At 71.2% G+C, this 57,671-nt stretch carries 51 protein-coding genes and 1 pseudogene (1 of these 52 running past the window's edge); 23 read left to right on the top strand and 29 right to left on the bottom strand.

Going from position 1 to position 57,671, the window contains the following annotated elements:
- Together BN39_RS11950 and BN39_RS11945 are read right to left on the bottom strand one after the other, a co-directional pair.
- A protein-coding gene (locus BN39_RS11950) for a hypothetical protein (RefSeq protein WP_019202639.1) crosses the window boundary here: on the bottom strand, window positions 1-2,004 show its 5' portion. The gene continues 561 nt to the left of window position 1, outside the view; the window shows 2,004 of its 2,565 coding nt (coding positions 1-2,004); the start codon lies at window positions 2,002-2,004; its stop codon lies beyond the left edge, outside the window.
- Entirely contained in the window at window positions 2,005-2,631 is a 627-nt protein-coding gene (locus tag BN39_RS11945; protein ID WP_081586009.1) for a flavoprotein, read from the bottom strand. It abuts the gene before it with no gap.
- Between the two features lie 611 nt (window positions 2,632-3,242).
- On the opposite strand from BN39_RS11945, the gene BN39_RS22270 reads away from it, so the two are divergent.
- The 4 genes from BN39_RS22270 (at window position 3,243) to BN39_RS11920 (ending at window position 8,682) form a co-directional block, all read left to right on the top strand.
- Window positions 3,243-4,328 carry a hypothetical protein gene (locus BN39_RS22270; protein ID WP_019202636.1) on the top strand — a complete coding sequence of 362 codons (1,086 nt, stop codon included), beginning with the start codon at window positions 3,243-3,245 and terminating at the stop codon, window positions 4,326-4,328.
- A 37-nt stretch (window positions 4,329-4,365) separates the two neighbouring features.
- Window positions 4,366-5,067 carry an ABC transporter ATP-binding protein gene (locus tag BN39_RS11930; RefSeq protein WP_019202635.1) on the top strand — a complete coding sequence of 234 codons (702 nt, stop codon included), beginning with the start codon at window positions 4,366-4,368 and terminating at the stop codon, window positions 5,065-5,067.
- Window positions 5,064-7,379 (top strand): hypothetical protein, encoded by a 2,316-nt coding sequence (locus tag BN39_RS11925; RefSeq protein ID WP_019202634.1) that lies wholly within the window; start codon window positions 5,064-5,066, stop codon window positions 7,377-7,379. Before BN39_RS11930 ends, BN39_RS11925 begins: the two co-directional genes overlap by 4 nt.
- Before the next feature lie 64 nt (window positions 7,380-7,443).
- Complete coding sequence (locus BN39_RS11920) at window positions 7,444-8,682, top strand: PQQ-binding-like beta-propeller repeat protein (protein ID WP_019202633.1); 1,239 nt, start codon at window positions 7,444-7,446, stop codon at window positions 8,680-8,682.
- 21 nt (window positions 8,683-8,703) lie between these two features.
- On the opposite strand, the gene BN39_RS11915 is transcribed toward BN39_RS11920, so the two are convergent.
- On the bottom strand, window positions 8,704-9,507 hold the full coding sequence (locus BN39_RS11915; RefSeq protein WP_019202632.1) for a ParA family protein: 804 nt from the start codon (window positions 9,505-9,507) through the stop codon (window positions 8,704-8,706).
- Between the two features lie 37 nt (window positions 9,508-9,544).
- On the opposite strand from BN39_RS11915, the gene BN39_RS11910 reads away from it, so the two are divergent.
- The gene (locus BN39_RS11910) at window positions 9,545-10,168 is read left to right on the top strand and encodes a histidine phosphatase family protein (RefSeq protein ID WP_019202631.1); all 624 of its coding nucleotides are present in this window, start codon (window positions 9,545-9,547) and stop codon (window positions 10,166-10,168) included.
- A gap of 45 nt (window positions 10,169-10,213) precedes the next feature.
- Here the strand turns inward: BN39_RS11910 and BN39_RS11905 are convergent, their stop codons facing one another.
- A complete protein-coding gene (locus tag BN39_RS11905) occupies window positions 10,214-10,660 on the bottom strand; it encodes a hypothetical protein (RefSeq protein WP_019202630.1) in 447 nt (148 codons plus the stop codon).
- 40 nt (window positions 10,661-10,700) lie between these two features.
- Between BN39_RS11905 and BN39_RS11900 the strand changes: the two genes are divergently transcribed.
- Complete coding sequence (locus tag BN39_RS11900) at window positions 10,701-11,696, top strand: diacylglycerol kinase family protein (protein WP_040767696.1); 996 nt, start codon at window positions 10,701-10,703, stop codon at window positions 11,694-11,696.
- A gap of 397 nt (window positions 11,697-12,093) precedes the next feature.
- The gene (locus BN39_RS11895) at window positions 12,094-12,348 is read left to right on the top strand and encodes a WhiB family transcriptional regulator (protein ID WP_013125780.1); all 255 of its coding nucleotides are present in this window, start codon (window positions 12,094-12,096) and stop codon (window positions 12,346-12,348) included.
- A 62-nt stretch (window positions 12,349-12,410) separates the two neighbouring features.
- Here BN39_RS11895 and BN39_RS11890 read toward each other — a convergent pair whose 3' ends face one another.
- Window positions 12,411-13,916, bottom strand: a complete 1,506-nt coding sequence (locus tag BN39_RS11890) for a sensor histidine kinase (RefSeq protein WP_019202628.1) — start codon at window positions 13,914-13,916, stop codon at window positions 12,411-12,413.
- A gap of 85 nt (window positions 13,917-14,001) precedes the next feature.
- Between BN39_RS11890 and BN39_RS24075 the strand changes: the two genes are divergently transcribed.
- Window positions 14,002-14,076 carry a 50S ribosomal protein bL37 gene (locus BN39_RS24075; protein ID WP_370452957.1) on the top strand — a complete coding sequence of 25 codons (75 nt, stop codon included), beginning with the start codon at window positions 14,002-14,004 and terminating at the stop codon, window positions 14,074-14,076.
- Between the two features lie 93 nt (window positions 14,077-14,169).
- On the opposite strand, the gene rsrA is transcribed toward BN39_RS24075, so the two are convergent.
- The 3 genes from rsrA to BN39_RS11875 all read right to left on the bottom strand — a co-directional run bounded on the left by rsrA (window position 14,170) and on the right by BN39_RS11875 (window position 15,700).
- Window positions 14,170-14,451, bottom strand: a complete 282-nt coding sequence (rsrA, locus tag BN39_RS11885) for a mycothiol system anti-sigma-R factor (protein ID WP_019202627.1) — start codon at window positions 14,449-14,451, stop codon at window positions 14,170-14,172.
- Window positions 14,448-15,128, bottom strand: coding sequence for a sigma-70 family RNA polymerase sigma factor (locus BN39_RS11880; RefSeq protein WP_019202626.1), 681 nt, complete (start codon window positions 15,126-15,128; stop codon window positions 14,448-14,450). Before BN39_RS11880 ends, rsrA begins: the two co-directional genes overlap by 4 nt.
- Before the next feature lie 101 nt (window positions 15,129-15,229).
- Entirely contained in the window at window positions 15,230-15,700 is a 471-nt protein-coding gene (locus BN39_RS11875; RefSeq protein ID WP_019202625.1) for a nitroreductase family deazaflavin-dependent oxidoreductase, read from the bottom strand.
- 184 nt (window positions 15,701-15,884) lie between these two features.
- Between BN39_RS11875 and ybaK the strand changes: the two genes are divergently transcribed.
- The gene (gene ybaK / locus BN39_RS11870; protein ID WP_019202624.1) at window positions 15,885-16,373 is read left to right on the top strand and encodes a Cys-tRNA(Pro) deacylase; all 489 of its coding nucleotides are present in this window, start codon (window positions 15,885-15,887) and stop codon (window positions 16,371-16,373) included.
- Between the two features lie 78 nt (window positions 16,374-16,451).
- Complete coding sequence (locus tag BN39_RS11865; protein ID WP_019202623.1) at window positions 16,452-18,563, top strand: SDR family oxidoreductase; 2,112 nt, start codon at window positions 16,452-16,454, stop codon at window positions 18,561-18,563.
- 3 nt (window positions 18,564-18,566) lie between these two features.
- On the opposite strand, the gene BN39_RS11860 is transcribed toward BN39_RS11865, so the two are convergent.
- On the bottom strand, window positions 18,567-19,220 hold the full coding sequence (locus BN39_RS11860) for a helix-turn-helix domain-containing protein (RefSeq protein WP_019202622.1): 654 nt from the start codon (window positions 19,218-19,220) through the stop codon (window positions 18,567-18,569).
- Window positions 19,221-19,280: 60 nt separating this feature from the next.
- On the opposite strand from BN39_RS11860, the gene BN39_RS11855 reads away from it, so the two are divergent.
- On the top strand, window positions 19,281-19,673 hold the full coding sequence (locus BN39_RS11855; RefSeq protein ID WP_202803287.1) for a VOC family protein: 393 nt from the start codon (window positions 19,281-19,283) through the stop codon (window positions 19,671-19,673).
- A gap of 77 nt (window positions 19,674-19,750) precedes the next feature.
- A complete protein-coding gene (locus tag BN39_RS11850; protein ID WP_019202620.1) occupies window positions 19,751-21,103 on the top strand; it encodes an NAD-dependent succinate-semialdehyde dehydrogenase in 1,353 nt (450 codons plus the stop codon).
- A gap of 4 nt (window positions 21,104-21,107) precedes the next feature.
- Here the strand turns inward: BN39_RS11850 and BN39_RS11845 are convergent, their stop codons facing one another.
- The 3 genes from BN39_RS11845 to BN39_RS11835 are packed head-to-tail and all read right to left on the bottom strand — an operon-like array spanning window position 21,108 to window position 23,193.
- Window positions 21,108-21,863: an SOS response-associated peptidase gene (locus tag BN39_RS11845; RefSeq protein ID WP_019202619.1), complete on the bottom strand. Its 756-nt coding sequence runs from the start codon at window positions 21,861-21,863 to the stop codon at window positions 21,108-21,110.
- The gene (gene soxR, locus BN39_RS11840) at window positions 21,864-22,319 is read right to left on the bottom strand and encodes a redox-sensitive transcriptional activator SoxR (RefSeq protein ID WP_019202618.1); all 456 of its coding nucleotides are present in this window, start codon (window positions 22,317-22,319) and stop codon (window positions 21,864-21,866) included.
- Window positions 22,320-22,353: 34 nt separating this feature from the next.
- Window positions 22,354-23,193, bottom strand: a complete 840-nt coding sequence (locus tag BN39_RS11835; protein WP_019202617.1) for a DUF5642 family protein — start codon at window positions 23,191-23,193, stop codon at window positions 22,354-22,356.
- A gap of 65 nt (window positions 23,194-23,258) precedes the next feature.
- Here BN39_RS11835 and aroA point away from each other — a divergent pair, with 65 nt between their 5' ends.
- The 3 genes from aroA (at window position 23,259) to BN39_RS11820 (ending at window position 26,787) form a co-directional block, all read left to right on the top strand.
- On the top strand, window positions 23,259-24,551 hold the full coding sequence (aroA, locus tag BN39_RS11830) for a 3-phosphoshikimate 1-carboxyvinyltransferase (RefSeq protein ID WP_040766217.1): 1,293 nt from the start codon (window positions 23,259-23,261) through the stop codon (window positions 24,549-24,551).
- Window positions 24,548-25,540, top strand: coding sequence for a ribosome small subunit-dependent GTPase A (rsgA, locus tag BN39_RS11825; protein WP_192814865.1), 993 nt, complete (start codon window positions 24,548-24,550; stop codon window positions 25,538-25,540). The genes aroA and rsgA overlap by 4 nt, the downstream gene beginning before the upstream one ends.
- A 65-nt stretch (window positions 25,541-25,605) precedes the next feature.
- Window positions 25,606-26,787 (top strand): glycosyltransferase, encoded by a 1,182-nt coding sequence (locus tag BN39_RS11820; RefSeq protein ID WP_019202614.1) that lies wholly within the window; start codon window positions 25,606-25,608, stop codon window positions 26,785-26,787.
- Between the two features lie 24 nt (window positions 26,788-26,811).
- Here the strand turns inward: BN39_RS11820 and BN39_RS11815 are convergent, their stop codons facing one another.
- The 4 genes from BN39_RS11815 to BN39_RS11800 form a co-directional block, all read right to left on the bottom strand.
- On the bottom strand, window positions 26,812-27,264 hold the full coding sequence (locus BN39_RS11815) for a GNAT family N-acetyltransferase (RefSeq protein ID WP_019202613.1): 453 nt from the start codon (window positions 27,262-27,264) through the stop codon (window positions 26,812-26,814).
- Between the two features lie 7 nt (window positions 27,265-27,271).
- A complete protein-coding gene (locus tag BN39_RS11810; protein WP_148281470.1) occupies window positions 27,272-27,721 on the bottom strand; it encodes a hypothetical protein in 450 nt (149 codons plus the stop codon).
- 89 nt (window positions 27,722-27,810) lie between these two features.
- Window positions 27,811-29,199 carry an FAD-dependent oxidoreductase gene (locus tag BN39_RS11805; protein WP_019202611.1) on the bottom strand — a complete coding sequence of 463 codons (1,389 nt, stop codon included), beginning with the start codon at window positions 29,197-29,199 and terminating at the stop codon, window positions 27,811-27,813.
- Between the two features lie 69 nt (window positions 29,200-29,268).
- Window positions 29,269-30,828, bottom strand: a complete 1,560-nt coding sequence (locus tag BN39_RS11800) for a PucR family transcriptional regulator (RefSeq protein ID WP_019202610.1) — start codon at window positions 30,826-30,828, stop codon at window positions 29,269-29,271.
- 82 nt (window positions 30,829-30,910) lie between these two features.
- On the opposite strand from BN39_RS11800, the gene BN39_RS11795 reads away from it, so the two are divergent.
- The 3 genes and pseudogenes from BN39_RS11795 to BN39_RS11785 all read left to right on the top strand — a co-directional run.
- Window positions 30,911-32,440, top strand: a complete 1,530-nt coding sequence (locus BN39_RS11795; protein WP_019202609.1) for a CoA-acylating methylmalonate-semialdehyde dehydrogenase — start codon at window positions 30,911-30,913, stop codon at window positions 32,438-32,440.
- 33 nt (window positions 32,441-32,473) lie between these two features.
- Window positions 32,474-33,856 (top strand): aspartate aminotransferase family protein, encoded by a 1,383-nt coding sequence (locus BN39_RS11790; protein WP_019202608.1) that lies wholly within the window; start codon window positions 32,474-32,476, stop codon window positions 33,854-33,856.
- Between the two features lie 318 nt (window positions 33,857-34,174).
- Window positions 34,175-35,470: pseudogene (locus tag BN39_RS11785) on the top strand (amino acid permease); the annotation flags it as partial.
- A 105-nt stretch (window positions 35,471-35,575) separates the two neighbouring features.
- Here the strand turns inward: BN39_RS11785 and BN39_RS11780 are convergent.
- Both BN39_RS11780 and BN39_RS11775 read right to left on the bottom strand, forming a co-directional pair.
- Entirely contained in the window at window positions 35,576-37,018 is a 1,443-nt protein-coding gene (locus BN39_RS11780) for an acyl-CoA desaturase (RefSeq protein ID WP_019202606.1), read from the bottom strand.
- Between the two features lie 41 nt (window positions 37,019-37,059).
- On the bottom strand, window positions 37,060-38,346 hold the full coding sequence (locus BN39_RS11775) for a fatty acid desaturase (protein ID WP_019202605.1): 1,287 nt from the start codon (window positions 38,344-38,346) through the stop codon (window positions 37,060-37,062).
- A gap of 242 nt (window positions 38,347-38,588) precedes the next feature.
- Here BN39_RS11775 and BN39_RS22265 point away from each other — a divergent pair, with 242 nt between their 5' ends.
- Entirely contained in the window at window positions 38,589-40,589 is a 2,001-nt protein-coding gene (locus BN39_RS22265; RefSeq protein ID WP_051158891.1) for an HNH endonuclease signature motif containing protein, read from the top strand.
- Window positions 40,590-40,612: 23 nt separating this feature from the next.
- Here the strand turns inward: BN39_RS22265 and BN39_RS11760 are convergent, their stop codons facing one another.
- The 5 genes from BN39_RS11760 to BN39_RS11740 form a co-directional block, all read right to left on the bottom strand.
- Window positions 40,613-41,872 (bottom strand): fatty acid desaturase, encoded by a 1,260-nt coding sequence (locus BN39_RS11760; protein WP_019202604.1) that lies wholly within the window; start codon window positions 41,870-41,872, stop codon window positions 40,613-40,615.
- A gap of 106 nt (window positions 41,873-41,978) precedes the next feature.
- Complete coding sequence (locus BN39_RS11755; protein WP_019202603.1) at window positions 41,979-43,124, bottom strand: ferredoxin reductase; 1,146 nt, start codon at window positions 43,122-43,124, stop codon at window positions 41,979-41,981.
- A 94-nt stretch (window positions 43,125-43,218) separates the two neighbouring features.
- Window positions 43,219-43,812, bottom strand: a complete 594-nt coding sequence (locus tag BN39_RS11750; RefSeq protein WP_019202602.1) for a hypothetical protein — start codon at window positions 43,810-43,812, stop codon at window positions 43,219-43,221.
- 22 nt (window positions 43,813-43,834) lie between these two features.
- Window positions 43,835-44,398 (bottom strand): hypothetical protein, encoded by a 564-nt coding sequence (locus BN39_RS11745; RefSeq protein ID WP_019202601.1) that lies wholly within the window; start codon window positions 44,396-44,398, stop codon window positions 43,835-43,837.
- Window positions 44,399-45,802: a wax ester/triacylglycerol synthase family O-acyltransferase gene (locus tag BN39_RS11740; protein ID WP_019202600.1), complete on the bottom strand. Its 1,404-nt coding sequence runs from the start codon at window positions 45,800-45,802 to the stop codon at window positions 44,399-44,401.
- 117 nt (window positions 45,803-45,919) lie between these two features.
- On the opposite strand from BN39_RS11740, the gene BN39_RS22260 reads away from it, so the two are divergent.
- Together BN39_RS22260 and BN39_RS11730 are read left to right on the top strand one after the other, a co-directional pair.
- Window positions 45,920-46,465, top strand: a complete 546-nt coding sequence (locus BN39_RS22260; protein ID WP_019202599.1) for an Rv3235 family protein — start codon at window positions 45,920-45,922, stop codon at window positions 46,463-46,465.
- A gap of 88 nt (window positions 46,466-46,553) precedes the next feature.
- Window positions 46,554-47,234 (top strand): 1-acyl-sn-glycerol-3-phosphate acyltransferase, encoded by a 681-nt coding sequence (locus tag BN39_RS11730; RefSeq protein WP_040767672.1) that lies wholly within the window; start codon window positions 46,554-46,556, stop codon window positions 47,232-47,234.
- Window positions 47,235-47,260: 26 nt separating this feature from the next.
- Here BN39_RS11730 and secA read toward each other — a convergent pair whose 3' ends face one another.
- The 6 genes from secA to mtrA form a co-directional block, all read right to left on the bottom strand.
- Window positions 47,261-49,975, bottom strand: coding sequence for a preprotein translocase subunit SecA (gene secA / locus BN39_RS11725; protein WP_040766210.1), 2,715 nt, complete (start codon window positions 49,973-49,975; stop codon window positions 47,261-47,263).
- Between the two features lie 87 nt (window positions 49,976-50,062).
- A complete protein-coding gene (gene hpf, locus BN39_RS11720) occupies window positions 50,063-50,788 on the bottom strand; it encodes a ribosome hibernation-promoting factor, HPF/YfiA family (RefSeq protein WP_019202596.1) in 726 nt (241 codons plus the stop codon).
- A 228-nt stretch (window positions 50,789-51,016) separates the two neighbouring features.
- Window positions 51,017-51,700 carry a ComF family protein gene (locus BN39_RS11715; protein WP_019202595.1) on the bottom strand — a complete coding sequence of 228 codons (684 nt, stop codon included), beginning with the start codon at window positions 51,698-51,700 and terminating at the stop codon, window positions 51,017-51,019.
- A 104-nt stretch (window positions 51,701-51,804) separates the two neighbouring features.
- Window positions 51,805-53,613 (bottom strand): MtrAB system accessory lipoprotein LpqB, encoded by a 1,809-nt coding sequence (gene lpqB, locus BN39_RS11710; RefSeq protein WP_019202594.1) that lies wholly within the window; start codon window positions 53,611-53,613, stop codon window positions 51,805-51,807.
- Complete coding sequence (gene mtrB / locus BN39_RS11705) at window positions 53,600-55,231, bottom strand: MtrAB system histidine kinase MtrB (RefSeq protein WP_237741688.1); 1,632 nt, start codon at window positions 55,229-55,231, stop codon at window positions 53,600-53,602. Before mtrB ends, lpqB begins: the two co-directional genes overlap by 14 nt.
- Before the next feature lie 53 nt (window positions 55,232-55,284).
- Complete coding sequence (mtrA, locus tag BN39_RS11700) at window positions 55,285-55,971, bottom strand: MtrAB system response regulator MtrA (RefSeq protein WP_192814848.1); 687 nt, start codon at window positions 55,969-55,971, stop codon at window positions 55,285-55,287.
- A gap of 52 nt (window positions 55,972-56,023) precedes the next feature.
- Between mtrA and BN39_RS11695 the strand changes: the two genes are divergently transcribed.
- Window positions 56,024-56,671: a dTMP kinase gene (locus BN39_RS11695; protein WP_019202591.1), complete on the top strand. Its 648-nt coding sequence runs from the start codon at window positions 56,024-56,026 to the stop codon at window positions 56,669-56,671.
- A 107-nt stretch (window positions 56,672-56,778) separates the two neighbouring features.
- On the top strand, window positions 56,779-57,671 hold an 893-nt coding region (locus BN39_RS11690), incomplete at its 3' end, for a lytic transglycosylase domain-containing protein (protein ID WP_019202590.1).

Raw genomic sequence — 57,671 nt, 5'->3', positions numbered from 1 at the left:
CGCTCGGCCGTCGAGCAGTCCGCCCCCGCCCGGCACACGGGGATCGAGGAGTTCGTCGCTCGCACGCCGGGCGAGCACGTCCGCGTACCGCTCGACCTCGTCACCCGGCGAGCGGCCCCGCCGACCGAGCGCAAGGGCCAGGGCGCCCGCGAGTCCCGACCGCAGGCGCAGAGGCGCGGTGCGCGGGTCGAGCACCCGGATCAGCCTGTCGTACAGGAAGTCCGCGTGGTCGAGCATGCCCGCGGCCTCGGCGACGACCACGTTCCCGGCCCAGCCGTCGAGTAGTCCCGCCCCGAGCGGCCCGAAGCCGTCGACGTGCGTGTCGAGCCACGCGGCGTAGACGGCCGGCAGTTCGTTCGGGGCGGTCCCGGTGGCGAGTAGCGCGTATGCGGCGCCTGGGGGACCGTGCCCGATGGAAACGTCCAGGAACGGTTCGGTGGAGACCGGGGAGCCGCGGAACGGACCGTCCGCCTCCACCCAGGTCTCCGCGAGCCCGGCGAGCAGTTCCGCTACGGCGCACTCCGGTTCGAGTGGAATGCCGTCACGGTCCCCCAATCGACTGCTGAGGTCAGCGGCCCACGGCTCGTCCCGGCCCAACACCCGGCGGGCGTGGTGCACCGACCGCGCAAGGGCACCGGGGAGGTACCCGGCCGGCGCCACGACCGGATTGTGCACGTACAACTCGGTGGCGGCCAGCCCGTAGTCGTCCAGATCGATGCCGTACCGATGCTGGTCGAAGAACCCCGCCGCGCCGACGAACCGGGCCGGTCCCTCGCGATTCGGGTGGTCCTCATCGAGGGTGCGCGCAGCTTCCAGGTCGACGAGCCAGGGGCGGCCGTCCGGTGCGACGATCACGTTGCCCGGATGCAGGTCGCCGATCACGTAGCCCGCGGCGTTGATCTCGGAGACCAATTCGCGAAGATCCCGAAGCACCCCGTCCACGGCGGTGACGTACTCGTCCGACCGGTCCGGGTCGATTCGACAGGCGCCGTCCACCAGCAGTCCCGGATGACGTGCGGCGGCCCACTCCTGCAGAGTCGATCCCGCAGCGAATTCGTAGACCAGGAAGTCGCTTCCGCCCTGCGTGAACGTTTCGATCACGCCGGGCACCCCGGGGATGCCGGCGAGGGCGGCCATCGCCTCCGCCTGCCGCCGAAGACGAGTGGAGGCGTCGGCCATCGCGGCGTCGTACCCGGTGTGGTGCCGGGCCTCCTTGAGTACGACCTCGGCACCCGAGGTCTTCTCCACAGCGCGATAGACCCCGCCGGTGTTCGAGTAGTGCAGCGCTCCGTGTACCCGGTACTCGCGTCCCGACGTGTGTTCGGCCGCAGAGCCCTCGCCACTGAACGGCTCGGATCGCTGCAGGATCCAGGGTATCGGGACACCAGGAACGGTACGGGGCACGACATCGCGGACGTCCGGTACGAGCCGTCCAGCGGTATCGCGGATCGCGAGAAGCGGCTCGCCGTCCGCATCTGCGGTATACCTGGCCAGGAAACCGCCGTACCGCAGGTGCACGATCGAATCTGCGACACGGTGACTGCTCAGCACGCGAGGTCCCGGGACACCGCGGTGCAGGGCGGCCAGATCGGCTGCGATCGTGCTCGGATCGTCGACATCCGGGTAGATCACGAGAGACTTACCGCTGCTGGGGCGTGGCGCGTACTTGCCGTTGAGGGCCCAGACGTACTCGAGCCGACTGAGCACCTTGAAAGCCAGCCCGTGCCGAACGCAGTACTCGGCGGTGCGCGCGAGCGCGGCCTCGGCGTGTGGGACCGCCGGCGCGAGGTGGATCTTCCACCCCTGGGGCGCGAGTTCGTGCCCCTTCGGCTCGAGCAGGGTCCAGGGCCCCTTCTGGGTACGGGTCCAGGTGCCGGGCACGGAGTCGAGAGCGACCGGGCCGCGCGGCACTTCGGGCGAGAAGATTTCGGGCCGGCGCAGGTGCCACTGCGCGAGGGGCCCGTAGAACACCGGGTGAGCCAGAGTCGAGAGGTAGTCGCGCATCTACTGACTCACCTTCATTCCGTATCCGGACTCCGGGTGCTCGGGCGCGACCGGGTCGCGCTCCGGCCGTACTCCGCCTGTCGCGATCCTGGATTCGATGAGCGGCAGCACCTCCCAGAAAGGAGGACTGACGACGCTGTCCGCCCCCGTGGACACGCCGGGCCGGACCACACCGTCGATGAGCAGGACGTTCGGTCGTTCTCCGAGAGACGACAACGCCTGCTGGACAGCGGGATTACGCTCGGCCCCCGGCGGCAGATTGGGTGAGACCGCGATCAGCGCGTCAGTGCAGTGCAAGGCGTTGAGCATGGGCGTCGCGGCGTCGAGCCGGGCGAGACGGCCCAGGGTGTTGAGGGTGGCGGGATAGATCAGCACGGCATCCGCGTCCGCGAGAACGGCCGTGTGCGGCGCGGTTCCGTCGTGGGCGAATCCGGGGTCATCCCAATCGTCGATGGCGACGGCGCGACCGGATAACGCGGACAGTGCCAGCGGCGAGACGAACCGCGTGGCCTGCGGGCTGAGCACGATACGAAGGGAGTCGGCGGGGCGGTTCGCCCGATGCCAACTGACGCCGAGTGGGAGGTGACAAGCATTGAGCGCGCCCGTGCCGAACAGCACCAGTCGCATGGTGTCGATTCCCTTCTCACGAAGTGGGCTACTGAAACTCGGTGACGGGCACTCGGTCGCGAGGACCGAGCGCCCGCCGCAGAGAGGGGCCGAATCAGCAGCCGCTGCTCGAGACGGAGGCGAGCAGCTCGGAGGTGGCCGAGTGCGACTCGATCGCCTGCAGCGAGTTGATGTCGGTGACGTCGATCATGGTGAATTCCTTTCGAGTTCTTCCTTCGTGACGACGGGCGGCACCCGCCGATCGCGAAACTAACGGCGGCCGCGGAGGCGGACAATCGCTGAGCCCCGGATCAGGAGTCCGCCGACCGGGCGACGCGATCACGGCTCCTGACCTGCTCGGATCGTTCTGATTTCAAAAGGTGTACACCACGGGTTCACCGATTCGGGGGATACGCATGATCCACCCTGAATGTGACCGGAGTCTCCGCGTTTGCGCAGCGCACGGCGCCGCTGTCCGAGCGATGGTCCGGCTGCGATCGGCGTGGACCATCCGCTCCTCACCGATCGGGACTTATCCACCGAAAGTAGGAGTCCAAACGGGGAGCCCATGGCGCTGCAGGGCACCCGCATGCAGACTCCGGGCGGACGAGTCCCACCGACGAAGGGCTGACATGACGGTGACCGTGGGTCCCCCCTGGCGTGTAGCGGATCCCGAGGAGCGGCTGGGCCGCGGCCTGGTGTTCCCCTCTGTCGGCGAGTATCCGATCTACGACGCCACCGCCTACGAGACGATGATGGCCGACCGGCCCAGGGTCGACGCCTTCACCGCGGGGCTCCGCGCCTCGGTCCGGGCCGACAGCACCGTCGTCGAGCTCGGCTGCGGGGCGCTCGCCCCATGGGCGAGGCTCGCGGACGACCTCGGTGCCGCGCGATCGATTGCCGTGGAACGACTTCCTGAAGTGCGTGAAGCGGCACGACGGCTGATCGCCGAGGAGGGGCGCGGCGACCGGGTCTCGATACTCTCCCCGGAGGAGTACATCCGCCACGACGGGCACGTGGACGTCCTGGTCGCCGAGGTCGTCGGCACTATCGGCGGAAGTGAAGGGGCCGCCGACACGATCGGCGCCGAAGTAGCCCGACTCGGGAATCCCGGCCTCGTCGTCCTCCCCGGCGGCTGGGAGACGGAGGTCCGCGGCTACAGCTGGGCCGGCGCAGCAGCCGGACACCTGCCCGCCTTCCCACCGACCGCCATCCCCTACCTCGATCAACTCCGCGACATCGACGGCGCCGATGTCGATCCGCGGCTGTGCGTCGTCGGGCCGCACATCCACGAGGGCGTGCTGACCGCGGGAGGCGTGATCGAAGTGGGCGATTACCGCGGCCTTCACTCCGAACATCGCACGGGCGCGGCGGATTTGCGAGCGATCACCTCCGGCTCGCTCGATTCACTGCTCCTGAGCGTGCGGGTCACGATCGGTGGTGCGGTGGTGGACAGCTTCACCCAGGAGACCAGCTGGTTCCCCGTGATCGTGCCCCTACCCGAGCCGATCGACGTGACGCCCGGCACCGTCCTCCAGGTTCGCGCCGAAGCCGGACGCGGTGCCGGCGGCAGCTGCCTCGACTACCGACTTTCGTGGGATGTGCATCCGCCGGACGGCGGACGCGCCTCCGGCGTCGTCGACGTACCGTGGCGGGCGAGCGGCCTCGGCACCAACCCGCTGACTCGAATGCTGCTCGTCGAATCCGTCCAGGAGTAGGGAGATCCCGATGGCAACGGCGATTCAGTGCCGCGGCATGACGGTTGCGTTCGAGAACGCCGGCGAGAAGTTCCTCGCCGTGGACGCCGTGGACGTCGACATCCCCGAGGCGACCCTCACGGTGATCATGGGACCGTCCGGGTCGGGCAAGACGACGCTGATGACGTCCCTGAGCGGGTTGCACACCCCGACGTCCGGCAGTGTGCGGACCGGCGACCGGGAACTCTACGCCCTCTCGCCGTCGGCGCTCGCCGACTTCCGCCTCCGCCGGTTCGGCTACATCTTCCAGGATTACGGACTACTCGCGGCGCTCACGGTGCGGGACAACATCACTCTGCCGATGCGCGCGGCCGGCCGTGCGATCGACCCGCAGCGCGTCGTCGCGGTCTGCGAGGACCTGGACATCGCACAGTACCTCGATCACACACCCGAGGAACTGTCCGGCGGTACCCAGCAGCGCGTCGCCTGCGCACGGGCACTGCTCGGGGAACCCGACATCCTGTTCGCGGACGAGCCGACCGGCGCCCTGGACTCCGGAAACGCACGCCGAGCGCGTTCCATCCTGCGGCGTTTCGTCGACGACCACGCCATCACCGTGCTCACCGTGACCCACGACCCCCAGTTCGTGGAGATCGCCGACCGGGTGCTGCTCATCCGCGACGGCCGGATCGAGCACAACCTCGACGCACCGACGGCGGCCGAGGTGATCGAGCTGTCCGAGCGGAGCGTCGCGCCGTGACATCGGGGAGGGGCGTCGCGGCGCCCACCGCGTGGCGGCTGCTGCGCCGCAGCCGCAGCCAGGTGATCCTCATCGCGGTGCTCGCGCTCGCGCTGCAGATCGCGATCACCCTGCCCCTCACCCTGTGGGACGAGCAGCGCACGACGACGCGCACGACGGTGTCGGCGACCGTGCCCGACGGCGACCTGATCGTGACTGCAGACGCACCGATCCCCGCGACGGCGGCGGCCGGCGCGACGACGGGTGGATGCACGGTGGGCGAGGTGCAGGGCGAGGTTCTGGTGGAGCCGGGAACCCCGGGCGCGACATCGATCCCGGGACGGCATCGGGCGGCACGCGGCGACTGCGCCGAACGTCCGCTGCCGCCGGACACCTCACGGCTCACCCGTGGCGACGGCCCGGGCTCGTTCGACGTCATGGGAACCGACCGGCAGCGGCACCGAGTGATCGCCCGGCCGGCGCTCAGCTCCACGACGACCTCGCTCGCGGTGGACGATCCCGCATTGTCGAGATCCCTTCTGGGATCCGATGATCAGTACGCCGTGATCGCGGTCGCCGGAAAGGATTCCGCCGCGCGGGCCGGGATGATCCAGGCCCCCGGTACGCGGATCACGCCCCGCGACGACTACGTCGGGGCGATCGCCACGACGCAGGTGGCCGCCACGGGCTTCGTCAAGACGATCGCCGAACTGTTCGCCGTCATCGCCGCGGCCTGCCTGCTGGCGGCGCTGGCGTTCGCCGCCACGCTGCTCGCGATCAATCACCGCCCGCAGATGCGGATCCTGTGGCGGATAGGGGTTCCCAGGCGTACCCGGGCCACGATCCTCGGCGTGGAGATACTCGCGCTGACCGCGCTCTCCGCCCTCGCGACCGTCGCGGTGTTCGTCGTGATCGCGGCCGCCGTTCCCTCCGGATGGACAGCACTGGGCACGTTCACGGTGCAGCGGCTGCGCGCCACCCCTCCGGCTCTATTGGGTTCCACCGCACTCGTGGCGGTCGTGTTGACCGGCGCCTTCGTTGCGGGCTCGGGTACCGATCGGCGCGGCGATCACGGCCCGCCGCGGCGGCGGTGGCTCCTGCAGGGCGTGGGGCTCGTCGCCGGCGTCGCGCTCCTGGTCGCGGGGGGACGACTCGTTCTCAGTCCGATCGACGGTGCCGTCACCTGGATCGTGGTGGGACACTGTCTCCTGGTCGTCGGGACGTACGCGCTGTGCTCGCCGCTCCTGACCCTGGTCAGCCGGCTGCGTAGCGTCGGAACGTTCCGCGGTGTGCTGTTGCCCTGGTTCGGTTTCGGCGGTATCGCCCGGGCCCGCGCACAGGCCGGAGTGGTCGTGGCGTTCCTCGTCTTCGTCTCCGGCCTGGTGGCCGTGGTCTCCGTGTTCGCCTCATCGACCTCGGCCTCGATCGCCCGACAGATCGACGCGAACGTGGGCGCGCAGTTCGTCGCGGAGCCCCAGGCGGGCTTCACCATCGACGACCGGGACGTGGCCGCACTGCGGGCGGTTCCCGGCCCCGGGGCGGTGGTCGCGGTGAGCCCCCTGCCCACCACCGCCGCAGGGACTCCGTTGAACGGCATCGCGATCGACGGTTCCCTCCGCGCCGGGGCTCTGCTCGTGGACCTGCGCGAGGGCACCGAAGAGATCGCACCGCAGACGGCGCTGCTCTCCGAGACCACGGCCGCCCGGACCGGTGTCCGCACCGACGGAACCGTCGAGATCGGTGACCGGGAGTACCGCGTGGGCGGCGTGTACCGCGACGCGCCGACACTGGGGGACTTCGTGATCGCGGCGCGCCCCGACGCCGCCTACGCGTACGTACTCGTGACCGCTCCCGGACAGGCGGCGGTCAAGGACGCGCTCACCCGGGCGGCCCCCACTGCGGTGGTGCGGTCGATCGGCGACTACCAGGTCCAGCAGGCGCGCGAGTCCCGACAGATCCTGGACGCGTTGCAGCAACTCTCCGTGCTGTCCGGCATCGGGCTGCTCCTCGCGCTCACCGTCGTCCTCGGTGTACTCAACGCCGGGCGGCGGGACGAGTGGCGGGCACTGACTCGCATCGGCCTGCGCCGCAGCCGCATCACGGCGATGGTCGCGATCGAAGCGGCGGCCATCGCGTCGATCAGCGTGCTCGCCGGGCTCGCGGCGGGGCTGCTGACGGGATTGGGCGTCGCGCGGTACCTGGCGAGTTCGGGGCTCAGCGACATCGTGGCCGATCCCGTGCTGCTGGGGTCGGCGTTCGTCGGGCTCACCGCGGTGGGGGTCGCCGTGTACGTTCTCACCTCGCTCGGCGTCCTGCGCAGGATCTCGTTCTGAGCGACCGCGGCGCACGGCACCGGGGAAGTTCCAGCGGCAGGACATCGCCGCTACGCTCGGTGCCGTGGTGAAACCCGAACGGAGGACCCGGACCGACCTCGCGGTGTCGGCGGGGATCGTCGTGCTGGTGCTCGTCGCGGGGCTCCTCGCGTGGAACGTCAGCACCGTCCGCAAGGCCGCGAACGAGACGGTCGACGCACCGTCGACCCTGCCCACGCCCCTGGCCGAGCTCCCCGCCGCAATGCGCTCGGCCTGGACCGCGGAGGCCGACAGGCCGATCGTGACGATCGGCGGCACCCTGGTGACCGCGCGCGGCGGCGAGGTCACGGGTCACGACCCGGCGACGGGTGAACGCACCTGGCGCTACCAGCGCGACACCGACACCTGTGGGCTCACCACCAACGCGGGCCTCGTGCTCGCCTACTACCGCGACGCGCGCGGCTGCGGCGAGGTCACCGCCCTCGACCCCGGCACCGGGCAGCGTCGCGCCACCCGCTCCAGCCAGGAGGACCGGGACGTCACCCTCACCGGTGACGGGAACTACGTCGTCACCCAGGGCCCGCGGCGCGTGGACGTGTTCCGCTCCGATCTCGTGCTCACCGTCCAGTACGGCGAGCCGGACGTACCCGTGAACCCCGACGTGCAGCCGCGGTCCGGCTGCACGATCGGCTCCGCCCTGACCGCCGGAGCCTCCCTCGTGGTCCTCGAGACCTGCCCCACCGAGCCCAACCCGCGGCTCACCGTCATCGGATCGGCCCCCAAGGAGGCCACCGAACCGCAGGAGACCTCCTCGGTGGTCGCGCCCGCACTGGGCGCCGCGCAGCCCCCGGGCGGCGACCGGCCGCGCCTCATCGCCGCCGGCTCAGCCGGGGCCGTCGTCTACGTCCCCGCGCGCGACGGTGCGCCGGCGCGGGTCGTGACCATCGGGTTCCGGGGCGAGGAGCGACGGTCCGTCGACGTCACCACCGCACCGGGCGGCGCCCCGCGCGACGCGCCCGTGGTCACCGAGGCCGGCGTCGCGTCCTTCTTCACCGGCACGTCCACCGTGGTGGTGGACACGTCCACCCTGGCCGCGGAGATGGTGATACCGGGCACCCTGGGACCGGGTGCCGTGGTGGGCGCCCAGATCGTGGTGCCCGGCCCCACGTCGCTCACCTCGTACGACCTCACCACCCGCACCCTCGGCCGCTCCGTGCCGGTCGACCGGCCCGGGTACACGGGCGGCCCCGTGCTGTCCGTGGTCGTCGGGGACTCGATCGTGACCCAGTGGGGTTCGACGGTGCGGGCCTACCGCCCGGCCTGATCCCGCCGGGCGGGTCCGCCGCTACCCGGCCTCCCAGACCACGAGCGGCGCACCGTCGTCGATGTGGTCCTTGAGGCTGCGCGCCAGGTCCCGATAGGCGGTGGCGCCCTTGTTCTTCCGGCCCGCGAGCACGGTGCGGCCGGCGGCGTTGGCCTCGGCGAAGCGCACGGTGCGCGGGATCGGCGGGGTGAGCACCGCGAGGCCGTAACGGTCGGCGACGTCGGAGAGGATGTCGCGGCTGTGCGTGGTGCGCGCGTCGTACAGCGTGGCGATCGCGCCGAGCATGGTGAGCTCGGGATTGGTGATGGCCTGCACGTCGGTGACCGTCTTGAGCAGTTGCCCCACGCCGCGGTGCGCCAGCGTCTCGCACTGCAGCGGGATCGCGACGGCGTCGGCCGCGGTGAGGCCGTTGAGGGTCAGCACGCCCAGGCTGGGCGGGCAGTCGATGAGGACCACGTCGAACCGGTCCTTGACGTCGGCCAGGGCCCGCTTGAGCGCGTACTCGCGGCCCGCCCGCATCAGCAGCAGCGCCTCCGCGCCGGCCAGGTCCAGCGTCGCGGGCAGCACCGTGACGCCGTCCTCCGCCTCGACGAGCACCTCGTCGATCTTCTTCTCCCCCAGCAGCACGTCGTGCACGCTGTGCTCGATGCGGTCCGGGTTGTGCCCGAGCGAGAACGTGAGGCAGCCCTGCGGATCGAGGTCGACCACCAGGACCCGGGAGCCGAGCTCCGCGAGCGCGGCCCCGAGGCTGGCGACGGTGGTGGTCTTCGCGACGCCGCCCTTCTGGTTGGCGACGGCCAGGACGTACGGAGAGTCACCGGTCATGCTGCGACAGTACCCATAGGTGCGCGACGATGGTGCGATGAGCACACCGGCCTCGAGGCACCGTCTGGTCTACATCCGTCACGGCGAAACCGAGTGGTCCCGCGCCGGCCGGCACACCGGCAACACCGACGTCCCGCTCACCGAGACCGGCGAGGAGCAGGCCCGGGCGCTGCGGCCGGTGCTCGACGGGCTGGAGCTGGTCTCCCCCACCGTGTGGGTGAGCCCACGTAACCGGGCCGCGCGCACCGCCGAGCTCGCCGGGCTCACCGTGACGGCCGTCGAGCCCGACCTCGCGGAGTGGGACTACGGCGACTACGAGGGCCTGACCAGCGCGGAGATCCGCGAGAAGAATCCCGGGTGGACGGTGTGGCCCGCCGGGGCGCCCGGCGGCGAATCGATGGAGCAGGTGCGTACCCGAGTGGACCGGCTGCTGGGGCGGGTGGTCGACGCGATGGTCGGCGGCGACGTGGTGCTGGTCGCGCACGGGCATCTCGGACGGGTGCTCACGGCGCGCATCCTGGGCTGCGAGCCCGCGTTCGGGCAGCACCTGATGATCCTGCCCGCGTCGGCCGCGGTGTTCGCCCACGACCGCGACGGCGTCCCGCAGCTCACCCGCTTCGGCCTCACCGGCTACGCGTCGGCGCACTACACCGGGCGCTGAACCGGGCAGTCGGCCCGGGCGGGCGGGCGGCCCGGGCGGGCCGGGTCAATCCCGGCGGTACTCCCCGTCGAGCCAGGCGACGGTCTGCGGGCTGAACATCAGCGCCAGTACGACCACCGCCAGCAGGATGATCGGGACGCCGATCTCCGGGCGGCCCTGCGCGAAGGCGCCGCTGATCCCGGTGAACCCGAGCAGGACGTTGGTGAGCACGCCCACCGTGCGGCCCCAGCGACGCCCCTTGAGCAGCGCGATCCCGCCCGCCAGGACGGCCGCGCCGAGCGGGATGAACCAGAACGCCATGCCGTAGGCGCCGCGGGCGCTCTCCGCCGCCCCCGTGAGGCCGCGGACCAGCTCCACCACGCCCCACACCACGGCGACGACGCCCTCGATCGCCACGATCGCGCCGGCGGCACGCACGCTGCTGGGTGCCGCGGGCCGGGCCGCAGCGGTGCCGTTCGCGCCGTTCGCGCGGGGCTCGTTCGTCGAAGTCACGGTTCCAGACTATCGGGGCCCGCTGGGTACGCTGATCGGTGTGCGCGCCCTGCTGATCGTCAACCCCAACGCCACCTCCATCACCCCCGCGGGTCGCGACCTGGTGGCGATGGCGCTGGCCTCCACCCTCGACATCACCCTGGTGCAGACGGAGCAGCGCGGACACGCCGCCGAGCTCGCGGCGCAGGCCAGGGCCGACGGCACCGAACTCGTGATCGTGCACGGCGGCGACGGCACCGTCAACGAGGTGGTGTGCGGGATCCTCGGCCGCGAGGGCCTGCCCGGCGGGCCGGCGCCCGTGCCCGCCGCCGAGCTGCCCGCGATCGCGGTGATCCCCGGCGGCAGCGCCAACGTGTTCGCGCGCTCCCTCGCGGTGCCGCGGGACCCGCAGGCCGCCACCGTCCACCTCACCGACCTGTTGTCGCAGAGGAGCTTCCGCACCATCGGCCTCGGCTGCGCGGACGAGCGCTGGTTCCTGTTCAACGCCGGCATGGGCGTGGACGCCGAGGTGATCGCGAACATGGAGGCGCTGCGCGACAAGGGCAAGGCGGCCACGTCGTCGCGGTACGTCCGCACGTCGATCCGCACCTTCTTCTCCGCCGCGCGCCGCGAGCCGCTGCTGACCGTGCACCTCCCCGGCGAGGAGCCCGGCACCTGGGAGGACACCGACGGGGTGCACTTCGCGTTCGTCTCGAACGCCAGCCCGTGGACGTTCCTCAACAATCGCGCCGTGTTCACCAACCCGGGGACCGATTACGGCACCGGGCTGGGTGTGTTCGCGTCGCGGTCGATGAAGACGTTCCCGAACCTCATGCTGGTGCGGCAGATGCTCTCCGCCCGGCGCACCAAGGGCCCGAAGGTGCGGCACCTGATCCGGCACGACGACCTGCCCGAATTGCGCGTCACCAGCGAGGTTCCCGTCCCGGCACAGGTCGACGGTGACCATCTCGGCGACCGCACGGACGTCCGGTTCTGGTACTCGCCGGAGCGGATCCGGGTGGTGGCGGACCTGCCTCCGCTGCCGCGGGTGCGCTGAGTCGCAGCGCCGTCCCGCGGCACCCTCGGGGGGTGCGGCCGACGGGCCGCCCGGACACATCCACACCGAGCCGATCCGGGCCGCATCGGACGGAGTCCGTCACAGGGTCGAAGAAAACCGTTGCAAACCCGCAGCGTGTGAGGTTATTCTTGCCGCTATGCCGCTGAACCGGCAGGAGTGTAGTACACCGCTCGAAGCACGGTCCTCACCGCCCCGCTTGTGAGATCGCCCACCTCCGAGCCGGAATCTATTGACTCCTGCTGGGAACGTGGAAATATTCATGACGTAACAGCGCGGAAACAGATCGGTTCCCACCGCGTGAACAGCCTGGAAATTCGGTGCTGGATAGCACCTGCGATGAACGGCGCCCCGATGCGCCTGAATGGAGTGTACTGACATGGATTGGCGCCACAAGGCCATCTGTCGCGACGAGGACCCCGAGCTGTTCTTCCCGGTGGGTAACAGCGGTCCGGCCATCGCGCAGATCGCGGACGCCAAGCTGGTCTGCAACCGCTGCCCCGTGACCGCCGAGTGCCTGTCCTGGGCCCTCGAGTCGGGCCAGGACGCCGGTGTGTGGGGCGGCATGAGCGAGGACGAGCGCCGTGCGCTCAAGCGCCGCAACGCGCGCACCCGCACGCGCACCGCTGTCTGAGTCGCAGCGCGAGCTTTTCCGGAGGGACCCGGTGCCGATCGGCACCGGGTCCCTCCGTTCGTTCAGGCCGGCTGCAGCGGCACCCGCAGGGTCGCGTCGGTGCCCCCGCCGGGCCCGGCGCCGAGAGTCAGCTCGCCGCCCAGCTCCGAGGTCGCGAGCGTCTGCACGATCTGCAGGCCCAGCCGGTCGGACCCCTCGAAGGCGAACCCCGCGGGGAGGCCGGCACCGTCGTCGCGCACCGTGACCTCGAGCTGCCGCGTCGACCGGTGCGCGAGCAGCGAGACGGTGCCCGACTCCCCCGGCCCGTAGGCGTGCTCGATCGCGTTCTGGATCAGCTCGGTGACCACCATGACCAGCGGCATCGCGCGATCGGCGTCGAGCAGGCCGAAATCGCCGTGCCGGGTCACGGCGACCTCGGCCGCGCGACCGCCGGACGCGGGCGCCACGTCGGCCATGATCGGGATGAGCCGGTCGACCACGTCGTCGATGTTCACCTGCTCGTCGACGCTCATCGACAGCGTCTCGTGCACCAGCGCGATCGACGCCACCCGCCGCACCGACTCCAGGAGCGCCCGCTTCGCCTCGTCGCTGCGCGTGCGCCGCGCCTGCAGCCGCAGCAGCGCCGACACCGACTGCAGGTTGTTCTTCACCCGGTGGTGGATCTCGCGGATCGTCGCGTCCTTGGAGATGAGCGCGCGGTCGCGGCGCTTGAGCTCGGTGACGTCGCGCAGCAGCACCGTCGCACCCGCCACGCGCCCGCCCGGGCGCAGGCCCAGCACCCGCAGCACGACGGTGACGCCGCCCTTGGTCAGTTCGATCCGGGAGCCCTCGCCGTGGTGCAGCGCACCGTCGAGGGCGGCGGTCAGGTCGTCGGACTCGAACGAGTCCCCCACCAGATCCGCCGTGAGCTCCGCGAGATCGCTGCCCTCGAGGTCCGCGGGGGCGCCCATGCGGCGGTACGCGGACTGGGCGTTGGGGCTCGCGAACACCACCCGCCCCTCGGGGTCGAGCCGGATGAAGCCGTCGCCGGCGCGCGGCGAGGCCTCGCCCGTGGGGTGGTCCTCGGGTTCGGGGAAGGCGCCCTCGGCGACCATCGTGCACAGGTCGTCGGCGCATTCGGTGTAGGCCACCTCGAGCGGGCTCGCGGTGCGCGGATGGGTCACGTTGAAATCGCGGGTGAGCACGGCGATCACCTCGCCGTCCCACGGGACGGGCACGGCCTCGCGGCGCACCCGGGCCGGGCCGGTCCAGGCGGGCGTCGCGCCCCGGACCACGACGGCCCCCTCGAAGGCCGCGTGCAGCGTGGAAGCCTCCCACGGCTCGACGGTGACCCCCACACCGTCGGTGTTGTAGACGGTGGGCGTGGTGTTCGGCCGGCACTGCGCGATGCACACGTACCCGGGCTCGGGGGCCTCGCTGCGCTCCTCGTCCTCGCGCACCCAGAGCCGGAGATCCGCGAAGGACAGGTCGGCGAGCAGCTGCCATTCCGCGGCGATCCGCTGCAGGTGGCGGGCCGCCCGGCCCGGCAGGTCGGTGTGGATCGCCAGGAGGTCGGCGAGGGATGCCATGGGACCGCCTTTTTGTCGTCGTGACGTGCCGCGTGGAACAATAGTCTTCTGCCGCGAAGACGCCGAGGCCAGGAAGGAGACCGCCATGGGAAAGCGTGGACGTAAGAAGCGCGCTCGCAAGAAGAACGCCGCGAACCACGGCAAGCGCCCGAACTCCTGACCCGTCAGGTTTTCATTGACTTGTCCATGAGGGCCCGTCGACACGATGTCGACGGGCCCTCGTGGCGTCTGCGGGTGCGGCCCCGCCGCGCGGTCACTCGCTGCGGAAGTGGACCTCGGTGTGCCGGAGCGTGATGGTCAGCCGCTCGCGCAGCCCCTCGGGGGCGCGCTCGCCGCCGCACTTGCGGTTGACCAGCGACTTGATCTGCTGCTCGATGCCGTAATGCGACAGGCACTGCGAGCAGCCGTCGATGTGGGCCTTCAGGCGCGCCTTGGCATCGGCGTCGCACTCGTTGTCCAGGAGGAGCCAGATGTCCGCCATCACGGCGGAACAGTCGAGCTCCAGATCCGGGTTGCCGTCCGACGAGTACGTCACTTCTCTACCTCCTGGTCGTCCCCGCCGTGCGCGCCGTCACCGTCGGCCGCCTCGCGCAGGAAACCCCGCTCCTTCGCGACGCCCTCCAGCTCCGCCCGCAACTGCCGGCGGCCGCGGTGCAGCCGGGACATGACGGTGCCGATGGGCGTGCCCATGATCTCGGCGATCTCCTTGTAGGGGAATCCCTCCACGTCGGCGTAGTACACCGCCATGCGGAAGTCCTCGGGGAGCTTCGCCAGAGCCTGCTTGATCTCATCGTCGGGCAGTGCGTCCAGCGCCTCGATCTCCGCGGAGCGCAGGCCGGTGGAGCTGTGCTCCGCGGTGGCCGCGAGCTGCCAGTCGGTGATCTCGTCCGTGGGGTACTGCGCGGGCTGCCGCTGCTTCTTGCGGTAACCGTTGATGTACGTGTTGGTCAGGATGCGGTACAGCCAGGCCTTGAGGTTCGTGCCCTTGCGGAAGCTGCGGAACGCGCTGTACGCCTTGACGTAGGTCTCCTGGACCAGGTCCTCCGCGTCGGCGGGATTGCGGGTCATCCGCAGGGCCGCGCCGTACAGCTGATCCAGCAGCGGCAGCGCCTCGGCCTCGAAACGGGCCGTCAACTGCTCGGGCGTCTCCTCGGCCTCGGTGGCCTCGGCGGCGTCCAGCGCAGTCACGTCCGTGTTGTCACCGTCCGTCATGCCATCGAAGGCTACCGGCCGCTCCAGGACGGCCGCGCTGGTACCTGCACTCACGGAATCTGCAACAGCGCGCCGCGCCGGGTTGTTCCCGCCGGCCGGAGTCAGTGCAGGCGGAAGCGGACCATCGGCAGGTGTTCGACGGGCTCGCCCCAGGCCTCGTCCAGCGCCGCCTTGAGGCCCTTCCACGCGGCCGGGTGCTGCCGCTTGTACCGGTCGAGCGCCTCCTCGGAGGCCTCCCGGTCGAGCAGTTCCGCGGTCGCCTCGCGCCGGGTCCGCCCGACGGTGACGTGGCACCGCGGCGTTGCCCGCAGGTTCCGGTACCACTGCGCCCGCTCGCCGAATCCGCTGCTCACGACCACGGTGTCGGCGTCCGGCCGGTCCGCCGCCTCGAGCACCACGTACCGCGGCTCGCCGCTCGTGCGGCCGATGTGCTCGATCATGACCATCCGCGGGCCGAGCACGAAGCCGAGGCCGTGGCGGAAGAGCCAGATCGGGGCCCTGACCAGGCCCCGGGTCTGCAGAGCCCGCGCGGCCAGCGTCGACGGGGAGAAGTTCGCACCGATCCGTCCCATGCCCCCGAACGTACGCCCGCGCACCGTCGCCCGCGTTCCCGCGTGGCGGCGCTCCCTAGATGTGATGTCCAGGGACGGTGTCTCCCCAGGGGGCGGAGCATCTCCCTAGTGACCGCACGCTGGGGAGACGGCGTCGGCGGTGGGGAGAGCGCGCCCCTCTCGGGCCGTCACTAGGATCGGCGGCATGGGGAAGAAGGGTGGCGCGGCGACGCCCGCGATCGCGGCGCTGCAGGCCGCGGGCATCGCGTTCAGCACGCACGAGTACACCCACGACCCGCGCGCGGAATCGTTCGGCGGCGAGGCCGCGCAGGCGCTCGGCCACGACCCGGCGCGGGTGTTCAAGACGCTGGTCATCACCGACGGGAAGAACCTCGCGGTGGCGATCGTCCCGACGTCGGGCAGGCTCAGCCTCAAGGCCGCGGGCGCCGCTCTGGGGCTGCACCGGCCCGCGATGGCCGACCCGGACGACGTCCGCCGGGTGACCGGGTACGTCCTCGGCGGCGTCGCGCCCCTCGGCCAGCGCAAGCGGCTGCCGACCGCGATCGACGAGTCGGCGCTGGGCTTCGACACCGTGTTCTGCTCCGCCGGCCGACGGGGGCTCGAGGTCGAATTGTCCCCGTCGGACCTGGTGGCCGCCACGTCGGCGGCGGTGGCACCCCTGGCCGCTCCGTGACGTTCCGTGGTAATCAAGGGGGTAGCAGCGGGTCGTGACCGGTTTGGTGGCGACCGCATCGGAAAGTAGGTTCGTGGTATGGCCAGCTACTTCGTCACCGGCGGGACGGGCTTCATCGGCCGTGCCGTGGTGGCGCAGCTCGCCGCGGCGGACCGCGACGGCACCGTCTACGTGCTGGTGCGCGACGAGTCGCTCCCCCGCTTCGAGCTGCTGATCGCCGACCTCGGCCACGAATCGGCCCCGCAGGTGGTGCCCGTGGCGGGCGACATCACGGAGCCGGGCCTCGGAATCACGCCGGGCGACCTGCCGGACCACGTCGATCACGTGATCCACCTGGCGGCGCTGTACGACATGGACGCGCCCGAGGAGCTGCAGCAGCTGGTCAACGTGGACGGCACCCGCAACACCGTCGAGCTGGCGAAGCGGCTCGGGGCCGTGATGCACCACGTCTCCTCGCTGGCGGTGGCCGGCAACCACGAGGGCGCGTACTCCGAGACCGACTTCGACGTCGATCAGGGCTTCCCCACCCCGTACCACCGCACCAAGTTCGACGCCGAGGCCGTGGTCCGCGACTCCGACGTGCCGTGGCAGGTGTACCGGCCGTCCATCGTGGTCGGCGATTCCGTGACCGGCCGGATCGACAAGATCGACGGGCCGTACTACTTCTTCCCGGTGCTGCGGCTGATGGGCACCATCCCGCACCACCTGCACGTGCCTTTCGCGAGCCTCGGCTACACCAACATCGTGCCCGTGGACTTCGTGGCGTCCGCGATCGCCGCACTGGTCACCGCCCCGACGGTGCCGGGCACCGTGTTCCACCTGGCCCACCCCAAGGGCCAGAGCATGAGCACCCTGTACGACGCGATCGCCCCCGCGTTCTCCGGCCCCAAGACGGTGGCCCTGCCCAGCGCGCCGCTCGGCGAGTTCGCGGCGCGCATCGGCCGCCGCAACGAGGTGCGGGCGCTCCGCGACACCATCGCCCGCCAGCTGGGGATCCCGCCGGCGGTGCTGGACTACCCGTTCTACAACACCCGCTTCGATTCGGAGGCCACGCACGCCGCGCTCAAGGAGCTCGGGGTCCGGCTTCCGCGCCTGAAGTCCTACGGCCCCAGGATCTTCCGGTACTGGGCCGAGCACCTGGATCCGGCGCGCTACCGGCGCGACGATCCGCGGGGACCGTTGGTGGGCAAGCACATCCTGATGACGGGCGGCTCGTCGGGCATCGGCCGCGAGGCCGCGAAACAGGCGGTGCAGAAGGGCGCCGACGTGTTCATCGTGGCCCGCAAGCCGGAGGACCTGGCCGCGGCCGTGGTGGAGATCGAGGCGGAACCCGGCCTGGTGGGCGTCCCCAAGGGCACCGTGCGCGCCTACCAGTGCGACGTGACCGACCCCGAGGCCGTGAGCACCACGGTGCAGCAGATCCTCGCCGAGCACGGCCACGTGGACGTGCTGGTGAACAGCGCCGGCCGCTCCATCCGCCGGGCCACGATCAACTCGGTCGACCGCGCGCACGACTACCAGCGGACCATGGCCGTGAACTACTTCGGCGCGGTCTACCTGATCCTGGAGCTGTTGCCGCACATGATCGAACGCAAATCGGGGCACGTGGTCAACGTGTCCTCGATCGGCGTGCAGGTGCGCGGCCCGCGGTTCGCGGCGTACGTCGCCTCCAAATCTGCGCTGGAGGCGTTCAGCGACATCACCGCGGCGGAGACCATGTCGGACCACGTGACCTTCACCAACATCCACATGCCACTCACCCGCACCCGGATGATCGAGCCCACGGAGGGCTACGACAACGCGATGGCGCTGTCGGTGGAGAAGGCGGGCCAGATCGTGGTCCGCGCCATCGTCGAACGCCCGCGCCGGATCGACACCCCGCTCGGCACGCTGGCGCAGTTCGGCCAGTTCCTCTCCCCGCGCATCGCCGCGGCGGCCCAGCACCAGGGCTACCTCATGTCGCCGGAATCCGCTGCGGCGGAGAGCTCGAAGGGCGCCGTGATCGAGATCGTGCCCGAGGTGGACGAGGCGCCCACACCCAGCCAGCGCAGCCGGCTCGCGGCCACCCGGGACCTGTCGAAGGACCTCTCCTCCGCGGTCGCCAGCCCGCTGTTCGGCATCTCCGGCGACACCGGCATCCGCCGCCTCGCGCGCCGCACCATCAACCGCCTGCCCGGCATCAACTGGTAGGCGTCACCCGGCGGCCGGGCGCAGCTGCACCGGGGTCACCGTGGCCAGCGACCGCACCTCGCGGGTCAGGTGGGCCTGGTCCGCGTAGCCCGCGGCCGCCGCGGCCTCGACGAGCGGCACGCCCGTCCGGATCCCGGCCAGAGCCCGCTGGAACCGGAGGATCCGCGCCAACGTCTTCGGGCCGTACCCGAAAGAGCTGCGCGCCAACCGGTGCAGCGCCCGCTCCCCCAGCTCCGCCTCGGCCGCCACGGCGGCGACCGGGGCACCCGCCGCGAGGCGTCCCGCGACCGCCGTGATCCGACGGTCGAGCCGCACACCGTCGAGCAGGCGGGCCGCGATCCGCTCCGGATCCCGCAGCGGCCCGAGGCGGCGACGGGGCAGCACATCGGCGAGGTCCACACGCTCCCCCGTCAGCTCGTGCGCGGCGATCCCCAGCAGCTGAGGCAGCACACCGGGCGGGAACCGCACACCGTCGTGCCGCGCACCGTCGACGGTGGGCACCCGCGCAGCGACGGCGTCCGGCCCCGCGACGATGGGCCCGGACTCGGTGACGATGACGTCCATGCAGCCGTCGGGCAGGATCAGCGCGCCGCCGCCGGTGCCGACGCTGCGCCACCGGACGGCGCCCGGGATCGTCGATGGGCGCTCGCGGTACACCCGCTCAGTATGTCCGAAACGTTCAAGACGCACCGGCGCGAACGCACTAGCGTCGCAGCCATGACGGAACGACTGCGCTTCGACGCCATCGGCATGGTGACCGAGAACCTCTCCGCCTCACTGGATTTCTACCGCCGCCTCGGCCTGGACATCCCCGCGGGATCCGACGGCGAGCCGCACGTGGAGGCGGCGCTCCCCGGTGGCATGCGGCTGATGTGGGACACCGCGGACATGATCCGGCAGCACGATCCCGACTGGGCGAGGCCCACGGGCCAGAACGCGACCCTGTGCGTCCTGTGCTCCGCGCCGGCCGTGGTCGACGAGGTGCACGCCGAGCTCACCGGCGCCGGGTACGGCAGCGCCATGCAGCCGTTCGACGCGCCGTGGGGCCAGCGCTACGCGGGCGTCCTCGATCCCGACGGGTACCAGGTGCAGCTGTTCGCCTGGCAGTAGCGGTCTTCGCGGGACGCAGCGCCCGGAAACTGCCTATCGTGGGAGGACATTCACCGTCCCGACACGAGGAGATCCCTATGGTCGACATCCAGTACGCCGTGACGAACCCCGCCACCGGCGAGGTTCTGCAGACCTACCCCACGGCGGAGCCGGCCGAGATCGAGGCGGCCGTCGCGGCCGCGTCGAAGGCCGCGCTGAGCTGGCCGCGGTCGTCGACCGTCGCGGACCGCGCCGCCCTGGTGCGACGCGTCGCGGAACTGCACACCGAGCGCCGGCAGATGCTCGCCGAGATCATTCGACGGGAGATGGGCAAGCCGCTCGAGGACGCGCTCGGTGAGGTGGACTTCTCCGCCGCGATCTACACGTACTACGCGGACAACGCCGAGAAGTTCCTCGCCGACGAGCCGGTGGAACTCCTCGAGGGCGACGGTTCCGCGCTGGTGCGCCGCGCGCCGATCGGCGTGCTGTTCGGGATCATGCCGTGGAACTTCCCCTACTACCAGGTGGCGCGGTTCGCGGCCCCGAACCTGGCCGTGGGCAACACGATCGTGCTCAAGCACGCGCCGCAGTGCCCCGAATCCGCGGAGGCGCTGCAGCTGATCTTCGACGAGGCGGGGCTCCCGTCGGGGGCGTACGTCAACATCCGCGCCACCAACGAGCAGGCCGCCGACATCATCGCCGACCCACGGGTCGCCGCGGTGTCCCTCACCGGCTCGGAGCGCGCGGGCGCCGCCGTCGCGGAGGTGGCCGGACGCAACCTCAAGAAGTGCGTCCTCGAGCTGGGCGGATCGGACCCGTTCCTCGTGCTGTCCTCGGACGACATGGACGCCACCGTCGACGCCGCGGTGGCGGGCCGCCTCGACAACACCGGGCAGTCCTGCAACTCCGCCAAGCGGTTCATCGTGGCGGCCGAGGTCTACGACGACTTCCTCGCGAAGTTCACCGCGAAGCTGCTGGCCGCGGGCGACGGCATCGCGCCGCTGTCCTCCGAGCGCGCGGCGATCACTCTCGAGAAGCAGGTGGCGCAGGCCGTGGACGCGGGCGCCACCCTGACCATCGAGGGCGAACGCAGCGGCGCGTTCCACCCGCCCGCGGTGCTGACCGGCGTCACCGAGGACAACCCCGCGTTCCGGCAGGAGCTGTTCGGCCCCGTCGCCACCGTCTACCGCGTGGAGGGCGAGGCAGAGGCCGTCGCGCTGGCCAACGACACCCCGTTCGGCCTGGGCTCCTACGTGTTCACCACCGACCCCGAGCAGGCCGCCCGCGTCGCGGACGGCATCCAGGCCGGCATGGTGTTCGTCAACGGCGTCCTCGCGGAGGGCGCGGAGCTGATCTTCGGCGGCGTCAAGCGCTCCGGTTTCGGCCGCGAGATGGGGCGCTACGGCATCGAGGAGTTCGTCAACAAGAAGCTCATCCGCACCGTGCGCTAGCCGGTCACAGCAGGCTGAGCTGACCCGGTTCGCTGCCCGGTTCGGTGCGCTCGGTCAACTGCGGGCCGTCGTTCTTGACCGAGTTCACCAGGGCGGAGACGGGGCGGATCTCGATCCGCTCCGCCACGTCGAGCGCGGGCGGCGCCAGCAGGGCCGGATCGGCGGGACCGTCGGGGTTCAGCCACGCATCGAAGGACTCCGGGGTGAGCACCAGCGGCATCCGGTCGTGCACCTCCCGCAGCGGGCCCACGGCGTCGGTGGTGAGCACGGTCGCGGACAGGGTGGGCGGCACGTCGAGCCCGGCGCCCTGCGGCCGCCACACCGACCACAGGCCCGCGACGTACAGGCGGGTGCCGTCGATAGGCGTGAGGTAGGTGGGCTGCTTCTTCGGCTTCGGGCCGTCCTCCAGGACCTGCCACTCGTACCAGCCGTCCATCGGGATCAGGCAGCGCTTGGACTTCACGGCGGTGCGGAACGCCGGCTTCTCGGCGATCGATTCGGCGCGCGCGTTGAACAGCGGCGGACCGCTGAGCGTCTTCTGCCAGTGCGGCAGCAGGCCCCACCGCATGGCCCGCAGCCGCCGGGCGGCCGGCGCCTCGGGCTCCTCACGGGAGTGCCGGGCCACGACGGTGACGATGTTCGTGGTGGGCGCGACGTTGAAGCCGGGCACGTCGAGCTCGGTGCCCGCGGTCTCGTCGACGGCGTCGATCTCGGCCGCGAGCAGCGCAGGATCAGTGGTGACCGCGTACCGACCGCACATCTAGGCCTCCTCGAAGCTGTCGAACACGCGCCGCGGGCCCGCGCCGGTGGTGGCCAGCGCGTCGTGCGGGTTGGCGAGGGTGCACGAGGCCATGGACAGGCAGCCGCAGCCGATGCAGTCGGTGAGGTTGTCACGCAAGCGGGTGAGCTCGTCGATCCGGTGCGACAGGTCGTCGTGCCAGAACTTCGAGAGCCGCTCCCAGTCCTTCTTGGTGGGCGTGCGGCCGTCGGGCAGCGTCGCCAGCGCCTCGCGGATGGTGGCGAGCGGGATCCCCACGCGGTGGCTGATCCGGATGAACGCCACCCGGCGCAGCATGTCGCGCGGGAAGCGGCGCTGGTTGCCCGCCGTGCGGCGGGAGCTGATCAGCCCCTCGCGCTCGTAGAAGTGCAAGGCGGACACGGCGACGCCGCTGCGGGCCGCGAGCTGACCGACGCTGAACTCCCGGGTGGTCTCCACCCCGTCGAGCCTACCCTGAAGAAAGGTTCAGGGTTCAGCGCGCGGGCGCGGGCGCCGGGCTCGACGGTGCCGGCTTCGCGGCCGGATTGGCCGACGGTGCGGGCTGGCCCGGCTTGGCGGACGGCGCCGGGGCGCCGGGCTTGGCCGACGGCTTCGGCGCGGGCGCCTGCTGCCGCGGCTCCGGCGGCTTCTTGACGATGGCGATCTGCGTGGTCAGCAGGTCCACCGCGAGCTGATCGTCCGCGCCGACGAAGGGCGCGGGCTCGCGGGACTCGCGGCCGCCGCGCAGCGACACCGTGACGCCGTTGACCACGGCGGTGTACTGCCGCGACTGCAGGTACTGCACCTGGTTGCCGCGCTTGGTCTTGGTGGTGAACTCGACGCCCAGGCCGTCGGGGGCGCCGGCGACCGCGATCGGGCGCACGGTGACCTCGGAGGTGCCGCCGTCACGGAACGCCTTGAAGGTCTTGCACTTGTCCAGCGCGGCGCGCTGCGGGGCGAGGTCCACCGCGAACTTGGAGACGACCATCGACCAGTTCACGCCGCGGGCCGAACCGTTGGTCTGCGCGGTGTCGGTGCCCTTGGGGATCGGGAAGCCCGCGTACAGGGCCTTGCACTGCGCCGGGTCGACCTTGGTGCCGTTGAGCGACGCCCAGGCGCCGTTCCAGCCGGCGGCCGCGCCGGACAGCATCGCGCCGCCGAAGTTCATCCCGTCCGGCAGATTGCCCGAACCGATGACCAGCTCGCCGGCCCGGTTCTTGGGCGGCTCGGCGGGCTTGGGGTCGGCCGACGCGACGGGTGCGAGCACCCCGGCGGCGGTCGCCAGAGCGGCGGCGGTGGCGGCAACGCCCACGGACAGAGAAGTGCGCTTCATCGAGAGTCTCCCGGTGTTCCTCGAGCTTCTTGCACAGCAAGGTATCACGCGGTGAGGGGACCCTCATGTGGGAGGATGGGCGCGTGGAGCTTTGGGATGCGCCGGTCGCCGAGGGCCCGGTGTCGGGCACCGTTGTGCTGCCCGGCTCGAAATCGATCACCAATCGCGCGTACATCCTTGCGGCACAGGCACCGTCGGCCTCCACACTGACCAACACGCTGCGCAGCCGGGACACCGACCTCATGGCCCGGGGCCTCACCGCCCTGGGCGCCGGGGTGAGGTTCGAAACCGATACCACGGTTTCCGTCACCGGCGGGGACCTGCACGGCGGCGAGGTCGACTGCGGGCTGGCCGGCACCGTCATGCGGTTCCTCCCGCCCCTCGCCGCGGGGGCGGGCGGCACAGTCGCGTTCGACGGGGACCCCCAGGCCCGGACCCGCCCGCTGGGCATCGTGCTCGACGCCCTGCGCGGCCTCGGCGCGCGGATCGACGGCGACGGGCTGCCGTTCACCGTGCACGGCGACGGCCCGATCCGCGGCGGCGCCGTGACCATCGACGCCTCGGCGAGCTCGCAGTTCGTCTCCGGACTCCTGCTGAGCGGCCCGGGCTTCGCCGAGGGCGTCACCGTGCACCACGACGGAAAGCCCGTGCCGTCCATGCCGCACATCGAGATGACCGTCGCCATGCTGCGCGCCGCCGGCGCCGAGGTGGACACCTCGGAACCGAACACCTGGCGCGTCGCGCCGGGCGGGCTGCGGGCGCACGACTGGACCGTGGAGCCGGACCTGTCCAACGCCACCGTGTTCCTCGCCGCGGCCGCGGCCACCGGCGGCGCCGTGACCGTGCCGCACTGGAACCCCGCGTCGACCCAGCCCGGCGTGCAGTTCGCCGACATCCTCGCCGCGATGGGGGCCGAGGTCACCGTCGCCGACGGTGCGCTCACCGCGCGCGGCACCGGCGGCTTGCGCGGCGTGGAGTGGGACCTGCGCGACATCGGCGAGCTCACGCCGACGGTCGCTGCGCTCGCCGCGCTCGCCGACGGCCCGTCGCGGCTGCGGGGCATCGCCCACCTGCGCGGCCACGAGACCGACCGGCTCGCGGCCCTCACCGCGGAGATCACGGCGCTCGGCGGCCGCTGCGCGGAGACCGAGGACGGCCTGCGCATCGAGCCCGCGCCCCTGCACGGCGGCGTGTGGCACAGCTACGCCGACCACCGGATGGCCACCGCGGGCGCCATCCTGGGGCTGGTGACGCCGGGCGTGCAGGTGGAGGACGTGGGCACCACGGCCAAGACCATGCCGGACTTCCCCGCCATGTGGCACGCCCTGCTCACCGGCGACGGGGGCGGACGCTCCTGAGCCGCCGCGAGTACGACGAGTCCGATGTCCGGGTGCGCCCGGGCAGGGGCAGCCGTCCGCGCACCAAGAACCGGCCCGACCACAGCGAGGCCGCGACGGCGATGGTGGTCTCGGTGGACCGCGGGCGGTGGGGCTGCGCGCTCGACGGGGAGCCCGAGAACGTCGTGGTGGCGATGCGGGCCCGCGAACTGGGCCGCACGCCGATCGTGGTCGGCGACACCGTGGGCGTGGTCGGCGATCTCACCGGCCGCAAGGACACCCTCGCGCGGATCGTGCGCGTCGACGACCGGCGCACGGTGCTGCGCCGCACCGCCGACGACACCGACCCGTACGAGCGGATCGTCGTCGCGAACGCCCAGCAGCTGCTCATCGTGACCGCGCTGGCCGATCCCCCGCCGCGCACCGGCTTCGTGGAACGCGCGCTCATCGCCGCCTACGCGGGCGGCCTCACGCCCGTGCTGTGCCTGACCAAGAGTGATCTCGCCGACCCGGACGAGTTCACCGCCGCCTTCGCGGACCTGGACGTGCAGGTGCTGCTGGCCGGGCGCGGTGACCCCGTCGACGAGGCGCGGGACCTGCTCACGGGGCACGTCACGGCCCTCATCGGGCACAGCGGCGTCGGCAAGTCGACGCTGGTCAACCGCCTGGTCCCGGACGCCAACCGGGCGACGGGGGTGGTCTCCGGGGTCGGCAAGGGGCGGCACACGTCCACCCAGTCCGTGGCGCTCTGGCTGCCCGACGGCGGGTGGGTGATCGACACGCCCGGCATCCGCAGCTTCGGCCTCGCGCACATCTCCACCGAGGACGTGATCGACGCCTTCCCCGACCTCGCCGACGTCGTCGAGGACTGCCCGCGCGGCTGCACCCACCTCGGCCCGCCCGCGGATCCGGAGTGCGCCCTGGACGCCCTGGAGGGGACGGCGCACCGTCGGGCGATGGCCGTCCGCGGCCTCCTGGCGGACCTCGCGTCGACCCCCGACTGGGCCTGATCCGGCCCGCGTGAGGCGGACCACAAATAATTCGTTAGTCGAACGACCCGCCGTATCCTGGACCGGTGAAGATTCTGGTGACGGGCATCGCGGGCTACTCCCACCTCGCTCCCTTCGTCCTGCCCGCGGCGGCCGCGCTGCGCGCCGCGGGGCACGACGTGACCGTCGCGGTCCCGGCCGCGGCGCGCGACATGGTGGCCGAGCAGGGGTTCACGGTGCTCGCGCTCGACGGGGTGCCCGCGATGGGCGAGGTGGCCACCGATCCACCGCTCCGGGCCGACGCCTTCTCGGTGACCGATTACCAGCCGCCCGCCGAGCGGTACCCCTTCGCGGGCGTCGCGCCGTCCACCCGGGCGAGCGCCCGCGCGTTCGTCGGGGTGATCGGGCACCGCGCGGCCTCCGCGCTCCTGGACCGGCTCGACGGCGCCGTACCGGACCTCGTCGTGCGGGACAACACCGAGTTCGGCGGGTACCTCGTGGCCGAGCTGCTCGGCTGCCCGCAGCTCACGCTCGACGTGGCACCGATGTTCGAGGAGGATTCCCCGGAGGTCCTGGAGGTGGTGAACGCGCTGCGCGCGGCGCACGACCTCGCCCCGGTGGACGCGCTGCCCCGCGGGCCCCGGCTCGCGCAGGCCCCCGCCGACTTCTACCCGCCCGCGCGGCGGGCGCCGGACCTGCACTGCTTCCGGCCCGGGCCGCACGGACACGCCCCGCTCGATCCGGCGATCGCCGACCTGCCCGCGGACCGGCCACTCGTCCTGGCGAGCCTGGGCTCGGTCGCTCCGGCGTCCGGGATCGCGACGGACCTCCTGGACCGGATCGTCGACGCCCTCGGCGCGCTCGACGTGTACGCCGTGGTGGCGACGGGGCCGCACGAGGTGCGCACCCCGCCGCCCTCCGTGATCCTCACGGACTTCGTGGACCAGCGGACCGTGCTGGCCACGTGCGACGCGTTCGTCACGCACGGCGGTTTCAACAGCGTCCGGGAATCGCTCCAGGCGGGCGTCCCCATGGTGGCGCTGCCGCTCTTCGGCGATCACCCGCCGAACGCGGAGCGGGTCGAGCAGCTCGGCGCCGGGATCACTCTGCCGCCGGCGGACGCCACCGCGGGCGAGATCGCCGCCGCCACCGAGAAAGTGCTCGGGGACACCGGATTCCGGCGGCACGCGCGCCGGTTCGCGCGGCGCAGCAGCGCGCTCCCCGACCTCGCCGCGTTCCCCGCGCTGCTGCCCGAGATCCTGGCCTGACCAGCCCGGCCGGGGCCCGGCCGGTCAGAGCGCGAGCGTGAAGAAGGTGCTGTTCGGGTCCTCGGCGTAGTCGCCGAAGGGCGGGCACTCCGCGAAGCCGAGGGAGCGGTAGAGCGCCCGCGACGGGGCGAAGAACTCCTGGCTGCCGGTCTCCAGGGAGATCCGCCGCACCCCGCGGGACCGGGCGTCGTCGACCGCGAACGCGACGAGCCGCCGGCCGATGCCCCGCCCGCGCGCCGCCGGCGCGGACCGCAGGCTCTTGAGTTCCTCGTGCCCCGGCGCGAGGCCCGCGAGGGCGACGGTGCCGAGGAGCGCGCCGCCCTCGCGCAGGGTCCACAGCCGCACGTGCGGCGCGCGCAGGTCCTCGAGGCCGAGGGCGTGCTGGCTCTCCGGCGGCGCCGTGGGCGCCATGTCCGCGTGGTGCGCGGCGACGAACGCCGCGAGCTCGGGGTCGCCGAAGTCGGCCGGGATGATCACTCCCCCATCAGATCACGGGGTAGGTGGCCGAGCACGTGGCGGTGAGCTTCTGTCCGAACACACCCCAGCTCGCCACGATCTTCGCGTTCATCGCCACCTCGCCGGAGCCGGTGGGCACCTCGTGCCAGAACATGTCGGCGGCGTTCTCGGCATGACCGGTGAGGTGGCCCGTCCTCCCCGTCTTGACGTTCCGCCAGTCCAGGGTCCCCTCCACGCCGTGCGCGGTGATACCGATTCCCGGTGCCCAGCCCTTCAGCGCGATGTGGGCCTTGCCGCTCGGATTCCGGCGGTCGTAGCTGACCTGGGCGGCGCTCAGCGCGATGTTCGCCTTCGAGCAGATCTGCGAGTACACCGGCGTCGGGTTCGCCGTCGCGCCGGGCGCGGCGACACCCGCCCCCAGCCCCACGATCGCGGTCGCTGCCAGCACGGAGGTCGTGCGACGAAGGAACACTGTCATCATCTCCTCATCGGTCGGTGGCCGAACACACTCGATGAGGATGTCGATTCGGGGCCGGGCACCGTTACCCGGCGACGGCCGGTCCTGCTCTAGGCGGGCGTCTCGCCGGAGCCACCCAGCGCGGCGTCGACCATCTCGTCGACGCTGGTGAGCTTCACCCGCGGCCGGTCGTGCTCCTCGGCGAGCGCCGTCTCGTGCGCGTCGATCGCCATCCAGCCGTCGTACTCGACCAGGTTCTCCACCCGCTCCGCGATGAGCTTCTCGACCTGCGCACCGTCGAACGCGCTGCGCGGGATCCGGCCCTCGGCGGCGTCGGCGAGCAGCACCGAGACGGTGTCCCGGGCGCAGTCCCGGTTCGTCGGGATCACGCCCGACGGTCCGCGTTTGATCCAGCCGACCACGTAGTGCCCGGGGAGCGGCTCGCCGTCGTAGCCGACGATCCTGCTGTCGGCGTTGCGGAAGACGCCCCGCTCGGTGTCGAACGGGATGCCCGGGATCGGGGTCCCGTGGTAGCCGACGGCGTGGATGACCAGGCCTGCGTCGTGCTCGTCGACGTGGCCGGTGGGCTGCGCCTCGACCGTGCCGTCCTCGCCCTCGACCAGCTCGTTGCGGGCGATCGAGACCGAGCGGACCGGGCCGCCCTTCCCCTCGCCGTTGATACCGACGACGGACCGCAGGAAGCGCAGCACGATGCGGCGGTCCGCGCCCGTGGGCTCGGCGGCGGCGAGCCTGCGCAGCTGCTTGATGTTGTTGCGCTCGACGGGCGGGCGGGCCTTGTCGCGCTCCTTGTCCTCCTCCGGCACGTCGGCGGGGTCGACGATCACGTCGACGCCGGGCAGCTTGCCCAGCTCCGCGACCTCGGCCGGGGTGAACGCGGCCTGTTCGGCACCGCGGCGGCCGAGCACGACCACCTCGCGCACGGCCGACCCGTGCAGGGCGCGGAGCGCGTGGTCGGCCATGTCCGTGCCGGCCAGCTTGTCGGTGTCGGTGACCAGGATCCGGGCCGCGTCGAGGGCCACGTTGCCGTTGCCGATCACGACGGCGCGCTCGACGCCCAGGTCCACGTCCAGCTCGCGCCGGTCGGGGTGGCCGTTGTACCAGCCCACGAAGTCGCTCGACGGGTGGTTGCCGGGTAGCCACGCCCCGTCGACCTCGAGGCGGCGGCCGCCCGAGGCGCCGATCGCGTAGATGACGGCGTCGTACCACTGGGCCAGCTCGGCGGCCGTGACGTGGGTGGCCACCTCGACGTTGCCGAAGTAGCGGAAGTTCTCGTGCTGCGCGGTGCGGTCGAAGATCTTGGTGACCGATTTGATGGCGGGGTGGTCCGGCGCGACGCCGTAGCGGACCAGCCCGAAGGGCGTGGGGAGGCGGTCGAACACGTCGACCTGGACCTCGACGTCGTCCTGTTCCAGCAGGTTCCCGGCGGCGAAGAAGCCCGACGGTCCCGATCCGACGATCGCCACGCGCAGCGCTGTCATCTTCCCTCTTCCGGTCACCCAGGGGCGCCGGACCTCGGCGTCCGGGGGCCAATCTACTCCTGCGCGCCGTCAGGTCGCCGCGGCCTGCGCCGCGTCCCGGAACAACAGGGCCGCGTGCAGCGACGCGCGCGACTCCCCGTCGTCCAGGTCGACGTCCAGCCGCTCGCGCAGGTCGTTCAGCCGTGCGTACAGGGTGGGACGCGAGAGATGAAGGCGCCGCGCGAGTTCCGTCTTGTTGCCCGCGGTCTCCAGGAACGCCCGCAGCAGCGCGAGGTCACCCGCCGGGTCCGGTCCGTCGACGATGCGGCGCAGCTCGGCGTGCGCGAACGCGCGGGTGCGCGTGTCGGCCACCAGCATCGCGGCGAGCCCCCGCAGCCGGGTGTCGGCGGCGCGGTGCACCCGCGGAGTCGCGCCGGGCATCGCCGCGACCACGGCGGCCACGTGCTCGGCCTCGGCGAGCCCGGCGACGGCGTCCACGATGCGGCCGGCGTGCGGGCCCGCGCCGACGGTGACGGCGCGCACCCCGCGCACCCGGCCCACCTCGGCGATGACCAGCTCGCCCGCCCTGTCCACCGCCGCCACGGGATCGGGTGCGGTGCAGGCGATCACCGCGTGCACCCCGCTCCCCGCGAGGGAGGCGATCGCGGTGAGCCGGGCCAGCCCGAGGGCGTGCCGGAACGCGTCCTGCACCTGCACCCTCCGGCGCCGGGTGCTCACCTCGTCGTGCCCGCTCTCGAGATCGACGCCGACGGTGACCGGCACGTAGAACCGCGCCACCTGCAGCCCCAGCGTGCGGGCGCGCGCCGACGCGCCGGCCTCGTCGGTGATCCGTCCGGCGCGGAGGTCGTCGAGGAGGCCGTGCTGCGCCTGCTGTTCGAGGGCCGCGCGGTCGCGCTCGACCATCTCGCGGAGCGTGAGCGCCTGGGCGGCGCGTTCGAGCACCGTGCCCACCCGGGTGCCGGGCTCGGCGAGCGGCGCGACCAGGCGCGCGAACACCGCACCGTCGACGCCCACGTCTGCCGCGACGCCGTCCGTCGCGGACCGCCGGGCCCACCCGGACAGGAGCTCCGACGCGCTGCGCCCGTGCTCGGCGAGGGCGAGCACGTGGTGTGCGCGGTCCTCGAAGACGACCGGGGTGCCGAGCAGTTCCGCTGCGGCGGAGACGATCTCGTCGGCATCGGCGCGGCGCATCGAGAGGTCGGTGAACACCTGGTGGCTGTGCCGCGCGAACTCCACCTCATCGAGCTGGCCCGCGACGATCGCGCGGTGCACCTGCTCGGTGACCGCGACGAACCGGATGCTGCGGTGCAACGCCACGAGGGGCATGCCGCCCGCCCGGGCGGCGTCGATCGCGGGTTGCGGCATCGCAGGCAGGCGGGGGCTGAGCTCGACGACGACGCCCGCGGCGCCGGCCTCGGCCAGCCCGGCGCAGAAGCCGTACGGATCCTCCGCGAGCGCGCGCCCGGTGGTGAGGATGAGCTCGCCGCCCGTGATGAGGTCGGCGACCTCGGCCACGTCGCCCACGTGGACCCACCGGACCTGCCGGTCGAGCCCGGCGGTCACCAGGGGTTCCGGCCGCCCCGTGCGCACCACGGGGAGGGCCAGCACGTCGGCGACGGTGAGCTCCATGTTACGAAGCGTAAAACACGAGGGCACATCTCTGACGGATCGTCGCGGAATCCGCCCTCCCGCGGCCCCCATCCTGAGATGCATGACCACCACCGAGATCAGCACCACGACCATCGCCCACTGGGTGGCCGGCACCGACTTCCCCGGCGCCTCCGGCCGCTACGCACCCGTGACCAACCCCGCCACCGGTGCCGTCACGGGCGACGTGGCCCTCGCCGGCGTCGACGACACCCGTGCCGCCGTCGACGCCGCGCGCGCCGCGTTCCCCGCCTGGCGCGACACCTCGCTCGCCAAGCGCACCGCGATCATGTTCGCGTTCCGCGAGATCCTCAACGCCCGCCGCGACGAGCTCGCCGAGATCCTCACCGCCGAGCACGGCAAGGTGCACTCCGACGCCCTCGGCGAGGTGATGCGCGGCCAGGAGGTCGTCGAATTCGCCTGCGGCATGAACCATCTGCTCAAGGGCGGGATGAGCGAGAACGTCTCGACGATGGTCGACGTCTCGTCCATCCGCCAGCCCCTGGGCCCCGTGGCGATCATCTCGCCGTTCAACTTCCCCGCCATGGTGCCGCTGTGGTTCTTCCCGCTCGCGATCATGGCCGGGAACACCGTGGTGCTCAAGCCGTCCGAGAAGGACCCGTCCGCCTCCCTGTGGATCGCCCGCGCGCTCGCCGAGGCCGGCCTGCCCGAGGGCGTGTTCAACGTGGTCCAGGGCGATAAGACCGCCGTGGACGAGCTGCTGGTGAACCCCGGCATCAAGGCCGTCTCGTTCGTGGGCTCCACCCCGATCGCCGAGTACGTCTACCGCACCGGCACCGCGCACGGGAAGCGCGTGCAGGCGCTGGGCGGCGCGAAGAACCACGCCATCGTGCTCCCGGACGCCGACCTCGACCTGGCCGCCGACGCCATGGTGAACGCGGGCTTCGGCTCCGCCGGCGAGCGCTGCATGGCCGTCTCGGCGCTGGTCGCCGTGGGCGACATCGCCGACGAACTGGTGGCCAAGATCGCCGAGCGCGCCCGCGGCCTGGTGACCGGCCAGGGCACCGGCGCCGCCGATATGGGCCCGCTCGTGACGGCCGCCCACCGCGACAAGGTGGCCTCCTACATCGACGCGGGCGAGGCCGCGGGCGCCACCGTCGTGGTCGACGGCCGCACCGTGGCGCCGGCCGCCGGTCCCGGCACCGAATCCATCGCCGACGGCTTCTGGGTGGGCCCGACGCTGCTCGACGACGTGCGCACCGACATGAGCGTCTACACCGACGAGATCTTCGGCCCCGTCCTCTCCGTGCTCCGCGTGGAGACCTACGAGGAGGCGCTCGCGCTCATCAACGACAACCCGTACGGCAACGGCACGGCGATCTTCACCGCCGACGGCGGCGCCGCGCGGCGCTTCCAGAACGAGGTGGAGGTCGGCATGGTCGGCATCAACGTGCCGATCCCGGTTCCCACGGCCTTCTACTCGTTCGGCGGCTGGAAGGCCTCGCTGTTCGGCGACACCCACGCCTACGGCACCGAGGGCGTGCACTTCTTCACCCGCGGCAAGGTGGTGACCACCCGCTGGCAGGACCCGGCGAACCGCGGCATCAACCTCGGCTTCCCGCAGAACGTCTGACCCCCGTCCGCACGAATCGATAGGAGAACCGTCATGACCGGACTTCCGGGCGGCGCCTCGCTCGAGGCCGCCGTCGCCGACGGTGCGCGGGCCCACCGGCTCGACCGCGCGCACGTGTTCCACTCCTGGTCCGCCCAGGCCCAGATCGACCCGATGCCGATCATCGCGGCCGAGGGCTCCTACGTGTGGGACGGCGAGGGCAACCGGCTGCTGGACTTCTCGTCGCAGCTCGTCAACACCAATGTGGGACATCAGCATCCCGCGGTGGTGGCGGCGATCGCGGAGCAGGCGGCGACGCTGTGCACCATCGCGCCGCAGTACGCCAACGGCGCCCGCAGCGAGGCCGCCCGGCTCATCGCCGAACGCACCCCGGGCGACCTGAACAAGGTGTTCTTCACCAACGGGGGTGCCGACGCCAACGAGCACGCCGTGCGCATGGCACGGCTGCACACCGGCCGGCACAAGGTGCTCTCGCGGTACCGGAGCTACCACGGCGGAACGGATCTCGCGATCAACCTGACCGGCGACCCCCGCCGGTTCGCGAGCGACCGGAGCGCCGCGGGCGTGATCCACTTCGACGGGCCGTTCCTGTACCGCTCCGTGTTCCACTCCGAGACGCAGGAACAGGAGTGCGAGCGCGCGCTGGAGGAGCTGCGGCGCGTGATCGAGCTGGAGGGTCCGTCGACGATCGCCGCGGTCGTGCTCGAATCCATCCCCGGCACCGCGGGAATCATGATCCCGCCGCCCGGCTACCTGGCCGGGGTGCGGGAGCTGTGCACCGAGTTCGGCATCGTCATGATCGCCGACGAGGTGATGGCCGGGTTCGGCCGCGCGGGGCGGTGGTTCGCGGTCGAGCACGCGGACACCGCTGCGGGGCCGGTGATCCCGGACCTGATCACCTTCGCGAAGGGCGTGAACTCCGGGTACGTGCCGCTGGGCGGCGTGGCGATCGGCGAGCGGATCGCGGCGACGTTCGCCGACCGCCCCTACCCGGGCGGGCTCACCTACTCGGGCCACCCGCTCGCCACGGCCGCCGCCGTCGCCACCATCGAGGCGATGGAGTCGGAGGACATGGTGGGCAACGCATCCCGCATCGGCGCGGACGTGATCGGGCCGGCGCTGGTGGAGATGGCGGCGAAGCACCCGTCGATCGGCGAGGTGCGCGGCACGGGCGTGTTCTGGGCGATCGAGCTGGTGCGCGACCGCGCGACCCGCGAGCCGCTCGCCCCGTACGGCGGCTCCAGCCCCGCCATGACGGAGACGCTCGCCGCGTGCAAGAAGGGCGGGCTGCTGCCGTTCGCGAACTTCAACCGGATCCACGTGGTGCCGCCGTGCAACGTGTCCGCCGCGGAGGCGCGCGAGGGCCTGGAGATCCTCGACGACGCGCTCAGCACGGCCGACGCCCACACGGTGTAGCCCGCGCCCTCCCCTCGAAGCCCCGGCGGTCCGCGGACCGTCGGGGCTTCGTCGTGCCCGACGCGGCCCGGGGGCTCGGCTCGGCCCGGGCCTCGGCGCGGCACCCCGCTTGACGATCTGTATCGAACAAGCACCCATCCCTGACACTCCGTCGGCTACGAAAAGGGCTTTCGCGCGACACCCTGGACATCGGATCGTGTGATCCGCATCACGACGTCGACGCTCGCGCCCCCACCGGCCGGCGTCCCGCACCAACCGGAGGTTCCCGTGGGCCAACCCCCCGCATTGAAGAAGGCCCTGAGCGAGCGCCAGCTCAGGATGATCGCGATCGGCGGCGTGATCGGCGCCGGTCTGTTCGTCGGATCCGGCGTCGTCATCAAGGGCACCGGCCCGGGCGCGTTCATCACCTACGGCCTCGCCGGCGTCCTGGTCATCATGATCATGCGGATGCTCGCCGAGATGGCCGTCTCCAACCCGTCCACCGGATCGTTCTCGGACTACTCGCGCGCCGCGCTCGGGGACTGGGCGGGATTCTCCACGGGGTGGCTCTACTGGTACTTCTGGGTGGTCGTAGTCGGCTTCGAGGCGATCGCCGGCGCGAAGATCATCCAGCTGTGGATCCCCGGGGCGCCGCTGTGGCTGACATCGGCGATCCTGCTCGCGCTGATGACCGTGACCAACCTGCTGTCGGTGTCCGCGTTCGGCGAGTTCGAGTTCTGGTTCGCGGGCCTCAAGGTCGCGGCGATCATCGCGTTCCTCGTGCTGGGCGGCTGCTTCGTGTTCGGGCTGTGGCCGAACAAGTCGATGGACCTGTCGAACCTCACCGACCACGGCGGCTTCTTCCCGCTGGGCGTCGGCGCGGTCACCGTGGGCGTGGTGACCGTGATCTTCTCGATGATGGGCGCCGAGATCGCGACCATCGCGGCCGCAGAATCCGAGAACCCGCAGAAGGCCGTTGCGCGCGCGGCGAATTCGGTGATCGTGCGCATCGCCGTGTTCTTCGTGGGCTCCGCGTTCCTGCTCACCTGCATCCTTCCGTGGAACGGCCCGGAGCTGGCCGCGTCGCCGTTCGTCTCCGCCTTCGAGGCCATGGGGATCCCCTACGCGCAGCACATCATGAACGCCGTGGTGCTCACCGCGGTGTTGAGCTGCCTGAACTCCGGCATGTACAGCGCGTCCCGGATGCTGTTCGTGCTCGCCGCGCGCCGTGAGGCGCCGCCCGCCCTGATGAAGCTCGCCGGGAACGGGGTGCCGGTGCGCGCGATCCTCGCGTCCTCGGTGATCGGCTTCCTGTGCGTGATCGCGGCCGCGTTCTGGGAGAGCACGATCTTCACGTTCCTGCTCAACTCGTCGGGCGCGGTGATCATCTTCGTCTACCTGCTGATCGCGATCTCGCAGACCGTCCTCCGGTTCCGCAACGGCGCGGAGGGGCTGAGCGTGAAGATGTGGCTGTTCCCGGTGCTGTCGCTGGCCACCATCGTCGCGATGATCGTGGTGCTGGTGCAGATGTACATCGACGGGTCGACGCGCTCGCAGCTGCTGCTCAGCCTGGGCGCGTGGGCCGTGATCCTCGGGCTGTTCTTCGTCAACCGCTGGTTCGTCGCCTCCCGCCCCGGCATCCCCGCGCCGGAGGAGGAGACGGCCGAGCCCGTGGGCTGACGGCACCGTCGTCCCGGCCGGGGTGTCACCCGGCCGGGTGACGTGTCCGCTCCGCGGAGGTCAGCCCGCGGTGCGCCCCGCGCGGCCGCGGCGGCGGCCGGCGCGGCGGGCGCGCTTGTCCTCCACCTTGCGGCGGGCGGCCTCGGCGATGGCGCTGCGCAGGCCCACGCGCTGCACCTCCTGCTGCGCCGCGTGCGCCGCCTCCTGCGCGTGCACGAGGCGGTCGTGCGCGTTCACCTGCGCGTGGGCGAGCCGCTCGTGGGCGTTCTCCTGCGCGTGCACCAGGCGCTCGTGCGCGTTCTCCTGCGCGTGCAGCAGCCGCTCGTGCGCGGCCTCCTGGGCCAGCGCGATGCGCTCCCGGACGCCGTTGAACCGCAGTTCGGACGCGGTCTCGGGGGCGTCGTCGGACGTCGCGCGAAGCCAGCGGTCCGGCAGGGACAGCTTGGCGATGGTGCGCTGGGAGAGGTAGTACTGCTTGAGCAGCGGGCCCTCCGTGTACGGGAGGTCGTACTTCTCGCAGATCTCGCGGACCCGCACCGCGACGTCGGCCAGCCGGTTGGACGGCAGGTCCGGGAACATGTGGTGCTCGATCTGGTAGCTCAGGTTCCCCGTCATGAAGTCCATCGCGCGGCCGCCCGAGATGTTGGCGCTGCCGAGCATCTGCCGCAGGTACCACTCGCCCGGCGTCTCGTCCACGATCGACTCCGTGGTGAACTTCTCCGCACCGTCGGGAAAGTGCCCGCAGAAGATGACCACGTAGGTCCACACGTTCCGGATCACGTTGGCCGTGAGGTTCGCCGAGAGCGTGCGGCCGAACGAGCCCCCCACGGCCTTGCTGATCACCGGGTAGATCACGAAATCCTTACCCAGCTGGCGCGCGGCCTTGATCCCCATCTCGCGCAGCTGCCTGCGCGTCTGCGGCCAGGGCTTGTTACCGGCGATCGCCTCGGCCAGCTCGATGTCGTGCAGGGCGATGCCCCACTCGAAGGTGAGCCCGAGGAACAGGTTGTTGAGGAACTGCGCGGACCGCTTGGCCTCCCACTCCTCGTCCCGCGTCACGCGGAGCACGCCGTAGCCCACGTCGAGGTCCTTGCCCACGACGTTGGTGTACTTGTGGTGCAGGAAGTTGTGCGAGTGCTTCCAGTGCGCGGACGGGCACGCCATGTCCCACTCCCACGTCGTGGAGTGGATCTCCGGGTCGTTCATCCAGTCCCACTGGCCGTGGATGATGTTGTGCCCGAGCTCCATGTTCTCGATGATCTTGGCGACGCCGAGCATGCCCGCACCCGCGGCCCACATCCAGCGGTTCTTGGAACCGAGCAGCGTGAGCCGGCCCGACGCCTCCAGCACGCGCTGCGCGCGGATCACGCCGCGGATGTACCTGGCGTCACGGTCCCCGAGGGAGGACTCCACGTCGGAACGGATCGCGTCGAGCTCCCGAGCGAGTTGCTCGATGTCGGCGTCGTCGAGGTGGGCGTATTCGCCGACATCAGAGATGGCCACGTGTCTAAGGCTACGCGTGTATGCAGCGAGAAGCCCGGCGGCTACTTGCTGGCGGCCAGCTCTTCGACGTGGCTGCGCAGGCCACGACGCGTACCGTCGGCATCGATCTCGCCCCTGACCACGGTGGTCACGCCCGACTCGTCGTAGAAGCGCTTGTTCGAGTGGGTCTCGGGCGCGTCGTCGACGGTGGCCTTCAGGTACTTGTCCGGCAGCGACAGCTTGATGATGGTGCGCCACGACTCGGCGTACTGGCGCCAGATGGAGCCGGTGTTGTACGGCAGGTCGTACTTCTCGCAGATCTCCTGCACGCGCGAGGCGAGGTAGTTGTACCGGTTCGACGGGAGGTCGGGGTACAGGTGGTGCTCGATCTGCCGGCCGAGGTGCCCCGACATGAAGTGCAGCGCGTTGCTGCCCTCGAAGTTGGCGGTGCCCAGCATCTGGCGCAGGTACCACTCGGACAGCGTCTCGTTGTCGATGTCCTCGATGGTGAACTTCTCCGCGTCGTCCGGGAAGTGGCCGCAGAAGATGGTCATGTGGTCCCACACGTCGCGCACCGTGTTGGCGACGTAGTTGGCCGACGCGGCCTTCTTGTAGCCGCGGGCGCCGGTGAACGGGACGGCCATGGCCGGGAACAGGACGTAGTCCTTCGCGGTCTGCTTACCGATCTTGGTGAGGACGATCTTCAGCCGGCGACGGAACTCGGGCCAGTCGTACTCGGCGTACTGCTCGCCGCCGTTGAGTGCCGCCTTCATGGCGTTCATCAGCTCGAGGTGCTGGACGGCCTTGCCGTACTGGAATCCCGTCGCGAGGATGACGTTGTACACCGGGTTGAACAGCATGTACGGCTCCCACGGCTGATCGCGCGTGACGCGCAGGATGCCGTAGCCGATGTCGTCGTCCATATCGGTGACGTTGGTGTACTTGTGGTGCATGTAGTTGTGGGTGTGCCGCCAGAACTTGCCGTCGGAGGCGCTGTCCCACTCCCAGTTGGCCGAGTGGATCTCCGGATCGTTCATCCAGTCCCACTGGCCGTGCATGATGTTGTGGCCGAGCTCGTTGTTCTCGATGACCTTGGCGTACGAGAGGCACGCGGCGGAGGCGGCCCACGCGGCCTTGCCCTTCCAGCCCTTCATGCCCGCGCCGAGACCGAAGACGCGGCCGGCGGTCTCGGCGATGCGCTGGCTCTTGATCACGCGGCGGATGTACTTGGCGTCCTCCTCGCCGCGGCTCTCCTCGATCTCACGACGCAGCGCGTCCAACTCTGCACCGAGCGCCTCGATATCGGCGTCGGTTAGGTGCGCGTACTCCGCGATGTCAGTGATAGCCACGAGGCGATCCCCAATCGGTCAGACCGCGCACGGCGCGGCCTCTAGAACAGAACCATTCAAATGTAGCAGGCCCGTGGGACGAAATCACGAATCTTGTCCCAGCGGAGGCGCACGTCACAGAACCGCCGCCCGCGGCCGCCGCGGCGCGCGGCGCCGATCCACCGATGATACCCGCCGCGACGTGCGAAAACTCAGCACATGTTGTGCAGCTATGTTCGAGAAAGAAGAGTATTATCGAATGCATGAGCACATCAGGTGATGCATTCGAACTCGGGAGGGCGGTCCACCGGCCGCTACCGCCCGAGTTCGCGGGCGTCGCCGAGCTGGACGCGGGCGCGTTGCTGGCCGACCTCCGTGACGTCATGGTCGAGGCCAACCGGCTCGAAGCCCGCAAACACGCCGTGCTCTCCCAGCTGTTCGCCGTCAGTGACGATGCCCGACGATGCCGTACCGAGTCCGACCGCCGGTTCGTCGGGGATTGGGACGAGTTGGTCGCGGAGGTGGGTGCGGTGCTGCAGGTGGGGCGGGGCGGCGCCTCGGCGGCGGTGCATCGTGGTCTGGATCTGCGGGAGCGGTTGCCCCGTGTGTTCGCGGTCTGCGCCACCGGCGTGGTGACGAACCAGCAGCTGTACGCGGTGTTGCGGTATGCGTCGGCGATCATCGACGATCGCGTGCTCCACGAGTTCGACGTCCGCATGGCCGCCTGGCTCGCGGGTACGCTCACCGATCCGGATGTCGCGGTGACCGCGGCGGCGGTGGAGGAGGCCGCGAAGCAGATCCTGGTGCGGATCGACATCGATGCCGTGCCGCAGGTTCCGGAGAAGAAGCCCCGCTTCGGGATCGACATGCATGCGCGGGCGGACGGCACGGTCGATGTCGAAGCGATCATCCCGAAGGCGGACGGGATCCGGTTCGCCGGTTTGCTTGCGGACATGCTGAAGACCACCTGCCGGAAGGATCCGCGCACGCTGGGTGAGCGGCAGGTCGCCGCGCATGCGGCGTTGATCGAGGGCTACGAGACCCTCGGCTGCCAATGCTCCGACGATGCCTGCCGGTTCAAGGAACGCAAACCCCGCACGGCGGCCGTGGCATCGGAAGTGAAAGCCCTGGCACTGATCCTCCTCAACGAATCCGACCTCCGCCCACCGGATGCCGCCGCAGCCGAACCCCAGCCCGCCGCCACTGCTGCGGTCGATGGCGTGATCACCCTGTTCGACGAGCCATCCGCCACCGAAGACACCTCCGATGCGGACGACGGATCCGTAACCGAGGACATCGTCTCCGGCGACTCGGGTACGTCTCCCGCGGTATCTCCGCCGGACTCGCCTGCATCTCCCGCGGCGTCTCCGCCGACTTCGCCTGCGGCGCATGAATCTCGCGGGTCGACCGACCCCGGGCTGCCTCCTGAGCCGGCATCCTCGGACTCGTCGGGCGCGGCGTATGTGGTGTGCGACGAACTCGGGATCTCCGGGCCGGTCACCGCGGAGCAGGCGAACGATCTGATCGCCGAGTGCGACACCACCATCCGGGCCCTCGGCAAACGCGACCCCGCCACCGGCGATATCCACATCACCGGAGCGTCCGGGTACACACCCACCCAATATCAACTCCTGGTGATGCGGTTGACGTATCCGACGTGCGTGTTCCCCGGCTGCAGCGTGCCGTCCACCCGTTGCCAGGCCGACCACGTCGCCGAATACGACCACAAGAATCCAGCCCGCGGCGGCCGGACAACGGTCGGCGGGAAACACGGCCCCGGGAACCTGGTACCGCTCTGCGGATTCCACCATCGCATCAAAACCGAAACCGGATGGCTGTCCGACATCCTCGACGACGGCACCGTCGAATGGCACCACCCTGCCGGCGGTATCTGGCTCACCCCACCCGGCGCCGCCCACGACATCCTCCCCGGTCTCGGGAAGCTGATCTGGGACCCCCTGCCCGAATCGAGTCAGAAGAGCCGCCTCAGCCGGAGACCCTCGACACCCACGCCGAACACCGCGCCCAACAACGCCGCGACGAACGCACCCGCAACCGCCGCATCCGACTCGAGAAGGCCAAGAAACGCGCCGAAGAACGACTACGGAAGGAACTGGAACGCCAACGCAAGCAAGCCGAGGAACAGGGCGTCGAATTCGTCCCGAACACCGAACCCGAACCCCCGCCCTTCTAGTGCGGGACCCACGACGGGGAGCACGGACCGCCTGATCCCGACGGTCACGGGCGGTCCTGGACGTCGGTGACGTCGCCGATCAGATCAACAGGCTCAGGCGCGGCGGCGGCGCGCCGCGTGCACGGCGGCGCGGGCCGCCTTGAGGCCGAATCGCCGGCCGGTCCCCTCGTCGACCCGCGGCTGGGCGTATTCGGTGCCCGCGAACATCGCCTCGCTCGCCGTCTCCGGCGCGTCGTCGGCGGTGTCGCGCAGGTACTTGTCCGGCAGCGACAGCTTGGCGATGGTCCGCCAGGACTTGTAGTACTGCACGTGCAGCGGGCCGATGGTGTACGGCAGGTCGTACTTCTCGCACAGCGCACGCACGCGAACGCCGATCTCCGCCAACCGGTTCGACGGCAGGTCCGGGAACAGGTGGTGCTCGATCTGGTAGCTCAGGTTGCCCGAGAGGAAGTCGATCACGGGGCCGCCCGAGAGGTTGGCGCTGCCCAGCATCTGGCGCAGGTACCACTCGGCCTGGGTCTCGTTGTCCACGTCCTGCTTGGTGAACTTCTCGGCACCGTCGGGGAAGTGCCCGCAGAAGATGACCGCGTTGGTCCACACGTTGCGGATCACGTTCGCCGTCAGGGTGGCGGTGAGGGCCTTGCGCCAGCCGCGCTTGCCGCCCAACGGGATTCCCACGACGGGCGCCGCCACGTAGTCCTTGAGCACCTGCCGGCCGATCTTACGGCCCACGTCCGAGGCGTCGGCCTTGAACTTCTCCTGGTCGTACCAGGGCTTGTTCCACTTCTGCACCGCGCGGCCGATCTCCAGGTGCTGGATGGCCACGCCGTACTCGAACAGCATCATGAGAAGCGTGTTGTAGACCAGGTTTCCGGCGTTGAACGGGGTCCACGGCTGATCGCGGGTGACCCGGAGCGTCTTGTAGCCCACGTCGTCGTCCATGTCGAGGACGTTGGTGTACTTGTGGTGCACGTAGTTGTGGGTGTGCTTCCACAGCCGCGAGGTGCCGGCGTTGTCCCACTCCCACGTGGTCGAGTGGACCTCCGGATCGTTCATCCAGTCCCACTGCCCGTGCATGATGTTGTGCCCGAGCTCCATGTTCTCGACGATCTTCGCGACGCCGAGCGACACCGCCGAGCCCCACCAGAATCCGCGCTTGTGCGCGCCGAGCAGCATCAGCCGGCCGGCCACCTCGAGGCCCCGCTGGGCGGCGATGGTGCGCTGCAGGTAGCGCACGTCCGCCTCGCCGCGGACCGCCTCGATGTCGCGCCGGATGGCGTCGAGCTCGGCGCCCAGGGTCTCGACGTCGGCCTCGGTGAGGTGCGCGTACTCGGGGATGTCGGTGATCGCCATGCGGGGCCGTCCTTCGTGGTCGGTCTCAGATCCGTCTAACCTACGCAACCGTAAGTTACGGCCTCGTAGGTTGTCAACGGATGTGACGAACCCCAGGTCAGATGACCTAAACGTCGAGTGTGCAATCCCCCACCGCGACGGAGATGCAGGTCTGGATGCGCTCCCCCTCGGTGTGCAGGTCGCCGCTGCGAAGATCGCGCACCTGGCCGTCGGCCAGCTGCACCACACAGGTCTGGCAGATGCCCATCCGGCAACCGAACGGCATCTGCACGCCCGCGGCCTCTCCGGCCTCCAGGAGGGTGGTGGCACCGTCGACCTCGGTGGTCTTGCCGGCCTTGAGGAAGGTGACGTCGCCGCCCGACGCCGAGACGTCGGCGCGCTCCACAGTGAACCGCTCCTGGTGCAGGCGCGACTCGATGCCGCGGTCCTTCCAGGCGGTCTCCATGTCGTTGAGGAAGACGCCGGGCCCGCAGATCCAGGTCTGCCGGTCCTGCCAGTCCGGGACGGCCTCGCCGATGTTCTCCGGGGTCAGCCGACCCACGTCGCGCGTGTAGCGCAGCTGCACGTGCACGTTCGGGTGGTTCGCGTCGAACGCCTCCAGTTCGTCGCGGAACAGCGCGGACTCGGCGTTCGGAGCCGAGTGCACGGCGATGACGTCGGTGGACGCGGGGATGCCGCGCCGCTCCAGCGTGCGCAGCATGGCCATGACGGGCGTGATACCGCTGCCCGCGGTGAGGAACAGGACCTTCGGAGGTAGGGGGTTCGGGAGCGTGAAATCGCCCGACGGTGCCTGCAGGCGCACGATCGTGCCCTCGGAGACGCCGCTGACCAGATGGTTCGAGAGGAAGCCCTCCGACATCGCCTTGACGGTGATCGACACCAAGCGCGGGCCGCGTCCGTGCCCCATGTCCGGCACGGACGTCAGGGAGTACGAGCGCCACGTCCACTTGCCGCCCACCAGGACGCCGATGCCCACGTACTGGCCGGCCTCGTACTTGGTGTTGAAGCCCCAGCCGGTCTCGATGGTGAGGGTGACCGACTCGTCGGTCTCCTGCTGCACCTTGACGATCTTGCCGCGCAGCTCGCGCGCCGACCACAGGGGATTGATCAGGTGCAGGTAGTCGTCGGGGAGCAGCGGGGTGGTCAGCCGCGCCACGGCGCCACGCACCAGGTTGGTGCGCGGATGCTCGGCGGACACGTTCTTGGCCGGGGCCTCGAGCCAATCACGGAGGGCGCGGAATGAATTGCTCATGCAGCTGAGACTAGATCGCCGCCACCCGATGGGACAATTCCAGTGAACTTGTCCCACGATCTTCGCCCCACCTCGGCGCCCGCCGTCCGGGCCCTCAGCCGCCCGGCGCGGGCGACGGCACGGCCGACGGTGCGGTCGCCGGCGCCGGCTGCTGCGGCCCCGACGAGAGCATCGACGTGAGCGGCGATCCCACGCCGGTGATGATCCAGTCGCGGCTGCGGTCGAGCGTGATCGTGTACACCGTCTCGCCGGGGTCGCGGCCCGCGCCGCGCACCGTCGACCTCTCCACCCCCAGGTAGACGCTCACGGTGAACACGTCCCCGTCCACGGACGTCGTCACCGCGTCGTCGAGGGTGGCCGTCGAAACCCACTGCATCGGCTGCAGGACCTGGTTCATGGTGCCGACCGCGGCCTCGAGCCTCGCCTTGAGTTCGGGCGTCACGCCCGCGACCATCGCAGCGCGCCACGGCGCCGGGTCGCGGTAGTCGATCGTCGCCACCGCCACGGCGTAATCGGCCGCCACCTGCTCGGCCCGCGCCCTGTCGGCCGCGTCCCGCTCGAGCCCGTCGAGCTCGGTCCGGCTCCCGTTCCACAGGACCGCGAACAGGATCGACAGCGCGAGCAGGCCCGTCACCACGGCGGTGACCACGACGGTGGTGAACACCCTGGGCTGTGTGGAGGCGGTCACCGCAGGAGAGCCCAACGCCCGCTCAGAGAAGCTCGAGCAGGAACGGCAGCTCCTGGGTGGCGTACCAGGCGAGATCGTGGTCCTCCGCATCGCCCACCGCGAGCTCCGCGTCCTCGTCGCCCAGATCGGCCGCGTCCACCAGTTGCGCGGCGCGGGTCACCGCGTCCTCGGCCTCGGAGACGTCCACGTGCACCGCGATCACGTCCTGCAGCCGGATCGGCTCGGTCACCTTGAGCACCGCGTCGTCGAGGTCGGGACGCTCCTTCGCGGCGGCCACGTCGGCGGTGATCACCACGCGGCGGATCGGATCGGGCTCGGCCCCAGCCGCATCCGGCCCCTCCGTGCCGGAAACATCGGGCGCACCGTCGGATTCGTCGTCCGCGTCGACGGACAGCAGACGCAGCGAGGCCCTGGCCGCGTGCCGCATCGCGGCCTCGGCGAGCTCCTCGTCGTCACCCGAGGTGTACGCCTCCCGCAGGGTGGGAGTCACCCCGAAGACGGTGCCGCCCAACGGGAACAGCACACCGTCGGCCTGCAGGGCCTGCAACCCGGCGAGCGTGGAGGGCACGAACACCCGGACCGTCATCTACTCCCCTTTCGCGGACGCCGCGAGCTCGTCGAGCGCCTCGTACAAGAACTCGGTCATGGAGATCACGTCCCACATCCCGTCCCGGTCCGCATTGAGACCGATGTACACCTTTCCGTTGTACGACGTGATCCCGATGGACACCACCTGGTTCGCGATGAGCGGAGCCACGGGGTACACGTGCAGCACCTCGGCGCCCGCGAGATACACCGGCGCCTGCGGGCCCGGCGCGTTGGTGACGAGGATGTTGAACGAGCGCGGCGACACGCTCATCGCCGTCCGGGCGCCCAACGCGTGCAGCGTGGTCGGGGTGAACCCACCGCTCGTCGCCAGCGCTCGCGCCGCCACCTGCCGGTTGCGATCCACCTGCGCGGCCGCGGCGTGCGCGATCTGCCGCATCCGGACCACCGCGTTGCCCTCGGCGACCGGCAGCCGCACGACGTACGCGCGCACCTGCTCCCCCACGCCCAGGCCCACGTCGTCCACGGCGATCGGCTCCAACACCCGTACCTCGGTGCCCGCGCTGATCGGCTCGCCGCGCGAGATCAGCCAGGTGCGCAGGCCGCCCGCGACCACCGACAGCAGCAGGTCGTTCACCGTGCAGCCGAACGCCGCGCGCAGCCGCCGGAACTCCGCGAGATCCATCGACGCCACCGCGAACCGCCGGCTGCGCGAGATGGGCACGTTGAGCGAGCGCACCGGGGCCACCGCCGTACGGGCCCGCACCAGGCTGGACGCGCGCTCGATCACGTCGGCCGCGTTCTCCTGCAGGCCCGTGATCGACTCGGCGACCTCACCGACCATGCCCTGGATCATCGACGCCGTGCGCTTGGGCCGGGACAGCATGTCGATGACCGCGCCCATCACCAGCTCCCCGTCGCTGGGCTCGTGCTGCCCCATCCACAGGTCGTCCGGCGGCTCCGGCCGCCGCGGCTCGGACGTGAGCAGCAGCTGCATCAGGTCCACGTTGGCACGGCCGTCGACCAGCGCGAGATGGGTCTTGGTGAACACCGCGATCCGGTCCTCGGCCAGCCCCTCGATGAGGTAGACCTCCCACAGCGGACGCTCCTTGTCGAGCGGACGCGAGTTCAGGCGCGCCACCAGGTCGTGCAGCTGATCGTCGCTGCCCGGCTGGGGCACCGCGGACACCCGCACGTGATAGGTGATGTCGAAGTCGCGGTCCTCCACCCACACCGGGCGCGCGATCCCCAGGGGCACGCTCCGCACCTTCTGCCGGTACCGCGGCACCTCCGCCAGCCGCTCCTCGATGGTGGCCAGCAGCTCCTCGTGGCTGAGCCCCTCGGCGGGACGCCGCAGCACGGCGAGCGTGCCCACGTGCGTCGGTGTCGTGGAGTCCTCGAGCGCGTAGAACTCCGCGTCGGATTGGCCGAGCCTGCCCTTCACTGCACCTCCCCCGCGCGATCCGTTTCTGCGCCAGCATACGGGATGCACTCCCCGGCCGAATCCCGCGCGATCGCGGATCCGACGGATCCTGACGCCGCTCTGATGCGTCTAACGAGTATGGGGGCAACGAACATCGCGCCGCAGGCGCACAACGGGTTCACCATCCTGAGGGCGCCGTGCGCGGAACCCGCGACGCGGCCGCTCGCGCGGGACCGGCAGGCGTGGTCGGCGCCGCCCGTGCCCGTGATCGCGCCGCCGCCCGACGGCGCACCGTCGGACCCGCGGGACCTGCCCGGCCCGATCACCGCGGTCCACCCCGACGCGCACCGCTTCGTGCTGTCCACGCTGCGGCCCGTGTTCGAGGTGCTGGACCGGCGGCGGCCCGCCAAACACCTCACCGCGATCTGCACCAGCACGGTGGTCGACGTGCTCCGCGCCCTGGCCGACGCGGGCCCACCCGCAACCGTGACCACGTGGGGCCGGGTGCACGTCGCGGCGCCCCGCGCCCTGCCCGCCCGGCAGCGCCCTCGGCGCGGCGATCCGCAGGTCGCGGCCGAGATCTTCCTCACCTACAGCCGGGGCGACCGGGTGCTCGCCGCGGCCGGGCGGGTGGAGTCGACCGCCGGAGGGTGGCGGTGGGTCGCGTTCACGACGGCCGCCTGACGATGCGCGTCCGACCGGTATGCGCAACCCCGGTGAGAGGTTCCGCGAATCCGCGAACGCGCGGCCCCGGGCGCGGTACACATTCAGCATGTCCCTGACTTCCCTGCGTGCCGCGTTCCGCTACCGGGTGGCCCGGCACCTGCTGATCGGCCCTGCCCTGCAGGCCTGGGGCCGCCCCGCCATCACCGGAGGGGGCCACATCCCCCGCACCGGCGGCGTGATCCTCGCGGCGAACCACCTCGCGATCTCGGACTCGTTCTACGTGGTCCTGGCGGCTCGCCGGCCCGTGAGCTTCCTGGCGAAGGCCGACTACTTCACCGAACCGGGGCTCAAGGGCCGGTTCAAGAAGGTCTTCTTCTCCGGGATGGGGCAGATCCCCGTCGACCGGCGCGGCGGATCCGTCTCCGCGCCCGCGCTCGAGGCCGCCACGAAGATCGTCGAGGAGGGCGGCGCGTGGGGCATCCACCCGGAGGGCACCCGCTCCCCCGACGGCCGCATCTACAAGGGCAAGACCGGTGCCGTCCGGGTGGCCCTGGCCACCGGGACCCCGATCATCCCCATCGCGCTCACCGGCACCGACCACCGCGACCGGACCAACTTCCACCAGAGCCGCGTCACGGTGCAGGTGCTGCCGCCGCTGGACATCTCCGACGCCAGCCTCGACGACGAGGCCTCCGTCCGGCGCGCGACCGATCGCCTCATGGACGTGATCGCCGAACGCACCGGCCAGGAACGCGTCCCCGAATACGCCAAGAAGGGCGGCAAGTAGCCGCCCTTCCCGAGACTCCGTCGTGACTAGCCGCGGCGGTGCTTGGCCTTGCGGTCCGCGTCGCGCTTGGCGGCGCGGCGCTCGGCACGGGTGCCCTGCGGCTCGTCGGCGGTCTGCGCGATCTCCGTGGCCGCGCCCGACTCGGACGGGCCCGACAGCGTCATCTGCTCCGGCGTCGGCTCGGGCAGCGGGCTCGACAGCGCCGCCCCGCCCTCGGCGGCGGCGCCCTCCTCGGGCTCCTGCACCTGCACCTTGAACAGCGTGGAGACCGACTCCTCCTTGAGGCCCTCGAGCATGCCGTTGAACATGTCGTAGCCCTCGCGCTGGTACTCGACCACCGGGTCGCGCTGCGCGATCTGGCGCAGGCCGATGCCCTCCTTGAGGTAGTCCATCTCGTAGAGGTGCTCGCGCCACTTCTGATCCAGCACGGACAGCAGCACCGAGCGCTCGACCTGACGCATCGTGCCCTCGCCGGCCGCGACCTCCACGGACTCCTGGTGCTTGTCGTACGCCTCGTGGATGTCCTTGAGCAGGACGTCCTTGAGCTCGGCGCTGGTGATCTCGTCGCGGTCGCCGTTCTCGTCCTCGCCGACGACCTTCTTCCAGTCGAGCTGGATCGGGTACAGCGTCTTGAGCGCGGTCCACAGCTCCTCGAGGTCCCAGTCCTCCACGTAGCCCGTCGAGGTGGCGCCGTCCACGTACGCGGAGACCACGTCGTCGGTCATGTGGTTGACCTGGTCGAACAGGTCCTCGCCGCGCAGGATCTTACGACGCTCGTCGTAGATGACCTTGCGCTGCTCGTTCTGCACGTCGTCGTACTTGAGGACGTTCTTGCGGACCTCGAAGTTCTGCTGCTCGACCTGGGTCTGCGCACTGCGGATGGCGCGGGAGACGAACTTGTTGTCGATCGGCACGTCGTCGGGCAGGCTCACCCGGTTCATCCACGCCTCGATCTGGGCGCCGTTGAAGCGCCGCATCAACTCGTCACCGAGGCTGAGGTAGAACCGGGACTCCCCCGGATCGCCCTGGCGACCCGAGCGGCCGCGCAGCTGGTTGTCGATCCGGCGCGACTCGTGGCGCTCCGTGCCGAGCACGTACAGGCCGCCGGCGTCGCGGACCTTGTCGCCCGCGGCCTTGGACGCCGTCTTGACCTTCTCGATGGTCTCGTCCCACGCAGCCTCGTACTCCTCCGCCGTCTCCACCGGATCCAGGCCGCGGTCACGCAGCTCCAGGTCGGCGAGGATGTCCGGGTTGCCGCCGAGCACCACGTCGGTACCGCGGCCGGCCATGTTGGTGGCCACCGTGACGGCGCCGGGCGTGCCGGCCTTCGCGATGATCGCCGCCTCCTGCTCGTGGAACTTGGCGTTCAGCACGGTGTGCGGGATCTTCTTCTTCTCGAGCTGCCGCGACAGGTACTCGGACCGCTCGACCGAGGTGGTGCCGATGAGCACCGGCTGGCCCTTCTCGTGCCGCTCGGCGATGTCGTCGACGATCGCCGCGAACTTCGCCTCCTCGGTCTTGTAGATGAGGTCCGTCTGGTCCTTGCGGATCATCGGCTTGTTCGTGGGGATCGGCACCACGCCCAGCTTGTAGATCTGGTGCAGCTCCGCGGCCTCGGTCTCGGCCGTACCGGTCATACCCGCGAGCTTGTCGTAGAGACGGAAGTAGTTCTGCAGGGTGATCGTGGCGAGGGTCTGGTTCTCCGCCTGGATCTCCACGGCCTCCTTCGCCTCGAGCGCCTGGTGCATGCCCTCGTTGAAGCGGCGGCCGGGAAGCACACGGCCCGTGAACTCGTCGACGATGAGCACCTCGCCCGAGCGCACGATGTAGTCCTTGTCGCGCTCGTAGAGCTCCTTCGCCTTGATGGCGTTGTTGAGGTAGCTCACCAGCAGCGAGTTCTGCGCGTCGTAGAGGTTCTCGATGCCCAGCTGATCCTCGACCAGCTCGACGCCCTCCTCGTTCACGCCGATCGTCTTCTTCCGGATGTCCACCTCGTAGTGGGTGTCCTTCTCCATCAGCGGAACGATGCGCGCGAACTCCGTGTACCACTTGCTGGAGGCGTCCGCGGGGCCCGAGATGATGAGCGGCGTACGGGCCTCGTCGATGAGGATCGAGTCCACCTCGTCGACGATGGCGTAGTTGTGACCGCGCTGCACCAGCTCCTCGGTGCTGTGCGCCATGTTGTCACGCAGGTAGTCGAAGCCGAACTCGTTGTTCGTGCCGTAGGTGATGTCCGCCGCGTAGGCCACCCGCCGGCGGTCCGGATCCTGGCCCGCCAGAATGCAGTCCACCTCGAGGCCCAGGAAGCGGTGCACGCGGCCCATCCAATCCGCGTCGCGCTTGGCGAGGTAGTCGTTCGTCGTGACCAGGTGCACCCCGTCGCCGGACAGCGCGTTGAGGTAGGCGGCCATCACCGAGGTCAGGGTCTTGCCCTCACCGGTCTTCATCTCCGCGATGTCGCCGTGGTGCAGCGCGCCCGCGCCCATGATCTGCACGTGGTACGGCTTCTGGCCCAGCACGCGCCACGACGCCTCACGGGCCGCGGCGAACGCCTCGGGGAGGATGTCGTCGAGGGTCTCGCCCTTCTCCAGGCGCGCACGGAAGTCGTCCGTCTTCGCCCGGAGCTGCTCGTCCGTCAGGGCCCCGTACTCGTCCTCCATGCCCTCCACGTAGGAGGCAAGGCCGTCGAGCCGCTTGACCACCCGGCCCTCGCCGAACCGCAGCACCTTGGAAAGAACCACTGAGCAACCTCAATCTTGTACGCGAACGATCTACACAACAGATCCCGGCCGCCGTGACGGCGACCGGGATCCATCGTAGGCGAAACGTCAGGTCAGGCGGAGGAGGCCGTAGTCGAACGCCTTCCGCCGGTACACCACGGACGGCTTCTCGGTCTCCTTGTCGAAGAACAGGAAGAAGTCGTGGCCCACCAGCTCCATCTGGTACAGCGCGTCGTCGACCGTCATCGGCGCACCCGGGTGATCCTTGATGCGCACGATCTGCCCGGGCTGGTGATCCTCGACGTACGCGGCGTACGGATCCGCGTCCTCGCCGGACTCGACCGGCGCGTCGGGCAGGGCCGACGGTGCCGTCGCCTCCGCCACCGACACCGGCCGGTGGTTGCCGTAGTGCACCTTCTTCCTGTCGGCGGCCTTGCGCAGGCGGCTCTGCAGGCGGCTCAGCGCCGTCTCGAAGGCCGCGTAGAAGTTGTCCGCGGACGCCTCGGCCCGGGCGACGCCGCCCTTGCCGCGGACCGTGAGCTCCAGCCGCTGGCAGTTCTTCAACTGCCGCCGGTTCGGCTCGTGGAACAGGCTGACCTCGAACATCGTGATGGTGGTGCGGTACCGCTCCAGTCGGGCGAGCTTGTCCTCCAGGTAGGCGCGGAAGTGCGCGGGCACCTCCACGTTGCGGCCGTCGACGGCCACCGGAGCGTGGGGGGAGAGGAGTTCCTTGTCGCGCTCGTCGGCCAGGTGGCCGGGTTCGCGGAAGGGGTCGACTTCGACTGTGGGGGTCGCATTGGCGCGGTTCGTATCACGCGGAGACAGAAGGGTCATGTGAAACCTTTCGTGCGGCCCTCGCGAGGCACTCGTTCGCGGATCACCAGTCCGAACGTGGTCAGACGCGCTTCGAGCAAGGGCTTGGATTCGAACGCCGGGCGGACTGCGCGGCGCCAGGAGGGTGTGACATCACCTCCGATCCTGCGAGCCGGGAAAGGTACCACCGAACATAGCCCGGACCGCACGAGCCCGCCAGGATTTCGTCCCTGTGAGTTCACTGCGACGTCACGCCGCGGCCACCGTCAGCGCAGCGGCGACCGCCACGCCCCGCCGGGCCAGGGCCGCCACGGACTCCGCGAGCGTCGCGCCCGTGGTCACCACGTCGTCGACCAGGACGACGGCCCCCGGCGCGGGCAGCGACCGCACCCGCACCGTCCCGCGCGCGTTCCGGGCCCGCGCCCCCGCGCCCAGGCCCACGGACACCGCGGCGTGCACCGAGCGCAGGACCGGCGACACCGCCACGGGGCACACCGGCGCCGCGGTCCGCGCCGCGGACCGGCACACGGCGGTCACCACGTCGCCACCGCGACGGCGCGCGGCCCACGCCGTCGTGGGGGCCGGCACCAGGGTCACGGCCGCACCGTCCACCTCGCCCCACGCCCGCAGGTGCAGCACGGCGTGCGCCACCGCCCGGCCCAGCGGGACCGCCAGGTCTCCCCTGCCCCGCTCCTTGAGCTGCAGCACCGCGCGGCGCCGCGCACCGTCGTACCGGCCCAGCGTCCACACGGGCACCCCGGTCTCCACGGTCGTCCGGATCCGGGCCGGCACGTCGTGCAACGCCGCCTCGCAGCGCCCGCACCAGCGCACCCCCGGCGCGCCGCAGCCGCCGCACGTGCGCGGCACCGCCAGATCGACGAGGTCGTCGACGCCACCGATGATCCCCTTGATCGTCCCCCGAGCGATCCCCACGCATCGAGTATTCCGCTCCGACCACGACCGGGTGGGCGAAACCGCGCGGAGCAGCGACTGCCGAGGTCACCGGCGCGCAGCTGTGGACCCGGAACGTCGAGCGCCTATCCCGGCAGCACCGGATTCGCCCGGCCCCCGGCCAGCGGATCCACCTGGTTCCAGTACGGGGTGCCCACCTCGGGCCCGACGCCGATGTCCCACACCCCCGACGTGTCCGTGGCGTAGATCGTGTTCGCCGAGGCCGCGATGTTGGTGACCGGCGGCGACAGGTTGCGGCTGGGCAGCGGCGCCGCGTCCCCCGAGTCGTAGTGCACCGTGAGCACCGGCGAATCGGTGGTATTGCGGCCCACCACGAACGAGTCGCCCGTCTGCCAGTCCACCGACGACGCCACCAGCTCGCGGTCGGTGACCACCGGCTGCACCCGCACGACGCGGGTCTGGCCCGTCGGCAGCGTCACCACGACACCCACCACGACCTTGCCGCCCACGACCATCGCCACCCGCACGCCGTCGCGGGACAGCCGCAGCTCCGTGATCGGCCCCGGGGCGACGGCACCGACCTCCGCGGTGTCCACGTCCGTGGTGCTGACCTCCCCCGTCGACTGGTCCTGCCGCAGCCGGACCACGCGCGCACCGTCGAGCACCGTCCAGACGGTGGCCTCGTCGGGCATCCACGACGGCCGCGTCATGGTTCCCGCCGAGAGCACCTGGTTGGGCACCCCGCCGTACGGGCCGATCGACAGCGACGTGCCGGGGCCGCCGCGGGCCCCCGTGTCCTGCACCGCCGCGACCTGCCTGCCCGACGCCGACAGGCCCACCGAGCGGACCGTCGTCGCGGCGCCCAGCGGACCGGCGACGGACGTCACCTGCTGGCCGGCGACCTTGACGAACCTGCCGTCGAGCACACCGTGCAGGCCCACCGCGAGATCCGACGAGGAGTTCGGGCTGGTCGACGCGACGTCGTTGGCGTTCCAGCCCGACGCGTGCTTGTCGTCGAGCGGAGTCCCGTCGACGGTGATCACGTACGGGCCCTGCACGTCGGCGCCCGCGAGCGTCCACACCACCTGGCCCGCGAGCAGCTTGGCCGCGTCCGGGTCGACGTGCGGCACCCCGGTGAAGTCCACCCGCACGCCGGCGAAGCCGACACCCGGGTCGCGCTGCTCGCCCTGCGCGTCGGTGACCGAGCCGCGCACCGCCGCGTTGCTGCCGAACGGCGTGAACACGGCGTCCTTGAGGGTCTCCCGCGGACCCCGGACCAGCAGCATCAGCAGATCGGCGGCCAACTTCGAGCGCGGGCTGGCGAGCCAGCGCGCGTCCGGGACGAGGGTGCGGCCCGTCGGGTCCGGGAAGTACAGCACGTGGCGCTTGTACACGTCGCGGAACTGGTCCACGTCGATCATCCGCAGCTGGACGTCGCCCGCCTTCGTGGTCACCGCGCTGAGCCCCTGCACCCGCCACTGGCCGTTGTCCATCACCAGCTGCACGGCCTGGGTCACCGACTGCGCGGTCGGCTCGAAGGTGCCGTCCGCGCCGAAGAAGCCCGTGGCCTGCGCGCGGATGGTCAGCTTCATCATCGCGTCCGTGCGCTCGGTGGGGATCACGTCGATGTTCTTGACCACGATGGCCGGCGTGGGCACCTGCCAGCCCGCCGCGCCTGCCTGCAGCACGAACTTGCGGGACGCGGCGTAGTTGTTGTCGGCCAGCGCGTTCGCCTTGAGGAAATCGCGGACGATCAGCTCGGGCGCCGCGTCCCGTCGCGGCCCGACGTTCTGCGCGGGCGACGGATCGCCACCCAGGTCCGGTACCACCTTCGGGCTGGTCGAATCGGGGATCGTCGCGCACCCCGCAAGCACGACGGTCATCGCCACGAACGCGGCCAGCAGCGCGCAGATGCGCCGTTCACGCATCGGCATCGGAATCCCCTTCCTCCCGGGCGGCCGCCGCACGGGCCGCGCCGCGGAACGTGGGCTTGAGCGGCAACGGGCTGACCAGAACCTTGTGCCCGCGCTTGCGGGGCAGGGTGAGCCGGAAACAGGAGCCGTGGCCCGGGTCGCCCCACGCCTCGAGGCGGCCGTTGTGCAACCGGGCGTCCTCGATGCTGATCGCGAGGCCCAGGCCCGTGCCACCGGAACGGCGCACGCGCGACGGGTCCGAGCGCCAGAACCGGTTGAACACCAGCTTCTCCTCGCCCGGGCGCAGGCCCACGCCGTAGTCGCGGACCGTCACCGCGACCGCGTCGTCGTCGGCCCGCATGGTGAGGATCACCGGCTTGCCCTCGCTGTGGTCGATGGCGTTGGCCAACAGGTTGCGCAGCACCCGCTCGACGCGGCGGGTGTCCGCCTCCAGGACCACCGGGTCGTCCGGCAGGTCGACGATGAGCTCGGTCCCGGTCTCCTCCGCGATGTGCCGGACCGTCGACACGGCGGACGCGATCGGCACCGCGACGTCGATCTGCTCGGCGTGCAGCTCGGCGACGCCCGCGTCGTGCCGGGAGATCTCCAGCAGCTCCGCGAGCAGCGTCTCGAACCGGTCCAGCTCGGTGACCATGAGCTCCGTGGTGCGGCGCAGCCCCGGGTCCAGCTCGTCGGCGGAGTCGGCGATCATGTCCGCCGCCATCCGCACCGTGGTCAACGGCGTGCGCAGCTCGTGCGAGACGTCCGAGGTGAACTGGCGTTGCAGGTTGCCGAACTCCTCCAGCTGGTTGATCTGCTTGGACAGCGATTCGGCCATGTCGTTGAAGCTCATGGCCAGGCGCGCGATGTCGTCCTCGCCGCGCACCGGCATGCGCTCCTTGAGCCGGCCCTCCGCGAACCGCACGGCGATCCGCGCCGCCGACCGGACCGGCAGCACCACCTGCCGCGCGACCAGCATGCTCACCGCGGCCAGCAGCACCAGCAGCACCGCGGCGCCGGTGAGCAGGGTCCGCTGCATCAGCCGCAGCGTGTCCTCCTCCTGGGTCAGGGGGAACACCAGGTACAGCTCCAGGCCCTGCACCGCGGACTGCACCGGCGTGCCGATCACGAGCACCTTGCCGTACCGGCCGGTGCTGTCGGTGACCGAGGCGTGCTGATAGGCCGTCTGCCCGCTCCGCACGAACGTCTGCAACGACTGCGGCACCTCGCTCTCCGCGCCGATCACCGTGGGCGGGCGGCCCGCGCCGTGCGGGACGATGAGCACCGGGTCGTAGTTGCCCGAGCGGGCCGTCGAGGTGCCCGAGTCGAGGCCCTGCGAGACCAGGCTCGACTTCACGCTCCGCAGCGTGGCCTCCACCCCGTCGTTGCGGGGCTCCGCACGGCTCAGCGCGATCTCGACGTTCTGCTTGACCCGCGCCGTCTCCTCCTCGCCCGCGGCCAGCTTGGCCTGGATCAGCTGGTTCGCGATCTGCGAGGTGAGCACGAACCCCAGGAGCAGCAGCACCGTCAGGCTCAGGGCCAGGGTCGACGTGACCACCCGCAGCTGCAGCGAACGCCGCCACAGCTGCCCGACCCAGGTGGCGCCGAGGCCCACCAGCCGGGCCCCGTCCCGCAGCAGATCCGCGGGTTCCCGCTGCCGGAGCCGCCGCAGCGCGACGCGGGCGTCATCGATCACGCCGGACCGGCCTTGTAGCCGACCCCTCTCAGCGTGAGCACGATCTCCGGGTTCTCCGGATCCTTCTCGATCTTCGCTCGAAGACGCTGGATGTGGACGTTGACGAGGCGCGTGTCCGCGGGATGCCGGTAGCCCCACACCTGCTCGAGCAGCACGTCGCGGGTGAACACCTGACGCGGCTTGCGGGCCATGGTGACCAGCAGGTCGAACTCGGTGGGCGTGAGGGAGATGAGCTCCCCGTCGCGGGTGACCTTGTGCGCGGGTACGTCGATGATCACGTTGCCGATGGACAGCAGCTCGCCGGGCTCGTCGGCGGTGCGGCGCAGCCGGGCGCGCACCCGGGCCACCAGCTCCTTCGGCTTGAACGGCTTGATCACGTAGTCGTCCGCGCCGGACTCCAGCCCCAGCACCACGTCCACCGTGTCGGCCTTCGCCGTGAGCATGACGATGGGGACCGACGAATCCGCGCGCAGCACGCGGCACACGTCGATGCCGTTCATGCCCGGCAGCATGAGGTCGAGCAGCACCAGATCGGGCCGGAACTCGCGCGCGGCGCTCAGCGCCTGCGTGCCGTCGCCGACGACCATGGAGTCGAAGCCCTCGTTGCGCAGCACGATGGTGAGCATCTCTGCCAGCGCGGGATCGTCGTCGATCACCAGGATGCGGGGTTTCATGCCGTCCATATTGTCACTGCGGACGAGGTTCCCGCCCGTACGACACCTATCATCGACTGTCATGTCGACACTCGTGGCGGTCGAGGGGCTCGACGGCGCCGGCAAGAACACCCTGACCCGCGCGGTCACGGAACGGCTCACCGGCCGCGGCCTGACGGTGGCCGCGCTCGCCTTCCCGCGGTACGGCCGGTCCGTGCACGCCGACCTCGCGGCCGAGGCCCTGCGCGGCGGCCACGGCGACGCGACGGCCTCCGTGTACGGGATGGGGCTGCTGTTCGCCCTGGACCGACGGGACGCCGCCGGCGAGATCCGCGATCTGCTCGACGCCCACGACGTGGTGCTGCTGGACCGGTACGCCGCGTCCTCGGCGGCGTACAGCGCGGCGCGGCTCGGCGAGGGGGCCGACGGCGCCGCCGCCGCGTGGGTCCGCGACCTGGAGTTCGGCCGGTTCGCGCTGCCGGTCCCCGACCTGCAGGTGTACCTCGACGTGCCGGTGGCGCTCGCCGCGGAGCGGGCGCGGTCCAGGGAGGCGGGCGACGCGTCGCGGGCCCGCGACGCCTACGAGCGGGACGCCGGCCTGCAGACCCGGACGGGCGCGGTGTACGCGGGCCTGGCCGCCGCCGAGTGGGTCTCCCCGTGGCGCGTGCACGCCGCCGACGAGGCGCCGGGGACGCTGGCCGACGCGGTCGCGGACCTTGCATCCGCGTAGCGATCCTGAATAACACCTTTGATATTCACTGAAGTCCCACACGCACCGGGGCTCCTGCGCAGTAACGTCCGCCACGGAAACTGACTCGTCAGTAACGGGGAGGACCTGTGCGACTGTTCGGCGCCACCGCGGCCGCGACCGGCGCTGCCGCGCTGCTGCTCGGTGTGTCCGGGGCGGACGGCGCACCGTCGGGCCCCGGCACCGCTCCCCGGCCCTCCGGCCCCGAGCTCGTGGCGCAGGCGCCCATGGGCGTCGCCGGGATCCGGCCACCGGCACCGTCGAACGCCGCTCCCCCGCCCCGCGCGCGTCACGTCCCCATCCCGCCGCGGCCCGAGGCGGTCAAGGTGGCGCCCGGGCCGCTCGGCATCCCCGGCGCCGCGTACGCCGCCTACAAGGCCGCCGCCGACCGGATGGCCCTCGAGGCCCCGTCGTGCGGGATCGAATGGAACCTGGTCGCCGCGATCGGCCGCATCGAATCCGGCCACGCCGACGGCGGCAACGTGGACGCCTCCGGCCTCACCCTGACCCCCATCGAGGGCCCGGTGCTCGACGGTTCGCTCGCCGGCAACGCCGTGATCCGCGACGGCGCCGGATTCGCCCGCGCCATGGGACCCATGCAGTTCCTCACCACCACCTGGTCGCTGTTCGGCGGCGACAACAACGGCGACGGCCGCGCCGACGTCAACAACGTCCGCGACGCCGCCTACGGCGCCGCCCGCTACCTGTGCTCTAGCTCCTCCGGCCTCGAATCCGAATCCGGGCAACGGGTCGCGGTGTTCGCCTACAACCAGTCGAACTCCTACGTCGACAACGTCGTGGCCTGGTCCAAGGCCTACCGCGACCGGGCAATCCCCGTCGGCGGCATCCCGGACATGGACGCCCCCGTCGCGCCGCCCAAGGAGCTGCCGAAGCCGCTGCCGCCCGGCCGGGTGGTCGTGGTCGGGTGCGGCACGCCCGACGGTGCGCGCGCCCCCGGCCGGCCCGGGGCCCCCGTCGCCTC

The organism is Tsukamurella sp. 1534 (genome assembly GCF_000312385.1).
Classification (GTDB): Bacteria; Actinomycetota; Actinomycetes; order Mycobacteriales; family Mycobacteriaceae; genus Tsukamurella.
The sequence above is the reverse complement of the archived record's forward strand: the minus strand, read 5'-3'. Positions and strand labels throughout refer to the sequence as shown.

Coding starts and splice junctions, on each gene's coding strand:
- BN39_RS11945 (WP_081586009.1), bottom strand. CDS start 2,631: ATGCGACTGGTGCTGTTCGGCACGGGCGCGCTCAATGCTTGTCACCTC.
- BN39_RS22270 (WP_019202636.1), top strand. CDS start 3,243: ATGACGGTGACCGTGGGTCCCCCCTGGCGTGTAGCGGATCCCGAGGAG.
- BN39_RS11930 (WP_019202635.1), top strand. CDS start 4,366: ATGACGGTTGCGTTCGAGAACGCCGGCGAGAAGTTCCTCGCCGTGGAC.
- BN39_RS11915 (WP_019202632.1), bottom strand. CDS start 9,507: ATGACCGGTGACTCTCCGTACGTCCTGGCCGTCGCCAACCAGAAGGGC.
- BN39_RS11910 (WP_019202631.1), top strand. CDS start 9,545: ATGAGCACACCGGCCTCGAGGCACCGTCTGGTCTACATCCGTCACGGC.
- BN39_RS11895 (WP_013125780.1), top strand. CDS start 12,094: ATGGATTGGCGCCACAAGGCCATCTGTCGCGACGAGGACCCCGAGCTG.
- BN39_RS11890 (WP_019202628.1), bottom strand. CDS start 13,916: ATGGCATCCCTCGCCGACCTCCTGGCGATCCACACCGACCTGCCGGGC.
- BN39_RS11880 (WP_019202626.1), bottom strand. CDS start 15,128: ATGACGGACGGTGACAACACGGACGTGACTGCGCTGGACGCCGCCGAG.
- BN39_RS11875 (WP_019202625.1), bottom strand. CDS start 15,700: ATGGGACGGATCGGTGCGAACTTCTCCCCGTCGACGCTGGCCGCGCGG.
- ybaK (WP_019202624.1), top strand. CDS start 15,885: ATGGGGAAGAAGGGTGGCGCGGCGACGCCCGCGATCGCGGCGCTGCAG.
- BN39_RS11865 (WP_019202623.1), top strand. CDS start 16,452: ATGGCCAGCTACTTCGTCACCGGCGGGACGGGCTTCATCGGCCGTGCC.
- BN39_RS11855 (WP_202803287.1), top strand. CDS start 19,281: ATGACGGAACGACTGCGCTTCGACGCCATCGGCATGGTGACCGAGAAC.
- BN39_RS11850 (WP_019202620.1), top strand. CDS start 19,751: ATGGTCGACATCCAGTACGCCGTGACGAACCCCGCCACCGGCGAGGTT.
- BN39_RS11845 (WP_019202619.1), bottom strand. CDS start 21,863: ATGTGCGGTCGGTACGCGGTCACCACTGATCCTGCGCTGCTCGCGGCC.
- BN39_RS11835 (WP_019202617.1), bottom strand. CDS start 23,193: ATGAAGCGCACTTCTCTGTCCGTGGGCGTTGCCGCCACCGCCGCCGCT.
- aroA (WP_040766217.1), top strand. CDS start 23,259: ATGTGGGAGGATGGGCGCGTGGAGCTTTGGGATGCGCCGGTCGCCGAG.
- BN39_RS11810 (WP_148281470.1), bottom strand. CDS start 27,721: ATGACAGTGTTCCTTCGTCGCACGACCTCCGTGCTGGCAGCGACCGCG.
- BN39_RS11805 (WP_019202611.1), bottom strand. CDS start 29,199: ATGACAGCGCTGCGCGTGGCGATCGTCGGATCGGGACCGTCGGGCTTC.
- BN39_RS11800 (WP_019202610.1), bottom strand. CDS start 30,828: ATGGAGCTCACCGTCGCCGACGTGCTGGCCCTCCCCGTGGTGCGCACG.
- BN39_RS11795 (WP_019202609.1), top strand. CDS start 30,911: ATGACCACCACCGAGATCAGCACCACGACCATCGCCCACTGGGTGGCC.
- BN39_RS11790 (WP_019202608.1), top strand. CDS start 32,474: ATGACCGGACTTCCGGGCGGCGCCTCGCTCGAGGCCGCCGTCGCCGAC.
- BN39_RS22265 (WP_051158891.1), top strand. CDS start 38,589: ATGAGCACATCAGGTGATGCATTCGAACTCGGGAGGGCGGTCCACCGG.
- BN39_RS11760 (WP_019202604.1), bottom strand. CDS start 41,872: ATGGCGATCACCGACATCCCCGAGTACGCGCACCTCACCGAGGCCGAC.
- BN39_RS11755 (WP_019202603.1), bottom strand. CDS start 43,124: ATGAGCAATTCATTCCGCGCCCTCCGTGATTGGCTCGAGGCCCCGGCC.
- BN39_RS11745 (WP_019202601.1), bottom strand. CDS start 44,398: ATGACGGTCCGGGTGTTCGTGCCCTCCACGCTCGCCGGGTTGCAGGCC.
- BN39_RS22260 (WP_019202599.1), top strand. CDS start 45,920: ATGGGGGCAACGAACATCGCGCCGCAGGCGCACAACGGGTTCACCATC.
- BN39_RS11730 (WP_040767672.1), top strand. CDS start 46,554: ATGTCCCTGACTTCCCTGCGTGCCGCGTTCCGCTACCGGGTGGCCCGG.
- hpf (WP_019202596.1), bottom strand. CDS start 50,788: ATGACCCTTCTGTCTCCGCGTGATACGAACCGCGCCAATGCGACCCCC.
- lpqB (WP_019202594.1), bottom strand. CDS start 53,613: ATGCCGATGCGTGAACGGCGCATCTGCGCGCTGCTGGCCGCGTTCGTG.
- mtrA (WP_192814848.1), bottom strand. CDS start 55,971: ATGGACGGCATGAAACCCCGCATCCTGGTGATCGACGACGATCCCGCG.
- BN39_RS11695 (WP_019202591.1), top strand. CDS start 56,024: ATGTCGACACTCGTGGCGGTCGAGGGGCTCGACGGCGCCGGCAAGAAC.